This is a genomic window from Comamonas sp. Tr-654 (assembly GCF_011752915.1).
Lineage (GTDB): Bacteria > Pseudomonadota > Gammaproteobacteria > Burkholderiales > Burkholderiaceae_C > Comamonas.
Genome location: NZ_VWWQ01000007.1, coordinates 172,111 through 228,080, shown reverse-complemented (window position 1 = coordinate 228,080; position 55,970 = coordinate 172,111). Strand labels below are relative to the sequence as shown.

At 61.1% G+C, this 55,970-nt stretch carries 55 protein-coding genes and 1 riboswitch (2 of these 56 only partly in view); of the genes, 39 read left to right on the top strand and 16 right to left on the bottom strand.

Annotated features, from left to right (window positions below; translation table 11 throughout):
• The 4 genes from infB to typA form a co-directional block, all read left to right on the top strand.
• Positions 1-78: the end of a translation initiation factor IF-2 gene (infB, locus tag F3J24_RS20905; protein ID WP_167010311.1), read on the top strand. It extends 2,757 nt beyond the left edge of the window; 78 of the gene's 2,835 nt are visible here — the last part of the coding sequence; the start codon falls outside the window, past its left edge; it ends in the stop codon at positions 76-78.
• Between the two features lie 95 nt (positions 79-173).
• The gene (rbfA, locus tag F3J24_RS20900; RefSeq protein ID WP_003056352.1) at positions 174-551 is read left to right on the top strand and encodes a 30S ribosome-binding factor RbfA; all 378 of its coding nucleotides are present in this window, start codon (positions 174-176) and stop codon (positions 549-551) included.
• Positions 552-555: 4 nt separating this feature from the next.
• Complete coding sequence (gene truB / locus F3J24_RS20895) at positions 556-1,548, top strand: tRNA pseudouridine(55) synthase TruB (RefSeq protein ID WP_167010309.1); 993 nt, start codon at positions 556-558, stop codon at positions 1,546-1,548.
• Positions 1,545-3,371 (top strand): translational GTPase TypA, encoded by a 1,827-nt coding sequence (gene typA / locus F3J24_RS20890; RefSeq protein WP_003056350.1) that lies wholly within the window; start codon positions 1,545-1,547, stop codon positions 3,369-3,371. Before truB ends, typA begins: the two co-directional genes overlap by 4 nt.
• 118 nt (positions 3,372-3,489) lie before the next feature.
• Here typA and F3J24_RS20885 read toward each other — a convergent pair whose 3' ends face one another.
• Positions 3,490-4,395, bottom strand: a complete 906-nt coding sequence (locus tag F3J24_RS20885) for a LysR family transcriptional regulator (RefSeq protein WP_167010307.1) — start codon at positions 4,393-4,395, stop codon at positions 3,490-3,492.
• A gap of 155 nt (positions 4,396-4,550) precedes the next feature.
• On the opposite strand from F3J24_RS20885, the gene F3J24_RS20880 reads away from it, so the two are divergent.
• On the top strand, positions 4,551-6,533 hold the full coding sequence (locus F3J24_RS20880) for an alkyl/aryl-sulfatase (protein ID WP_167010305.1): 1,983 nt from the start codon (positions 4,551-4,553) through the stop codon (positions 6,531-6,533).
• A gap of 81 nt (positions 6,534-6,614) precedes the next feature.
• On the opposite strand, the gene F3J24_RS20875 is transcribed toward F3J24_RS20880, so the two are convergent.
• The gene (locus F3J24_RS20875; protein ID WP_167010302.1) at positions 6,615-6,920 is read right to left on the bottom strand and encodes a c-type cytochrome; all 306 of its coding nucleotides are present in this window, start codon (positions 6,918-6,920) and stop codon (positions 6,615-6,617) included.
• A 112-nt stretch (positions 6,921-7,032) separates the two neighbouring features.
• Between F3J24_RS20875 and F3J24_RS20870 the strand changes: the two genes are divergently transcribed.
• From F3J24_RS20870 to F3J24_RS20840, 7 genes are all read left to right on the top strand, one after another.
• A complete protein-coding gene (locus F3J24_RS20870; RefSeq protein ID WP_167010300.1) occupies positions 7,033-7,272 on the top strand; it encodes a TIGR04438 family Trp-rich protein in 240 nt (79 codons plus the stop codon).
• Positions 7,273-7,412: 140 nt separating this feature from the next.
• Complete coding sequence (gene ilvD / locus F3J24_RS20865) at positions 7,413-9,272, top strand: dihydroxy-acid dehydratase (RefSeq protein WP_167010298.1); 1,860 nt, start codon at positions 7,413-7,415, stop codon at positions 9,270-9,272.
• A 116-nt stretch (positions 9,273-9,388) separates the two neighbouring features.
• On the top strand, positions 9,389-10,396 hold the full coding sequence (locus tag F3J24_RS20860; protein WP_167010296.1) for a tripartite tricarboxylate transporter substrate binding protein: 1,008 nt from the start codon (positions 9,389-9,391) through the stop codon (positions 10,394-10,396).
• Positions 10,397-10,540: 144 nt separating this feature from the next.
• Positions 10,541-11,383, top strand: a complete 843-nt coding sequence (gene lgt / locus F3J24_RS20855) for a prolipoprotein diacylglyceryl transferase (protein WP_167010294.1) — start codon at positions 10,541-10,543, stop codon at positions 11,381-11,383.
• A gap of 155 nt (positions 11,384-11,538) precedes the next feature.
• Positions 11,539-12,954, top strand: coding sequence for a malonyl-CoA decarboxylase (locus F3J24_RS20850; protein WP_167010292.1), 1,416 nt, complete (start codon positions 11,539-11,541; stop codon positions 12,952-12,954).
• A gap of 112 nt (positions 12,955-13,066) precedes the next feature.
• Entirely contained in the window at positions 13,067-14,083 is a 1,017-nt protein-coding gene (locus F3J24_RS20845; RefSeq protein ID WP_167010290.1) for a tripartite tricarboxylate transporter substrate binding protein, read from the top strand.
• Between the two features lie 146 nt (positions 14,084-14,229).
• Entirely contained in the window at positions 14,230-15,783 is a 1,554-nt protein-coding gene (locus F3J24_RS20840) for a malonyl-CoA synthase (protein WP_167010288.1), read from the top strand.
• Between the two features lie 302 nt (positions 15,784-16,085).
• On the opposite strand, the gene F3J24_RS20835 is transcribed toward F3J24_RS20840, so the two are convergent.
• Positions 16,086-16,529, bottom strand: coding sequence for a universal stress protein (locus tag F3J24_RS20835; protein ID WP_167010286.1), 444 nt, complete (start codon positions 16,527-16,529; stop codon positions 16,086-16,088).
• A 189-nt stretch (positions 16,530-16,718) separates the two neighbouring features.
• Between F3J24_RS20835 and F3J24_RS20830 the strand changes: the two genes are divergently transcribed.
• The 9 genes from F3J24_RS20830 (at position 16,719) to F3J24_RS20790 (ending at position 25,081) form a co-directional block, all read left to right on the top strand.
• Complete coding sequence (locus F3J24_RS20830; RefSeq protein WP_167010494.1) at positions 16,719-19,100, top strand: cation-translocating P-type ATPase; 2,382 nt, start codon at positions 16,719-16,721, stop codon at positions 19,098-19,100.
• Positions 19,100-19,237, top strand: a complete 138-nt coding sequence (ccoS, locus tag F3J24_RS20825; RefSeq protein WP_003056328.1) for a cbb3-type cytochrome oxidase assembly protein CcoS — start codon at positions 19,100-19,102, stop codon at positions 19,235-19,237. Before F3J24_RS20830 ends, ccoS begins: the two co-directional genes overlap by 1 nt.
• Before the next feature lie 63 nt (positions 19,238-19,300).
• Positions 19,301-20,737, top strand: coding sequence for a cytochrome-c oxidase, cbb3-type subunit I (gene ccoN, locus F3J24_RS20820; RefSeq protein WP_167010284.1), 1,437 nt, complete (start codon positions 19,301-19,303; stop codon positions 20,735-20,737).
• Between the two features lie 19 nt (positions 20,738-20,756).
• Positions 20,757-21,389: a cytochrome-c oxidase, cbb3-type subunit II gene (gene ccoO, locus F3J24_RS20815; protein ID WP_167010282.1), complete on the top strand. Its 633-nt coding sequence runs from the start codon at positions 20,757-20,759 to the stop codon at positions 21,387-21,389.
• Positions 21,390-21,407: 18 nt separating this feature from the next.
• The gene (locus tag F3J24_RS20810; protein ID WP_043004505.1) at positions 21,408-21,545 is read left to right on the top strand and encodes a CcoQ/FixQ family Cbb3-type cytochrome c oxidase assembly chaperone; all 138 of its coding nucleotides are present in this window, start codon (positions 21,408-21,410) and stop codon (positions 21,543-21,545) included.
• Positions 21,546-21,572: 27 nt separating this feature from the next.
• Complete coding sequence (ccoP, locus tag F3J24_RS20805) at positions 21,573-22,484, top strand: cytochrome-c oxidase, cbb3-type subunit III (protein WP_167010280.1); 912 nt, start codon at positions 21,573-21,575, stop codon at positions 22,482-22,484.
• Positions 22,485-22,566: 82 nt separating this feature from the next.
• Positions 22,567-24,009, top strand: a complete 1,443-nt coding sequence (gene ccoG / locus F3J24_RS20800) for a cytochrome c oxidase accessory protein CcoG (RefSeq protein WP_167010278.1) — start codon at positions 22,567-22,569, stop codon at positions 24,007-24,009.
• Positions 24,010-24,092: 83 nt separating this feature from the next.
• Positions 24,093-24,398 carry a FixH family protein gene (locus F3J24_RS20795; RefSeq protein ID WP_003056312.1) on the top strand — a complete coding sequence of 102 codons (306 nt, stop codon included), beginning with the start codon at positions 24,093-24,095 and terminating at the stop codon, positions 24,396-24,398.
• Between the two features lie 419 nt (positions 24,399-24,817).
• The gene (locus F3J24_RS20790) at positions 24,818-25,081 is read left to right on the top strand and encodes a hypothetical protein (protein WP_167010275.1); all 264 of its coding nucleotides are present in this window, start codon (positions 24,818-24,820) and stop codon (positions 25,079-25,081) included.
• Positions 25,082-25,247: 166 nt separating this feature from the next.
• On the opposite strand, the gene fnr is transcribed toward F3J24_RS20790, so the two are convergent.
• Positions 25,248-25,970 (bottom strand): fumarate/nitrate reduction transcriptional regulator Fnr, encoded by a 723-nt coding sequence (gene fnr / locus F3J24_RS20785; protein WP_029158640.1) that lies wholly within the window; start codon positions 25,968-25,970, stop codon positions 25,248-25,250.
• Between the two features lie 269 nt (positions 25,971-26,239).
• On the opposite strand from fnr, the gene hemN reads away from it, so the two are divergent.
• The 5 genes from hemN (at position 26,240) to F3J24_RS20760 (ending at position 33,625) form a co-directional block, all read left to right on the top strand.
• Complete coding sequence (gene hemN / locus F3J24_RS20780) at positions 26,240-27,622, top strand: oxygen-independent coproporphyrinogen III oxidase (RefSeq protein WP_167010273.1); 1,383 nt, start codon at positions 26,240-26,242, stop codon at positions 27,620-27,622.
• Between the two features lie 3 nt (positions 27,623-27,625).
• Positions 27,626-28,339, top strand: coding sequence for a sulfite exporter TauE/SafE family protein (locus tag F3J24_RS20775; RefSeq protein ID WP_167010271.1), 714 nt, complete (start codon positions 27,626-27,628; stop codon positions 28,337-28,339).
• A gap of 110 nt (positions 28,340-28,449) precedes the next feature.
• Positions 28,450-29,694 carry an HD-GYP domain-containing protein gene (locus F3J24_RS20770; RefSeq protein ID WP_370527753.1) on the top strand — a complete coding sequence of 415 codons (1,245 nt, stop codon included), beginning with the start codon at positions 28,450-28,452 and terminating at the stop codon, positions 29,692-29,694.
• Positions 29,695-29,696: 2 nt separating this feature from the next.
• Positions 29,697-32,180 carry a bifunctional diguanylate cyclase/phosphodiesterase gene (locus F3J24_RS20765; protein WP_205244882.1) on the top strand — a complete coding sequence of 828 codons (2,484 nt, stop codon included), beginning with the start codon at positions 29,697-29,699 and terminating at the stop codon, positions 32,178-32,180.
• 182 nt (positions 32,181-32,362) lie between these two features.
• Positions 32,363-33,625, top strand: coding sequence for a helix-turn-helix transcriptional regulator (locus F3J24_RS20760; RefSeq protein WP_167010265.1), 1,263 nt, complete (start codon positions 32,363-32,365; stop codon positions 33,623-33,625).
• 76 nt (positions 33,626-33,701) lie between these two features.
• Here the strand turns inward: F3J24_RS20760 and F3J24_RS20755 are convergent, their stop codons facing one another.
• Positions 33,702-34,904 (bottom strand): GGDEF domain-containing protein, encoded by a 1,203-nt coding sequence (locus tag F3J24_RS20755; protein ID WP_167010263.1) that lies wholly within the window; start codon positions 34,902-34,904, stop codon positions 33,702-33,704.
• 293 nt (positions 34,905-35,197) lie between these two features.
• Between F3J24_RS20755 and F3J24_RS20750 the strand changes: the two genes are divergently transcribed.
• Positions 35,198-36,061 carry a DMT family transporter gene (locus tag F3J24_RS20750; RefSeq protein ID WP_167010261.1) on the top strand — a complete coding sequence of 288 codons (864 nt, stop codon included), beginning with the start codon at positions 35,198-35,200 and terminating at the stop codon, positions 36,059-36,061.
• 132 nt (positions 36,062-36,193) lie between these two features.
• On the opposite strand, the gene F3J24_RS20745 is transcribed toward F3J24_RS20750, so the two are convergent.
• Entirely contained in the window at positions 36,194-36,343 is a 150-nt protein-coding gene (locus F3J24_RS20745) for a hypothetical protein (protein ID WP_003056286.1), read from the bottom strand.
• Positions 36,344-36,747: 404 nt separating this feature from the next.
• Here F3J24_RS20745 and F3J24_RS20740 point away from each other — a divergent pair, with 404 nt between their 5' ends.
• Positions 36,748-36,963, top strand: a complete 216-nt coding sequence (locus tag F3J24_RS20740; protein WP_167010259.1) for a hypothetical protein — start codon at positions 36,748-36,750, stop codon at positions 36,961-36,963.
• 125 nt (positions 36,964-37,088) lie between these two features.
• Here the strand turns inward: F3J24_RS20740 and F3J24_RS20735 are convergent, their stop codons facing one another.
• A complete protein-coding gene (locus F3J24_RS20735; protein WP_167010257.1) occupies positions 37,089-37,979 on the bottom strand; it encodes a LysR family transcriptional regulator in 891 nt (296 codons plus the stop codon).
• A gap of 121 nt (positions 37,980-38,100) precedes the next feature.
• Here F3J24_RS20735 and F3J24_RS20730 point away from each other — a divergent pair, with 121 nt between their 5' ends.
• The 3 genes from F3J24_RS20730 (at position 38,101) to F3J24_RS20720 (ending at position 40,756) form a co-directional block, all read left to right on the top strand.
• Positions 38,101-39,066, top strand: a complete 966-nt coding sequence (locus F3J24_RS20730) for a tripartite tricarboxylate transporter substrate binding protein (RefSeq protein ID WP_167010256.1) — start codon at positions 38,101-38,103, stop codon at positions 39,064-39,066.
• A gap of 74 nt (positions 39,067-39,140) precedes the next feature.
• The gene (locus F3J24_RS20725; protein WP_167010254.1) at positions 39,141-39,839 is read left to right on the top strand and encodes an RraA family protein; all 699 of its coding nucleotides are present in this window, start codon (positions 39,141-39,143) and stop codon (positions 39,837-39,839) included.
• Positions 39,836-40,756, top strand: coding sequence for an NAD(P)-dependent oxidoreductase (locus tag F3J24_RS20720; protein ID WP_167010252.1), 921 nt, complete (start codon positions 39,836-39,838; stop codon positions 40,754-40,756). The genes F3J24_RS20725 and F3J24_RS20720 overlap by 4 nt, the downstream gene beginning before the upstream one ends.
• 244 nt (positions 40,757-41,000) lie before the next feature.
• Here F3J24_RS20720 and F3J24_RS20715 read toward each other — a convergent pair whose 3' ends face one another.
• From F3J24_RS20715 to F3J24_RS20705, 3 genes are read right to left on the bottom strand one after another with little or no spacing between them, the layout of a single operon-like run.
• Positions 41,001-41,417, bottom strand: a complete 417-nt coding sequence (locus F3J24_RS20715) for a PaaI family thioesterase (RefSeq protein ID WP_167010250.1) — start codon at positions 41,415-41,417, stop codon at positions 41,001-41,003.
• A gap of 46 nt (positions 41,418-41,463) precedes the next feature.
• Positions 41,464-42,597 (bottom strand): thiolase family protein, encoded by a 1,134-nt coding sequence (locus tag F3J24_RS20710; RefSeq protein WP_167010248.1) that lies wholly within the window; start codon positions 42,595-42,597, stop codon positions 41,464-41,466.
• A 21-nt stretch (positions 42,598-42,618) separates the two neighbouring features.
• Positions 42,619-43,419, bottom strand: coding sequence for an SDR family oxidoreductase (locus tag F3J24_RS20705; RefSeq protein ID WP_167010247.1), 801 nt, complete (start codon positions 43,417-43,419; stop codon positions 42,619-42,621).
• 113 nt (positions 43,420-43,532) lie between these two features.
• Between F3J24_RS20705 and F3J24_RS20700 the strand changes: the two genes are divergently transcribed.
• Positions 43,533-44,477, top strand: a complete 945-nt coding sequence (locus F3J24_RS20700) for a GlxA family transcriptional regulator (RefSeq protein ID WP_167010246.1) — start codon at positions 43,533-43,535, stop codon at positions 44,475-44,477.
• Between the two features lie 287 nt (positions 44,478-44,764).
• Here F3J24_RS20700 and F3J24_RS20695 read toward each other — a convergent pair whose 3' ends face one another.
• Together F3J24_RS20695 and F3J24_RS20690 are read right to left on the bottom strand one after the other, a co-directional pair.
• On the bottom strand, positions 44,765-45,454 hold the full coding sequence (locus tag F3J24_RS20695; protein WP_240154412.1) for an alpha/beta fold hydrolase: 690 nt from the start codon (positions 45,452-45,454) through the stop codon (positions 44,765-44,767).
• Positions 45,455-45,543: 89 nt separating this feature from the next.
• Positions 45,544-46,500, bottom strand: a complete 957-nt coding sequence (locus tag F3J24_RS20690) for an AEC family transporter (RefSeq protein WP_167010245.1) — start codon at positions 46,498-46,500, stop codon at positions 45,544-45,546.
• A gap of 326 nt (positions 46,501-46,826) precedes the next feature.
• Here F3J24_RS20690 and F3J24_RS20685 point away from each other — a divergent pair, with 326 nt between their 5' ends.
• Entirely contained in the window at positions 46,827-47,126 is a 300-nt protein-coding gene (locus F3J24_RS20685; protein ID WP_167009985.1) for a hypothetical protein, read from the top strand.
• A 98-nt stretch (positions 47,127-47,224) separates the two neighbouring features.
• Positions 47,225-47,371 carry a hypothetical protein gene (locus F3J24_RS20680; protein ID WP_167010243.1) on the top strand — a complete coding sequence of 49 codons (147 nt, stop codon included), beginning with the start codon at positions 47,225-47,227 and terminating at the stop codon, positions 47,369-47,371.
• Between the two features lie 151 nt (positions 47,372-47,522).
• On the opposite strand, the gene F3J24_RS20675 is transcribed toward F3J24_RS20680, so the two are convergent.
• The 4 genes from F3J24_RS20675 to F3J24_RS20660 form a co-directional block, all read right to left on the bottom strand.
• A complete protein-coding gene (locus F3J24_RS20675; RefSeq protein ID WP_167010241.1) occupies positions 47,523-48,107 on the bottom strand; it encodes an NAD(P)H-dependent oxidoreductase in 585 nt (194 codons plus the stop codon).
• A 60-nt stretch (positions 48,108-48,167) separates the two neighbouring features.
• A complete protein-coding gene (locus tag F3J24_RS20670) occupies positions 48,168-48,560 on the bottom strand; it encodes a MerR family transcriptional regulator (protein WP_167010239.1) in 393 nt (130 codons plus the stop codon).
• Between the two features lie 590 nt (positions 48,561-49,150).
• On the bottom strand, positions 49,151-49,531 hold the full coding sequence (locus tag F3J24_RS20665; protein ID WP_043004125.1) for a cell division protein ZapA: 381 nt from the start codon (positions 49,529-49,531) through the stop codon (positions 49,151-49,153).
• Positions 49,532-49,570: 39 nt separating this feature from the next.
• Entirely contained in the window at positions 49,571-49,780 is a 210-nt protein-coding gene (locus F3J24_RS20660; protein WP_003063053.1) for a hypothetical protein, read from the bottom strand.
• Positions 49,781-50,020: 240 nt separating this feature from the next.
• Positions 50,021-50,262, top strand: a riboswitch (cobalamin riboswitch).
• A 67-nt stretch (positions 50,263-50,329) separates the two neighbouring features.
• Between F3J24_RS20660 and F3J24_RS20655 the strand changes: the two genes are divergently transcribed.
• The 5 genes in view from F3J24_RS20655 to F3J24_RS20635 are tightly spaced (at most 47 nt apart) and all read left to right on the top strand, a layout consistent with a single transcriptional unit that may run on beyond the window.
• On the top strand, positions 50,330-52,240 hold the full coding sequence (locus tag F3J24_RS20655) for a TonB-dependent receptor domain-containing protein (RefSeq protein WP_167010237.1): 1,911 nt from the start codon (positions 50,330-50,332) through the stop codon (positions 52,238-52,240).
• Positions 52,241-52,246: 6 nt separating this feature from the next.
• Positions 52,247-53,665 (top strand): cobyrinate a,c-diamide synthase, encoded by a 1,419-nt coding sequence (locus tag F3J24_RS20650; RefSeq protein WP_240154411.1) that lies wholly within the window; start codon positions 52,247-52,249, stop codon positions 53,663-53,665.
• Positions 53,666-53,712: 47 nt separating this feature from the next.
• The gene (locus F3J24_RS20645) at positions 53,713-54,294 is read left to right on the top strand and encodes a bifunctional adenosylcobinamide kinase/adenosylcobinamide-phosphate guanylyltransferase (protein WP_167010490.1); all 582 of its coding nucleotides are present in this window, start codon (positions 53,713-53,715) and stop codon (positions 54,292-54,294) included.
• Positions 54,291-55,202, top strand: a complete 912-nt coding sequence (locus F3J24_RS20640) for an ABC transporter substrate-binding protein (RefSeq protein ID WP_167010235.1) — start codon at positions 54,291-54,293, stop codon at positions 55,200-55,202. The genes F3J24_RS20645 and F3J24_RS20640 overlap by 4 nt, the downstream gene beginning before the upstream one ends.
• Positions 55,199-55,970, top strand: the 5' portion of a protein-coding gene (locus F3J24_RS20635) for an iron ABC transporter permease (protein ID WP_205244890.1). Its footprint extends 272 nt past the window's final position; the window shows 772 of its 1,044 coding nt (coding positions 1-772); it begins with the start codon at positions 55,199-55,201; its stop codon lies beyond the right edge, outside the window. The genes F3J24_RS20640 and F3J24_RS20635 overlap by 4 nt, the downstream gene beginning before the upstream one ends.

Here is a 55,970-nt window from a genome sequence, read left to right as displayed (position 1 = left end):
CTGCGCAACTACAACGACATCAAGGAAGGCGACGTGCTGGAAGTCTTCGAGATCAAGGAAATCGCTCGTACGCTGTAAAAGCAATAGCTGCTAGCGTCTGTTGCACAAGGGTTTGAGGTCGAAATCAACTTGAACTCCTTGTGCAGCAAGCGCAAATAGCTCCTTTTTTATTCATGGCAACCAAACGCAAATCTGCTGCTCCCAACCGCAGCTTCAAAGTTTCCGACCAGATCCAGCGTGATCTGTCGGAGCTGATCGCCCGCGAGTTGAAGGACCCGCGCGTCGGCATGGTCACGCTGCAAGGCGTGGAGGTGACTCCTGACTATGCCCACGCCAAGGTGTTCTTCAGCGTGCTTGTCGGCGATCCCGAAGTGACGCTGGCTGCACTCAATCAGGCCGCAGGCTTTCTGCGCAACGGCCTGTTCAAGCGTCTGCACATTCATACTGTGCCCACGCTGCATTTCGTCTACGACCGCACTACAGAGCGCGCTGCCGACATGAACGCCTTGATCGCCAAGGCTGTGGCGTCGCGCGGACCCGAACAGGAATAAGCACATGAACGCCCCTCGCACCCGGGTGCAGCGGCGCCCTGTGCATGGGGTGTTGCTGCTTGATAAACCGCTGGGCTGGTCCAGCAACGACATCTTGCAGAAGGTCAAGTGGCTGCTGCGCGCCGAAAAGGCCGGGCATACAGGCACGCTTGATCCGCTGGCCAGTGGCGTGTTGCCGCTGTGTTTCGGCGCTGCCACCAAATTCAGTCAGCTTCAGCTCGAAGCCGAGAAAACCTACGAGGCCATTGCCCGCCTGGGCCAGACCACGACCACGGCCGATGCCGAGGGCGATGTGGTGCTGGAGCGTGCCGTCGATCTGGCCGCCATCACGCCCGAGCGCCTGGCGCAGGTGCAGGCGCAGTTCACGGGCGACATCAAGCAGGTGCCGCCCATGCACAGTGCGCTGAAAAAGGATGGCAAGGCGCTCTATGAATACGCCCGTGCGGGCGTGGAAGTGGAGCGCCCCGCACGCGATGTCACCATTCATGCCTTGGAGCTGACGCTGGTGCAGGACGATCAGGGGCATCCGGCCGTCAAGATGAGAGTGACCTGCAGCAAGGGCACTTACATCCGCACATTGGGCGAAGACGTGGGCGAGGCCCTGGGCTGCGGTGCCCATTTGCGTTTTCTGCGCCGTGTGGAAACCGGCGGTCTTGAAGTGTCGCGCTGCGTGACGCTGCAGGCGCTGGAAGCCATGAACGATGAACAGCGCATCGCGCAGGTCCTGCCTGTCGATACCCTGCTGCATCGTCATGCCGTCGTCACCTTGGGTGAACAGGATGCAGGACGCTTTCTATCAGGCTTGCGCCGTCGAGGGTCTTGGGCGGATGCCCCGGCCGTGGCGGTGTATGGTGAGCGCCCGCATGCCCTTTTAGGGGTAGGCCGTGTGGCGAGCGGGGAGTTGATCCCCGAGCGCTTGCTCAGTCCGCTAGAAATTCAACAAATTTTGGAAGGAACGCCGCGTCCACAAGCAAGCGGCATTTTGGAAACATTATGAGCAAACAAATCCGCAACATTGCGATCATCGCGCACGTTGACCACGGTAAGACCACCATGGTGGACCAGCTGCTGCGCCAGTCCGGCACTTTTGCCGAGCACGAAAAAGTCGTCGACACCGTGATGGACAACCATGCCATCGAACGTGAGCGCGGCATCACCATTCTGGCCAAGAACTGTGCCGTGTCCTGGAAGGACACCCACATCAACATTCTCGACACGCCCGGTCACGCGGACTTCGGCGGTGAAGTGGAACGTGCCCTGTCCATGGTTGACGGCGTGGTGCTGCTGATCGATGCGCAGGAAGGCCCCATGCCCCAGACGCGCTTCGTGACCAAGAAGGCTCTGGCCCTGGGTCTGCGCCCCATCGTGGTGGTGAACAAGGTGGACAAGCCCGGTGCCAACCCCGACAAGGTGATCAACGCCGCTTTCGATCTGTTCGACAAGCTGGGCGCCACCGACGAGCAGCTGGACTTCCCCGTGGTCTACGCCTCCGGCATCAACGGCTGGTCGTCCAAGGAAGAGGGCGAGCCCGGCGCCAAGTGGGGTGAGGACATGTCCGCCCTGTTCGACACCATCCTCGACCATGTGCCTTCCGTGCAAGGCGATGCCAGCGCTCCCCTGCAGCTGCAGGTCTCCGCTCTGGACTACTCCACCTTCGTGGGTCGTATCGGCGTGGGCCGCATCACCCAGGGCACGCTCAAGCCCGGTCAGCAAGTGGCTGTGATGGCCGGTCCTGACGGCAAGACCTACAGCGGCAAGATCAACCAGGTGCATACCTTCCAGGGTATCGATCGCGTGCAGGCCACCGAAGCCGGTCCTTCCGAGATCGTGCTGATCAGCGGTATCGAAAACATCGGTATCGGCGAAACCGTCACCGACCCGGTCAATCCCCAGCCTCTGCCCATGCTGAAGATTGACGAGCCCACCCTGACCATGAACTTCTGCGTGAACACCTCGCCCCTGGCAGGTCGTGAAGGCAAGTTCGTGACCAGCCGCCAGATCTGGGACCGTCTGCAAAAGGAACTGCGCTCCAACGTGGCTCTGCGCGTCAAGGAAACCGACGAAGACGGTATCTTTGAAGTCTCCGGCCGTGGTGAACTGCACCTGACCATCTTGCTGGAAGAAATGCGTCGCGAAGGCTACGAGCTGGCAGTGTCCAAGCCCCGCGTCGTGATGCAGATGATCGACGGCGAAAAGCACGAGCCCATCGAGCTGGTGACTGCCGACATCGAAGAAGGCCACCAGGGCGGCGTGATGCAGGCACTGGGCGAGCGCAAGGGCGAGCTGGTGAACATGGAACCCGATGGCCGCGGTCGCGTCCGTCTGGAATACCGTATCCCTGCCCGCGGCCTGATCGGTTTCACCAACGAATTCCTGAACCTGACACGTGGTTCCGGCCTGATCGCCAACATCTTCGACAGCTACGAACCCCATAAGGGCGACATCGGCGGCCGCAAGAACGGCGTGCTGATCTCCATGGACGACGGTGAAATCTTCACCTACGCCCTGGGCAAGCTGGACGACCGTGGCCGCATGTTCGTGAAGGCTGGCGATCCCGTGTACGAAGGCATGATCATCGGCATCCACAGCCGCGACAACGACCTGGTGGTGAACGCCACGCGTACCAAGCAGCTGACCAACTTCCGCGTCAGCGGTAAGGAAGACGCGATCAAGATCACGCCTCCCATCGACCTGTCGCTGGAATACGGTGTGGAATTCATCGAAGACGACGAGCTGCTGGAAATCACCCCCACCAGCCTGCGCGTGCGCAAGCGTCACCTGAAGGAGCACGACCGCAAGCGTGCTTCGCGTGATGCGTAATTCACAAGCCCAGGCTGTGAATCCAGAAAAAGGCCCTTCGGGGCCTTTTTTTATTGTCCCCAGGCCGTCTCAAGGCAAGAGGCGGCAACAGGCAGTGGGCTAGCGTGGGGCGTCCTTTTCATGCCTGTGCAGCCAGCTCGCAAACCTGCTGCACCAGCCACTGCGCCATGGGTGAAAGGCTGCGCCCGCGCTGCCAGACCACGCCATAGCTCGAAGTCATGGCCGGCACCTGTGGCACCCTCACGGCCTGTAGCTGTCCGCCTTGCAGCCAAGGACGCACCGCAGGTTCGATCGCGGCCAGCACGGTATCGGTTTGCAGCGTCAGCTGGATCAGGCTGTTGACGTCGTCGCACTCCACCGAGAGCAGATGCTTGTTCTGGTCCAGCTGCAACTGGGCGCACAAGGCATCGCGCACGGGCTGGGGCAGACGCACGGCAGCTAGGCCATGGGCATGCAAATGGGCCAGCGTGAAATCGGTTTGCGCGGACTGCAGCAGCGGATGGCCGCTGCGCACATACAGGCCGCCGGGCTGGGGGGGCAGGGCGCGTACCGTGCAGTCGCTGCCAGCGGGCAGCTCACGGGTTTCGGCCACGAAGAATTCGATCTCATCGTCCTTGAGGCGCTGCAGCAATTGTTGCCAGTTTCCCATGATGGCGCGCACATGTACTCCAGCAAAGGCTTTGCGGGCCTGTTGCAGCAGTGGCGGCAGCAGGAACTGAGCCGGAAACGGGCCAAAGCCGCAGGCCGTGTCCCCCATCTGCCGATCTCGATAGAGCTGCACATCGCGTTGCAGATTGCGGCTTTGGCGCACGAGCTCACGGGCGCGCTCCAGTACAAACTGGCCAGCTGCTGTGGGACGAACCTCTCCCGCACCGCGCTCGAAGAGCTTCATCGCAAATTCTTCCTCTGCCGCCTGCACGCTGCGCGTCAGTGCGGGCTGGCTCAGATGCAGCTGTTCGGCTGCGCGAGCGTAATTAGCCTTGTCGGCCAGCATGACCAGATGCTGCAGTCGGCGTATGTCCATGGCGATGAGTCCAATGCATTGAAATTTCTCAGACTATGCATTGGACGCAATGCATGGCGCTGCCCAGAATGCGACAGCAGCCTTGGCGGAGCCGAAGCCTATTTGGGCTCTGACGCATATCCATCAAGTGCTGACCGCTATAAAAAAGGAGATATATGGAATTTCGGCTCATCCCCAAAGCCGCTGTTGCCGCATTGCTTGCCGCTGGCGTGCTGGCTGGCTGCGCAGCACCTTCTGCCGTTCCGCAAAACGCAGCTTCGCTGAAGGCAGGCGAGGTCAGCAGTGCCACGCGCGAGGCGCTGGTCACTTTTGCTCAAAGCCTGCCGCCTGACGATGCTCAGGATCACGAAGATGCGCAGCGAGGCCTGATTGCCAGACCCACGGGCCAGGTCCGGGACGCCGATGGTCGCGTGCTCAAGGACTTTGCCTCCTTTGATTTTGTGCAGGGCACTGCGCCCGACAGTGTCAACCCCAGCCTCTGGCACCATGCCCGGCTCAATGCCCAGGCGGGGCTGTTCAAGGTCAGCGACGGTATCTATCAGCTGCGCGGCTTTGACATGGGCAACATCACCCTGGTCGAGGGAAAGACCGGCTGGATTGTGGTGGACGCGCTGACCAGCCGCGAGATTGCCGCAGCCGCCATGGCATTTGCGCGCCAGCACTTGGGCGATAAGCCCGTGACGGCGCTGATCTTCACACACAGCCATGCAGATCATTTTGGCGGTGCATTGGGAGTTATCACCGCCGCGGAAGTGGCGCGGCGCAAAGTGCCCGTGGTGGCGCCTGCGGGCTTCATGAATGAGGCCACCAGCGAGAACTTGCTCGTGGGCACAGCCATGGCGCGGCGCGCCGTCTACCAGTTCGGCACGCGGCTGCCGCTGTCGCCCACGGGCAATGTGGACACGGGCCTGGGCAAGAGCCTGGTCAGCGGCCATACGGGCATTCTGCCCCCCACGGTCAGCGTTGACAGGGCCGACCAGGAGATGATGCTGGACGGCGTGCGCTTCGTGTTTCACAACATGCCCGGGGCCGAAGCCCCTGCCGAGCTGACTTTCAGCATCCCGGAGCGCAAGGCCTTTGGAGGGGCCGAGATTCTGGCGCAGACCATGCACAATCTGCTGCCCATACGCGGTGCCAAGGTGCGCGATGCCATGCAGTGGTCTGCCTATCTGCAAAAGGTGCTGGAGCAGGCTGGCGATGCGGAGGTGCTGTTCAACCAGCACAACTGGCCGGTCTGGGGCAAGGCGCATATTGCCAGCTTCATCAGCCGCCAGCGCGATCTCTACCAGTTCATGCATGACCAGACCGTGCGCCTTATCAACCAGGGGCTGCAACCTGCCGAGATTGCAGAACAGATCAAGCTGCCGCCGTCGCTGGCGGCTTTCTGGGGCGGACGTGGCTACTACGGCGATCTGCGTCATAACGTCAAAGCCATCTACCAGTTCTACCTCGGCAATTACGATGGCAACCCAGCCAACCTGGATCCGCTGCCGCCCAAGCTCAAGGCGCAGAAATATGTGGCGGCGCTGGGTGGCACAGCCAAGGTGCTGGAGCAAGGCAGTGCAGCGGCCGAGCAGGGCGACTATCGCTGGGCTGTGGAGCTGCTGCAGCAACTGGTGTTTGCCGAGCCGGACAACGCGGTGGCGAAAGAACTGCTGGCCCGCTGCCATGAGCAGCTAGGCTATCGCGCCGAGTCTGCCACCTGGCGTAACAGCTATCTGACGGCGGCGCTGGAGTTGCGCCAGGGTGTGGCGCCCATGGCCAAGGATGTATCGGCCATGGCCGAGATGACGGCGCAGATTCCGACCGAGCGTTTTCTTGAAGTGCTGGCCACACGGCTGGACGCAGCCAAGGCTGCGGACAGGCGCTTTGTCATGAATCTGGCGCTGGATGATGTGGACGAGCGCTATGTGATCTGGCTTGAAAACGCGGTGCTGCATTTCCGCAAGGCGCCAGCCCAGGATGGCGCGGATGTGTCGCTGAACCTCACCCGACCCGCATTCCTGAAGCTTTTGTCCGGAGCTGCCAAGGAAGGGCAAGCGCCAGCCATGAAAATCGAGGGTGACCGTGCAGCTCTGGGGGCATTCCTGAAGCTGTTTGATGCCAACCGGCCCGATTTCCCCATCGTCACCCGGTAGGGCGGACGCCTGAAAACAAAAAACCGCATGACTGGCATGCGGTTTTTTTGTTGGCAGCTTGCACTGCGTGGCAGTGGCAGATTACTTCTGCGTCAGAATCCAGGCCACCAGCTTCTTGGCGTCGGCTTCATTCACCTGGGGGTTGGCGGGCATGGGCACGGGGCCCCAGACGCCGGAGCCGCCCTTGATGACCTTGGCAGCCAGCTTGTCGGTGGCATCCTTCTGGCCGGCATACTTGGCGGCCACTTCCTTGAAGGCGGGACCGACCAGCTTCTTGTCCACGGCGTGGCAGGCCATGCAGTTCTTGGACTGCGCCAGAGCCTGGTCGGCCATTGCAGGAGCCACAACCGCGGCAGAAAGAGCGAAAGCGATCAGAAATTGCTTCATCATGAGTTCCAGGAGGCAGGGTTAAAGTTGATCTTTTGGCCCATTGTAGTGCTTGCTTTGTGTACGCTTTAGTGCCCGCTATGTTGGGGAAAATGAACAAAAGTGAGGGAATATGTATCTGCTAGGACTCGCCATTGTGTTGTCGCTGCTCAAGCTCGCGGAGATCGGACCCGTGGGTGCCTGGAGCTGGTGGCCGATTCTGGCCGTGTATGGCGCGGCCGTTGCATGGTGGGCCTGGGCCGACGCGTCGGGCTACACCAAGCGTAAGGCCATGGAGAAGATGGACCAGCGCAAGAAGGAGCGCATCGAACGCCAGAAACAGGCCATGGCACCCGGTCAGCGACGTCGCTGAGCAGCGAACAAGGCATCGCGATTGACGATGCTCCACCGAGGTTTTGCCTGACAGCGCGCCATGGGCTAGGCATCGCTGAGCGGCGGCGCTGGGCCATAATCCGGAGAATACTTTCCCGATAACGTCCTATAGCGAACCCCATGCCCGCATACCGTTCCAAAACCTCCACCGGCGGCCGCAACATGGCTGGTGCGCGCGCCCTGTGGCGTGCCACCGGCATGAAAGATGGCGATTTCGACAAACCCATCATTGCGATTGCCAACTCCTTCACCCAGTTCGTGCCCGGCCATGTGCACCTGAAGGATCTGGGACAACTGGTCGCGCGCGAGATCGAAAAGGCCGGCGGCGTGGCCAAGGAGTTCAACACCATCGCCGTGGACGATGGCATCGCCATGGGTCATGACGGCATGCTGTATTCGCTGCCCAGCCGTGACCTGATTGCAGACTCGGTCGAGTACATGGTCAACGCTCACTGCGCCGACGCGCTGGTGTGCATCTCCAACTGCGACAAGATCACCCCCGGCATGCTGATGGCCGCGATGCGCCTGAACATTCCCGTGATCTTTGTTTCCGGCGGCCCCATGGAAGCCGGCAAGACCAAGCTGGCCAACCCCGAAACCAAGACCATCGAGTTCAAGAAGCTGGACCTGGTGGACGCCATGGTGATCGCGGCCGACCAGCGCTATTCCGACGCGGAAGTGGCCCAGGTGGAGCGCTCCGCCTGTCCGACCTGCGGTTCCTGCTCGGGCATGTTCACTGCCAATTCGATGAACTGCCTGACCGAGGCCCTGGGCCTGTCCCTGCCGGGCAACGGCACCGTGGTGGCCACGCATGCCGACCGTGAAGAGCTGTTCCTGCGCGCCGGCCGCCGCATTGTCGAGCTGGCCCGCGACTACTACGAAAACGACAACGAGAGCGTGCTGCCGCGCTCCGTGGGCTTCAAAGCGTTCGAGAACTGCATCACGCTGGACATCGCCATGGGCGGCTCCACCAATACCATCCTGCACCTGCTGGCCATCGCCCAGGAAGCGGGCATCGATTTCACCATGGCCGACATCGACCGCCTCTCGCGCGTCGTGCCCCAGCTGTGCAAGGTGGCGCCCAACACGCCCAAGTACCACATCGAAGACGTGCACCGCGCCGGCGGCATCATGGCCATCCTGGGCGAGCTGGACCGCGCCGGCAAGCTGCACACCGATGTGCCCACGGTGCATGCCAAGACCATGAAGGATGCGCTGGACCAGTGGGACATCCTGCGCACGCAGGACGAGGCCGTGCGCCACTTCTACATGGCCGGTCCGGCCGGCATTCCCACGCAGGTGGCGTTCAGCCAGAACACCCGCTGGCCCAGCCTGGATCTGGATCGCGCCGAAGGCTGCATCCGCAGCTACGAGCACGCTTTCAGCAAGGAAGGCGGCCTGGCCGTGCTGCGCGGCAATATCGCGCTGGACGGCTGCGTGGTGAAGTCCGCAGGCGTGGACGAGTCGATTCTGGTGTTCGAAGGTCCGGCCCATGTGGTCGAGTCGCAGGACGAGGCCGTGGCCAACATCCTGGCCGACAAGGTCAAGGCCGGCGATGTGGTCATCGTGCGCTACGAAGGCCCCAAGGGCGGCCCCGGCATGCAGGAAATGCTCTACCCCACCAGCTACATCAAGTCCAAGGGTCTGGGCAAGGCCTGTGCGCTGCTGACGGACGGCCGCTTCTCGGGCGGTACCTCCGGCCTGTCCATCGGTCACTGCTCGCCTGAGGCGGCAGCCGGCGGCGCGATTGGCCTGGTTCAGAATGGTGACATCATCCGCATCGACATTCCCAACCGCAGCATCAACATGCTGGTCAGCGACGAAGAGCTGGCGCGCCGCCGTGAAGCACAGAACGCCAAGGGCTGGAAGCCTGCCCAGGCCCGTCCTCGCAAGGTCTCGGCAGCCCTCAAGGCCTATGCCAAGCTGGTGACCAGTGCCGACACCGGCGCCGTGCGCGATCTGTCGCTGCTCGACGACTAAGTTACGTTTGTTTCGTCATTTCGTCAGCGCGGGCTTTGCCTGCTGACCGACAATCCCACAGCCGCCCGACGCAAGTCGCGCGGCTGTTTTTATTGTCTTGCCAGAAAGTGATCTTCATGTCTTTCGCTGTTCGCCCCTCCTTCTTGTTGAAGACAGCAGGGCTGCTGGCCTTGCTGGGGGCATTGACGGCGCAGGCGGCAGAAGGGCGTTATCCGCAGCGTCCCGTGCGTCTGGTGGTTCCTTTCACGCCTGGAGGCTCCACCGATATCGTGGCGCGCCTGGTTGCCGATGCCATGCACACGACTCTGGGTCAGCCCGTGGTGGTCGACAACCGCTCCGGCGCCAGCGGCTTCATCGGTGCCGAGGCCGTGGCCAATGCCGCACCTGACGGCTACACGATAGGCCTGGGCACCATCAGTACGCTGGTGGTCAATCCCATCATGCTGCCCCAGTCGGCACGCATAGATCCTGCCAAGGCCCTGGTGCCGGTGGTCGCACTGGCGTCCATTCCGTCGGTGTTCTCCGTGCATCCGAATATGGGCGTGCAGAACTATGCCCAGTTCCTCACTCTTGCGCGCAGCAAGCCGGGCCAGTTCAATATCGGCTCGGCTGGAATCGGCTCCATCGGGCACCTGATTGCCGAGCGCCTCAATGCCGATCTCAAGCTCAAGCTGCACCACATTCCCTACAAAGGGCAGGGGCCGGTGATCAGCGGCGCACTGTCGGGCGAGACACAGGTGCTCAGCGATCAGTATCCCTCGTCGGCTCCGCATGTGACTGCGGGCCGCCTGGTTCCGTTCGCCGTGGCCGCACAGGAGCGCCTGCCGGCGCTGCCGCAAGTGCCCACGTTCAAGGAACTGGGTCATTCCGCGCTCAACGATCTGGCCATTACCTGGTTCGGCATCGTTTCTCCGGCCGGCACGCCGCAGGCCGTGGTGAGCCGGCTCAACAGCGCTGCCAATGCGGCCCTGCAGGAGCCGGCCGTGCAGGAGCGTCTACAGGCCATGGGCGTGCATGTCTTGGGCGGCACCGCGCAGCGCCTGGGCTCCATGATGGAGGAGACGGCCAAGGCCGTGCGCCAGACCGTGCGCGAGCAAGGCCTGGCGGCAGATAGGCCGCATTGAGGTTGGGAAGAGTGCTGCCTATGTCGGATGCCGCCGTCATCCAGGCCGGGTTGGGCGTCTCTGAGGCCTCTGAATCGGCGAATAAGGCCTGGCAGCGTTTTCGGGGCATGCAGTTTTGCAGAAACGTCATCGGCCTGCGGCACAATGCCTGACATGCTGATGTATCCGCACATTGATCCTGTAGCCGTGCAGATTGGCCCTTTGGCCGTGCACTGGTATGGCATAACCTATCTGGTGGCCTTCGGTCTGTTCCTGTTCCTGGGCACGCGCCGACTGCACCACCCTCCATTCAAATACATGACAGGCGAGCGAGCTTGGGCGCGCAAGGATGTGGAGGACATTCTCTTTCTCGGCGTGCTGGGCGTGGTCGTGGGCGGGCGAATCGGCTACTGCCTGTTCTACAAGCCCGGCTACTACCTCTCGCATCCGCTGGAGATTCTTGCCGTCTGGCAGGGCGGCATGAGCTTTCACGGCGGTCTGCTGGGCGTCATCGGCTCCATGATCTGGTTTGCGCGCTCGCGCAAGCGCAACTGGCTGGAAGTCGCGGATTTCGTGGCGCCCTGCGTTCCCACGGGGCTGGCGGCGGGCCGTATCGGCAACTTCATCAACGGCGAGCTCTGGGGACGTTTTGCCAGTGCCGAGCTGCCCTGGGCCATGGTGTTCCCGCAAAGCGGCTCCATGCTGCCGCGTCACCCCTCGCAGATCTATCAATTTCTGATGGAAGGGCTGCTGCTGTTCATCATTCTGTGGCTGTATGCGCGCAAGGAGCGCAAGCCCGGCCAGGTCGCAGCGGTCTTTCTGATCGGCTATGGCGCTTTCCGTTTCATTGCCGAGTACTTCCGTGAGCCCGATGACTTCCTGGGCATTCTGTCGCTGGGCATGAGCATGGGCCAGTGGCTGTGCCTGCCCATGATCGTCGCTGGTGTGCTGATGTGGGTGTGGTGCGGCAAGCGCCAGGCCTACGTGGTTCAGCGGACGGCGACCTGATTGTCAAACCCTTGAAAACGCAGACTTCGGTCTGCGTTTTTTATGCGGCGCCAGCTGCGACAGGAAAACTGCACATAATGGCTCAAAGCGTTACTGCAATTGCGGTATCTGCTTCTTCAATGAGAGCATGATGGTGCAGGAACAAGGAGATGCTTATGGGTTGGGCAGCCGAGTGGATTGAGCAAACCAAGCTGTGGGTGCGTGGCGCCGAGGGCGAGAAGGGCGACGGCCTGCATCGCCCGCTGGCGCAACGCCTGGAGGCCACCTTGCGCCGCGGGCAGGAGGCGCTGTCGCCGCGCGAGCTGCGCCGCTTGCTGCAGGACATGCAGCAGGTGGCCGATACCGCGCTCAGCGACGTGGAGGGCGGCCGTCACGCTCAGGTGTTGATGGACTGGTATGGCAAGGCCGAGGCGCCTGTGCGCAAGGACTTCTGGCTGCTGACGATCGAAAAGTTCGGCCCCGATGCCAAGGCCCTGCAGGCTGCGCGCGAGCGCTATGACAAGGCGGGCAGCGATGTGGAGCGCGGCGAGGCTGAGATGAGCCTGCGCCGTGCCCTGGTTTCATCGCGCACGCGGCTGCTGCAGCGTTTTGCCCAGCCCAAGGGAGGCATGGGCTTTCTGGTCGACATGCGCGCCGAGCTGCTGGCCTTGCCCAAGGCGGAACAGCACTATGTGGCGCTGGATGCCGAGCTGGAGCATCTGTTCTCCAGCTGGTTTGATGTGGCCTTGCTGGAGCTCAAAAGCCTGAACTGGGATTCGCCGGCATCGCTGCTGGAGAAGCTGATCCAGTACGAGGCCGTGCACGATATCCGCAGCTGGGCCGATCTGAAGAATCGCCTTGACAGCGACCGTCGCTGCTATGGATTCTTCCACCCGCGCATGCCCAATGTGCCGCTGATCTTTGTGGAGGTGGCACTGCTGGACAAGATGGCGGGCAGCATGGCTCCGCTGCTGGACGAGGCCGCAGCGGCAGCCGATCTGGCCAAGGCCAATACCGCCATCTTCTACTCCATCAGCAACACCCAGACCGGACTCAAGGGCGTGAGCTTCGGTGACTCGCTGATCAAGCATGTGGTGGAGACGCTCACGCAGGAGTTTCCCAAGCTCAAGCAGTTCGCCACGCTGTCGCCGATTCCGGGACTGCGCAGCTGGCTGAGCAAGAACGGCGATGCGGCGCTGGCGGAGCTGGACGACAAACAGAAGGCAGCCCTGGAAAAAGTCGCCGGAGGAGTGAGCGCCGCGCAATTGCTGGCTGCGCTGGACGATCCCGGTTCGCTGCCAGAGAAATCGGTGGTGCGCCAGGCCGCCATGTTTTGCGCTGCGCGCTATCTGGGTCGGGAAACTGCCAAGGGCCGTCCGCTGGATGCCGTGGCACGCTTTCACCTTGGCAACGGTGCGCGCGTGGAGCGCCTGAACTGGGCGGCAGACCTGTCGTCCAAGGGACTCAAGCAATCCATGGGACTGATGGTCAACTATCTGTATGACCTCAAGCGCCTGGACAAGCACCGCAGCCTGTTGGCGCAGAGCAAGATTCCCGTTTCCTCGGAGATCGAATCGCTGTGCAAGGGGTGAGTGCATCGCGACCCGCGCTGCGCACAGCCTGAGCCGGCTTTTGCTGCTGCGTCTCCCAACCACAAGTCCGGCTGCCGAAGAGCTGCTGACCGGACGAGCAGAGGAGACATACATGCGGGATTCTTGGGCAAAGAGCGTGGGTTTGCAGCGGCGCACGCTGCTTCGGTCGACAGGGGCGCTGCTGGCTGCCGGAGCATCGGGCTGGACGGCAATGGCCGGGGCCTCGGAATGGCCGACCAGGCCGGTCACACTGATCGTGCCTTTTCCTGCCGGCGGCGGTACCGACACTTTTGCCAGACCGTTTTCTGCACAGTTCGCCAAGACCTCGGGCAAGACCCTGGTGATAGACAACCGCGGCGGCGCGGGCGGCACGCTGGGCGCCAGTATTGCGGCCAAGTCCGCCGCCGACGGCTACAACTTCTTCATGGGCGGCACCCATCATGTGATTGCGCCCTCGGTCTATCCCAAGCTTGATTACGATCTGGAGCGCGACTTCATCCCGCTGGCGCTGCTGGCCAGCGTGCCGCAGGTCGTGGTGGTCAATCCCAAGAAGGTGACTCATGCCACCTTGCAGGCACTGGTGCAGGACTTGCGCTCCAACCCCGGCAAGTACAACTATGCCTCGGCAGGGCCGGGGTCCTCGCACCATCTGGCGGGCGAGCTATTCAAGCTGCAGACCAAGACCCAGATCACCCATATTCCCTACAAGGGCGCGGGACCGGCGCTGCAGGACCTGATCGCCGGCAATGTGGACATGCTGTTCGACGGCCTGGGCTCGTCGGCCCAGCACATCAAGGGCGGTCGTATCAAGGCGCTGATGGTGGCCGGCACAAAGCGCAACCTTGCCTTTCCCGATGTGCCCTGCGCGGCCGAGTGCGGCCTGCCGGACTTCACCGTCACCACCTGGTATGGGTTGTGGGCGCCCAAGGGAACGCCAGCCGCCGTGCAGCAGCAGATGCTGGACGAGGTGCGCAAGATAGGTGCCGCCGAGGACATCAAGGCAGCCTGGGCCAAGAATGGCGCCGACTACGGGCAGCTGAGCCAGCCGCAGTTTGCCGCCATGGTGCAAAGCGAGATCCAGCGCTGGGCGCATGTGGTCAAGGCGGCCAATGTGAAGATCGATTCCTGATCCCGCCGCCAAGCGGGACGGCCTTTGCCGGGCGCCCGTTTTGACGGGCGCGATTTTTCAGTGCCTGCTCCTGCCGGGCGGGCCGGGGCCGGGCCTATGATGGCCTCGGACCTTTTGCATTCACCGACAGCATCACGATCACCGACATGTCTCAAGCCAATCTTTTCAGCGCGCTGCGCGCTGCGTTTCCTGCGGATCTGACGAAAAATGCCGTGGAGGCCATCGAGCCCGATGGCTCCAGCCTCTACTACACCTGGGCCGATCTGGAGCATGGCAGTGCACGCATGGCCAATCTGCTGGCCTCGCTGGACCTGCCCGAGGGCAGCCGCATTGCGGTGCAGGTGGAAAAGTCGGTCGAAGCCATGATGCTCTACCTGGCCACGCTGCGCAGCGGCCATGTGTTCCTGCCGCTGAACACGGCCTACCAGAGCGCCGAGATGGAGTACTTCATCACGAATGCCGAGCCGGCCGTGGTGGTCTGCGCACCCGGCTGTTTCGGCTGGGTGTCCAAGATTGCGTTCAACCACGGTGTGGGCCATGTCTACACCCTGGGCACCGACCGCACGGGCAGCCTGCTGGAGCGCGCGGCCCACCATAGCGACGAGCACCAGGTCGTGCCGCGCCGCACCGACGATCTGGCGGCGATTCTCTACACCAGTGGCACCACGGGGCGCAGCAAGGGTGCCATGCTCAGCCACGGCAATCTGCTGAGCAATGCGGCCATGCTCAAGGTCTACTGGGGCTGGCAGGAAGGCGATGTGCTGATTCATGCGCTGCCCATCTTCCATGTGCACGGCCTGTTTGTGGCCATTCACGGGGCCCTGCTCAACGGCAGTCCCATGATCTGGTTTTCCCGCTTCGAGCCCGAGGCCGTCATGGCGCGCTTCAAGGATGCGACCGTCTTCATGGGCGTGCCGACCCTGTATGTGCGCATGCTGGCCGACGCCCGGCTGGACCGCGACATGGCCGCGCACATGCGTCTCTTCATCTCGGGTTCGGCCCCCATGCTGATCGAGACCTTCCGCGCCTGGAAGACACGTACTGGCCACACCATCCTGGAGCGTTACGGCATGAGCGAGACCATCATGCTGACCTCCAACCCCTATCAGGCCGATGCGCGCTACGGCAACGAGGCCGAGCGCCGCGGCGCAACCGTGGGTTTCCCGCTGCCGGGCGTGGGCGTGCGCATTCATGGCGACGACGGCAAGGCCCTGCCCGCAGGCGAGATCGGCAACATCGAAGTTCAGGGCCCCAATGTCTTCACGGGCTACTGGCGCATGCCGGAGAAGACCGCCGAGGAGTTCACGGCCGATGGCTGGTTCAAGACCGGCGATGTGGGCATGCAGGATGCGCGCGGCTATTTCAGCATCGTCGGGCGCAGCAAAGACTTGATCATCTCGGGCGGCTACAACGTCTATCCGGCCGAGGTGGAGGGCTTCATCAACGATCTGGCCGGCGTGGACGAAAGCGCCCTGGTGGGCGTGCCGCACCCGGATTTTGGTGAGGTGGGCGTGGCCGTCATCGTGCCGCGCAAGGGCGCGCAGCTGGATGGGCAGCAGATTCTGGAGTCGCTCAAGGCCAGGCTGGCCAATTTCAAGGTGCCCAAGCGCTGCTATGTGGTGGACAGCCTGCCGCGCAACACCATGGGCAAGGTCCAGAAGAAGCTGCTGCGCGACCAGTATCAGCAAGAGTTCTCCTGAACCCGGCCGCAGCCCGGCGGTTCCAGCCGGGCGCCAGGCGTTGGTTTTTGGCCGCACTATTGGCCACATTTCAGGCGCTTGTCTTTTGACTTGACTCCTGAAAAGTGAGCTGTTTGCGCACATTGGCAAGCAATTTCAGCATTGAATCAGCCTAAAAATAAAGCAGCTTGTGCGCAAGCTGCTTTTAATTTGGGAGTGAAAAAAGGCCGCCTTAGGGCGGCCTGTCTCACTGCTTGTCAGAGGTACCGGGCAAGGCGCCATCCTCTCAAGCTGAAGCCGCGAGGCGGCTCAGGTGAAGTCCATCAGCGCAGCACCAGCACGGGCACGGGCGAGTGCGTCAGCACATGCTGGGTTTCACTGCCCAGCAGCAGACGCTGCAGTCCCTTGCGGCCATGCGAAGCCATGACGATCAGGTCGCAGTCGTGCTTCTTGGCCACTTCCACAATGGATTCGGCCACCAGATCGGAGTGGGCGATTTCGGTGGTGACATTGACCTTGCGCTCGTGGCCGAAGGCTTTGACGCCGTTCAGCAGGGTCTGGGCCTGGCTGGTCCATTGCTCTTCGATGCGCTTGGCTTCCTTGATGTCCAGCAAATCGCTGCCTTCCAGATAGCTGCGCGGATAGTGCGACACAACCTTGAGTGCAATCACGCTGGCGCCGCACAAAGCGGCCAGATCCAGGCCTGCATGCACAGCCTTGTCCGAGAGTTCAGTGCCATCAGTAGCAATCAAAATGCGGTTGTACATAGCTTTCTCCTTCAGGTTGTATGCGTTGTGGATACAAGCATATGTCGATTGGGCAGTTAACAGTTGATTAATGTCAAGGTGGGTATCATCTTGCGTAGTTACGCTTGAAACATGTCCCAACACACTACTGTCCAGCCCTCCGCGGCAGAGCGTGCTGTTGCTGACACCGGTTTCCTGAACTCGTCCCAGATGCACAGCCATCTGCTGGACGATCCGCAAGAATGGAGCTCGTTTGGCCGTCCCGCAGGCCAGAGCTCCAAGGCTCCAATCTCCGAAAACGCGACCGAATCCCCGGTGTGGGATTCCTTTGTGGTTTTGGAGGGCATGCACTGTGCTGCATGTGCGCTGACCATCGAGGAGGCGCTGCGAGCCGTCCCGGGAGTGCAGGCCGCCGAAGTCAGTGCCGCAACGCGTCGAGCCCGCGTCGAATGGCGTCCTGCCCAGGTGCTTCCATCGCAATGGATGGACGCCATCTCGCGTGCCGGCTATCGGGCCTTGCCCGCGCGCGATGCGTTTGCGCGCGAGCTGCGCCAGGCAGAGACGCGCCGTGCCCTGTGGCGCTGGCTGGTGGCCGGCCTGTGCATGATGCAGGTGATGATGTATGCATGGCCTGCCTACACGGCGCGTCCCGGCGATCTGTCACTGGAGATGGAGACCTTGCTGCGCTGGGCCTCCTGGGTGATTTCTCTGCCCGTGGTGCTGTTTTGCTGCGGTCCCTTCTTCAAGAGTGCGCTCAAGGACATCAGCCAGCGCCGCGTGAGCATGGATCTGCCCGTGGCCATAGGCATGCTGATTACCTTTGTCATCAGCACGCTGGGCACTTTTGATCCCTCCGGCCCTTTTGGTCAGGAAGTCTTCTTCGACTCGCTGACCATGTTTGTCTTTTTCCTGCTCACGGGGCGCTGGCTGGAGTTGCGCCTGCGCGACCGCACGGCCGGTGCATTGGAAGCCGTGATGAACCGACTGCCGGATTCGGTGCTGCGCCTGCAGCCTGACTCGGGCGAGTTCGAGCGGGTGGCCACACGTCGACTGAGCGCGGGCGATGTGGTGCGTGTGCTCACGGGCGAGGCTTTCCCCGCAGACGGCCGGATTGTGCGTGGCACCACCCATGCCGATGAGGCGCTTCTGACCGGCGAGTCCACCCCTGTATTGCGTGCACAGGGCGATCCAGTCACCGCCGGCAGCTACAACCTGGACAGTGTTGTCGATGTGCGCGTGGATAGCGTGGGGGAGGGCACTCGCTTTGCGCAGATCGTGAATCTGATGGAAAGCGCTTCGCTGCAAAAGCCCACCCTGGCCCAGCTGGCCGACAGGGTGGCTCGTCCTTTCCTCGTCGTGGTGCTGCTGGCGGCGCTGGCTGCGGCCATCTGGTGGTGGCCTGTCGACCCGGGCAAGGCCATGATGGTGGCCGTGGCCGTGCTCATCGTCACCTGCCCCTGCGCGCTTTCACTGGCCACGCCAGTGGCCATGCTGACGGCGGCTGGCACCCTGGCGCGCAGCGGCGTGCTGGTGCGCAATCTGCAGGGGCTGGAGGCGCTGGCCGCCGTGGATACGCTGGTCTTCGACAAGACCGGAACGCTGACGCGCGATGGTCTGGTGCTGCGTGCGCTGACACCCGCTGAAGGTCAAAACACTGATGACCTGCTGGCGCTGACCGCCTTGCTGGCGCGTCAGTCCATGCATCCCGCTTCCAGGGCCCTGGCGCAGGCGGCCGAGATGGCCGAACTGCCTGCCAGCGCATGGCTGCTGGACTCCGTCCAGGAAGTTGCCGGCAGCGGCCTCGATGTCTGGGTGCAGGCGCGCAGCAATCCCGCCTTGCGCCGCCATCTTCGTCTGGGCTCGGCCGCGCATTGTGGCGTGCCCGAGCTGGCACCGCATGAGCCGGGTCAGAGCGTGATGCTGGCCGAGGAGTCGCAAGCTGGCTGGCAGCCCATGGCGCAGTTCCATCTGAGCGAAGACGTGCGTCCCGAAGCGGCCCAGGTCATTGCCGATCTCAGGCGCCATGGCGTCAGCGTGCAGCTGCTCTCGGGAGACCGCTCGGCAGCGGTGCAGACGGTGGCTGCCAGGCTGGGTATCGAGACTGCGCAGGGCGATTGCCAACCGCAGGACAAGCTGGCCGCCCTGCAGGCCGCACAGGCGGCGGGGCACAAGGTCGCCATGGTTGGCGACGGCCTGAATGACGGCCCAGTTTTAGCCGGAGCGCATGTCTCTTTTGCGTTTGGCAATGCAGTGCCGCTGGCACAATCGCGAGCAGACTTCGTGGTACTGGGAGACAGCCTGGAGTTAGTGCTGCAAAACCTGTTGCTGGCCCGACGGACCTTGTCCGTGGTGCGCCAGAACCTTGGCTGGGCAGCAGCCTATAACGCGATCTCTATTCCTCTGGCCCTGATGGGCTGGATGCCTGCCTGGCTGGCAGGGCTCGGCATGGCGCTGAGCTCCTTGCTGGTCGTCGCCAACGCAGCCCGTCTTGCACGAGCGTTGCCGCTGCAGGTCGCTGATAGCAACGCGTCCGCCCCCGCGCATCTTGCGCCGCGGGGCACCGTCATGCCACTGATTCAAGGAGGCCGTTGATGGACATTCTGTATGTGTTGATTCCGCTGTCGGTAGTTCTGGTCATGGCCATTGTGGCCGCCCTGTGGTGGGCCGTTTACCGGGGCCAGTTCGAGAGCGTTGAACAGGAAGGCGAGCGCATTCTTCGCGACGATTGATGTGGCTCAACGAGCCCAATGAGAAACCAGTGAACACTTTGCAAGAAATCTAAGAGGTGCCCGATGGAAGCAACAAATAACAATGCTGTCTATTACGACGACACCGTCGTAAGACAGTTCTCTATCATGGCCGTGGTATGGGGGGTGGTAGGTATGGCAGTGGGCGTGTTTATCGCGTCCCAGCTGGCCTGGCCGGAACTCAACTTCGGCATTCCCTGGCTGAGCTACGGACGCCTGCGTCCGCTGCATACCAATGCCGTGATCTTTGCCTTTGGTGGCTCGGCCTTGTTCGCCACCAGCTACTACGTGGTGCAACGCACCTGCCAGACCAAACTGTTCATGCCCAAGCTGGCCAGCCTGACCTTCTGGGCCTGGCAACTGGTCATCGTGGCAGCAGCCATCAGCCTGCCCCTGGGATACACCCAGGGCAAGGAATACGCCGAACTGGAATGGCCCATCGACCTGTTGATCACCGTGACCTGGGTGTCCTATGCCATCGTGTTCTTCGGCACCATCGGAATCCGCAAGGTTAAGCACATCTATGTGGCCAACTGGTTCTTCGGTGCCTTTATCCTGGCCGTGGCCTTGCTGCACGTGGTCAACAACGTCTCCATTCCTGCAGGCTGGATGAAGAGCTACTCGGCCTATGCCGGCGTGCAAGACGCCATGGTCCAGTGGTGGTATGGCCATAACGCCGTGGGCTTCTTTCTGACCGCAGGCTTCCTGGGCATGATGTATTACTTCATCCCCAAGCAGGCCGGTCGCCCCGTGTATTCGTACCGCCTGTCGATCGTGCACTTCTGGGCACTGATCTTCACCTATATGTGGGCCGGTCCTCACCACCTGCACTACACAGCGCTGCCCGACTGGGCCCAGTCGCTGGGCATGGTGTTCTCGCTGATCCTGCTGGCTCCCAGCTGGGGCGGCATGATCAACGGCATCATGACGCTGTCGGGTGCCTGGCACAAGCTGCGTGACGACCCCATCCTGCGCTTCCTGATCGTGTCCCTGTCGTTCTACGGCATGTCCACCTTCGAAGGCCCGATGATGGCCATCAAGACCGTCAACGCACTGAGCCACTACACCGACTGGACCGTAGGCCACGTGCACTCCGGCGCTCTGGGCTGGGTGGGTCTGATCACCATGGGTTCTCTGTACTACCTGATTCCCCGTCTCTTCGGCCGCGAAAAAATGCACTCCGTGCCCGCGATCGAGCTGCACTTCTGGATGTCGACCATCGGCATCGTGCTGTACATCGCCGCGATGTGGATTGCCGGTGTGATGCAGGGCCTGATGTGGCGCGCCATCAACCCCGACGGCACGCTGACCTACACCTTCGTCGAAAGCGTGAAGGCGACCTATCCCTTCTACGTGATTCGCGTGACCGGCGGTCTGCTGTATCTGGGCGGCATGCTGGTGATGGCATGGAATACCTGGAAGACCGCAATGGCCGGCCGTTCCGTCAAGGTGGCAGTGCCTGCCGTGGTGGCTCACGCCTGAGCATTGAGGAGCAAAAGCAATGTCTGATCAAAATAACGCAGTTCCCAAGAGCTCTTTGCACGAGAAGATCGAGACCAGCAACTTTCTGCTGATCGCGCTGACGCTGTTCGTGCTGACCATCGGTGGCCTGGTCGAAATCGTGCCGCTGTTCTTCCAGAAGTCCACGACCGAAGCCGTGGCGGGCCTCAAGCCCTACACGCCGCTGCAACTGATGGGCCGTGACGTCTATCTGCGTGAAGGTTGCTACAACTGCCACTCGCAGATGATCCGCCCCTTCCGCGCCGAGACCATGCGCTACGGCCACTACTCGGTGGCTGGCGAGTTCGTCTACGACCACCCCTTCCAGTGGGGCTCCAAGCGCACCGGCCCCGATCTGCATCGTGTGGGCGGCAAGTACAGCGACGAATGGCATCGCATTCACCTGAACAACCCGCGTGACGTGGTGCCCGAGTCCAACATGCCTGCCTATCCCTGGCTGGAAGCTACCAAGGTGGATGACTCTGCCGTGGCAACGCGCATGAGCGCCTTGCGCAAGGTGGGGGTGCCTTATACCGATGCTGAGATCGCTGGGGCTCAGGCTGAAGTCAAGGACAAGACCGAGATGGAGGCCGTGATCTCCTATCTGCAGGTCCTGGGTCGCGCCGTCAAGTAACAGAGGAGGGACTGGAAAATGGATATCACCACCATGCGTGTTCTGGCCACACTGGCATCGCTGGCGTGCTTCGTGGGTATCTGGTGGTGGGCGTTTGCCCGCCGCAACCAGGCCCGTTTCGACGAGGCAGCTCAGCTTCCCTTCCTGGAAGACTGAGTCTGATCACTACAACGAGAACATCCCATGAGCGACTTCTTTAACAACTTCTGGTCCGTGTATATCGCGGCCGTTTCGCTGATCGGCATCCTCGGCTGCTTCTTGCTGCTGGTGCTGGTGGCGCGCCGCAAGGTCGTTCCTTCTGCGGACAACACCACCGGTCACGTCTGGGACGAAGACCTGCGCGAACTCAACAACCCCATGCCCAAGTGGTGGATGGGTCTGTTCGTGATCACCGTGGTCTTCAGCCTGGCCTATCTGGTGGCCTACCCAGGTCTGGGTTCCTTCAAGGGAGAGCTGGACTGGACCCAGTATGGTGCTTACGACAAGGAGATGGAAAAGGCCCGTGTCGACCTGGAGCCCATGTACGCCAAGTTTGTCAGCATGCCCACCGAAGAAATGGCCAAGGATCCCCAGGCCATGGCCATCGGCGAGCGTCTGTTCATGAACAACTGCGCGCAATGCCACGGCTCCGATGCACGCGGCAGCAAGAGCTTTCCCAATCTGAGCGACGGCGACTGGCTGCATGGCGGCACGCCCGACAAGATCAAGGAAACCATCACCAACGGCCGCATCGGCGTGATGCCTCCCATGGCAGCAGCCGTGGGCTCGGCGGAAGATGTGCGCAATGTGGCTCACTATGTGCTGAGCCTGTCTGGCAGCCCCCACGATGCCGTCAAGGCTTCGCAGGGCAAGTCCAAGTTCGTGGCCTGCGCGGCTTGCCACGGCATGGATGGCAAGGGCAACCAGGCGCTTGGCGCACCTAACCTGACCGATGACATCTGGCTGCATGGCTGGGGCGAGTCCGTCATTGTCGACATGGTCAACCATGGCAAGATGAACGAGATGCCTGCCCAGAAGGACAAGCTGACCGAGGCACAGATCGCGGTGCTGGCCTCCTATGTCTGGGGGCTGTCCAACGTAAGCGCCCAGAAGTAAGACGGGTGATGAAGGCGGTGCCAAGGCACCGCCTTTTTCTCGTTTGAGTTTTCAGTAATTACAAAAATATTAAGGAACTGCGATGCCCTGCGATCCGGAGAAACCTCGCAAAGTCATTCCGATCACGGCTGAGCCTGTGGACGGCGGCCAGGAATATATGCCCATGTTCGCCTCCGAACAGAAGGTGTACTCGCGCGCCATCAGCGGCGTCTTCTCGCGCTGGCGCTGGATCATGGTGTTCCTGACCCAGATCGTCTTCTACGGTCTGCCGTGGCTGCAGTGGGGCGAGCGCCAGATGGTGCTGTTCGATCTCGGGGCGCGGCGCTTCTATCTGTTCGGGCTGGTGCTCTACCCGCAGGACTTCATCTACCTGACGGGGCTGCTCATCATCAGCGCGCTGGGGCTGTTTCTGTTTACCGCAGTGGCCGGGCGTCTGTGGTGCGGCTTTTCCTGTCCGCAGACAGTCTATACCGAGATCTTCATGTGGATCGAGAGCAAGGTCGAGGGAGACCGCAGCGCCCGCATGCGCATCGACAAGCATGGCTGGACCTTCGAGAAAATCTGGAAGAAATCGCTTAAACAGTTCCTCTGGATTGTTCTGTCCCTGTGGACCGGATTCACCTTTGTCGGCTACTTCGTGCCCATCCGTGAACTGGGTGTGGAGTTGATGGCCTTCCAGGGCAGCTGGCAGATTTTCTGGGTGCTGTTCTACGGCTTTGCCACATATGGCAATGCTGGCTATATGCGCGAGCAGGTCTGCAAGTACATGTGCCCCTATGCACGTTTCCAGAGCGCCATGTTCGACAAGGACACCATGATCGTCAGCTACGACGTGCAGCGCGGTGAAGCACGCGGCCCGCGCAGAAAAGACGTGGACTACAAGGCGCAGGGTCTGGGTGACTGCATAGACTGCAAGCTTTGCGTTCAGGTCTGCCCCGTAGGCATCGACATCCGCAAGGGGTTGCAGTACGAGTGCATTGGCTGCGGTCTGTGCATCGATGCCTGCAACTCCGTGATGGACAAGATGGAGTACCCGCGCGGCCTGATACGCCTGACCACGCAGAACGCCGTGGCCAAGCTCTGGAAACAGGCGCAGGTGATCCGGCGCATCTTCCGCCCGCGCGTGCTGATCTACTCGACCGTGCTGCTGGCGCTGAGCGCAGCCATGATCGCCAGCCTGGTTCTGCGCGAGCCACTCAAGGTCGACGTGATTCGCGACCGCGCCGCGCTGTCGCGCATCGTGGCTGGCGGCAAGCTCGAAAACGTCTATCGCCTGCAGATCATGAATGCGACCGAGTCCGAGCAGCGCTATCGCATCAGCGCCACGGGGCTGGATCAGCTGGAGGTCGTATCCGAGCAGGAAGTCTCGGTAGGTCCGGCCGAGACACGCGGCATTGCGGTGCGCCTGCAGATTCCCTACGGCTCAGCCGTTTCCGGCTCGCACCCTGTGCATTTCAATGTGGATGCGCTGACGGCTGGAGCCGGACGTATCTCCGAAAAATCCGTGTTCCTGGTGCCACGCTAGGGCATCGCGAATCAGCAACAATTGATGCCGCTCGATTGCAGGTTTGCAATGGGGCGGCCAGATTTCTGAAAAGAGGTTTCACCATGTCGGCAGCACAAGCCAAGGCCCCGCAAAAGGCCAAGATCATCCACCCCGAGGACGGCAAGCCCTGGTGGAAGTTTGCCCATGTCTGGCTCGTCATCGCCGGTCCCGCTGTGGTGGTGGTCGCGGGCATCGTGACCGCCTATATCGCCATGAGCAAGCCGGATCCTGTGATCGACCCCGACTACTACCGTCACGGCATTGAAATCAACCAGCGCCTCACCGAGAGCGAAAAAAGCCTGGCGCCGGCAGTGACGGGGCGCAACCATGCCGCGACGCCGGCCAAGGACCATCCGCTGGATCGCTGACCGCGATTTCAACGCATTCCCGAGGCCGCTTTCGCGGCCTTTTTTACGCCCCTGGTTGCAGACTTTTCTGGAGCCTGGCCGGTCGCGGCGGCACTCGGTGTCTTGGTCGATTGCAGAGTAGGGCGCTCGCTTGCCGTACAGCCGGCGCCGCATGAGCGCATGTTCTGGCCTTCGCTGCAGCGTTCAAGGACCGGTAAAAGCTGGGGCCGGGTGGTATTCAATAACAGGAGCGCATAGCGCTTAATCAAAGGCTATTTCAGATAGATATAGACCTTAAATCGATGCACATAAAGCGCTGGAAGCTCTTTAAGTAAGAGCGGTCCAGGGTTTCCTATCTGAGTGCATGCCCTTGGTATGACGAGGAAAGTCATGGCAATTGTGCAAAATGGGTTCAAACCCACAGGCCAAGGAGAATCGCGATGGATGCTCGACGCTGGATGTGGATTGTCTGGCCGGCTTTTCTGGCGGCGGCAATCATGGAAATGGTGGTATTTGCCTTTGTGGACCCGCTGGACATGCACTGGCTGGGTTCGCCTCTGGAATGGTCGCGCAATGGCATTTACACCCTGGCCTTTTTTGCCTTCTGGGCGGTCACCGTGTTCAGCGGACTGATGACCGCCATGCTGGGCCGTTCGGCCAGCGATCTGAATCAGGGCATAGTCTCGGAGCCCCTGGTCGAGTAAAGCGCTGCGCACAGGACCGCAGTTTCGAGGCCGGTGGCGGCTTCGGATGGCGGGGCTGGGCGCTCGCTGTGCCGGCGGCCTCGGTAGCGGAAACTCCTGGCAGGCATTCGCCGTCATAAAAAAAGCCCGCTGTCTGCGGGCTTTGTCTTGAAGGCTGCTGTCGAACTCAGTCCTGGCATTGCTGGCTGTTGACGATGCGCCTGAGCGCCTCGGTATCCAGAATGCGTAGATGGCGCTGTCGGACTTCGATGATGCCTTCCTCGGCGAACTTGGAGAAGGTGCGGCTCACGGTCTCCAGCTTGAGGCCCAGATAGCTGCCGATTTCTTCACGCGTCATGCGCAGCACCAGCTCCGACTTCGAAAAGCCGCGTGCAGACAGACGCTGCACCAGGTTCAGCACAAAGGCTGCGAGACGTTCTTCGGCGCGCATGCTGCCCAGCAGCAGCATTACGCCATGCTCACGCACGATTTCGCGGCTCATGACCTTGTGCACATGATTTTGCAGTGCTGTGACTTCGCGCGAGAGCTGCTCGAGCTTGTCGAAAGGCATGATGCAGACTTCGGCATCTTCCAGCGCCACGGCATCGCAGGTGTGATGGTCGTTGACGATTCCGTCCAGACCGATGATCTCGCCGGCCATCTGAAAGCCAGTGACCTGGTCGCGACCGTCTTCGGTGGCCACGCTGGTCTTGAAGAAGCCGGTGCGAATGGCGTACAGCGAGGTGAACTCCTCGCCGTTGCGAAACAGCAGCCCGCCCCGTTTGACCTTGCGGCGTGTGGCCACAATTTCGTCAATGCGCTCCATTTGTTCATCGTCCAGGCCCATGGGCATGCACAGTTCACGCAGATTGCAGTTGGAGCAGGATGCTTTGATGGTCTGAAGATTCATGGGCTTTTCAGCAACGGCACAGACAGACTTGGAATGGAGAGTCGCGCCGGTCATTGACCTCGTAGTTAGTGATGAGTTGGATCAAATTGTCGCAGTACTTGCCTTACGCTCTCTTGATATTCATCAAGGACAGTTGGATTGCCTTGGGGCACATTGTTTGTATTCATTCAAAAACATGTGCTTCTGCCCATTATGGGCATGATTTCCAGGATCTGGTTTTCTTTGAAATCTGCTCAATGTGGAGTGTGGGCGCACCCTAACTTTCAGTTATGACCGCAGTCACGCCCGAGTTGCTGAGCCGCTTTGATATTCCCGGCCCGCGCTACACATCATTTCCAACAGCCGACCGTTTTGTTGAGGCTTTTGGTGCAGACGACTATATCCTGGCATTGAAACAGCGCAAGACGCATTCGGGCTCACGTGCCTTGCCCTTGTCCGTTTATGTGCATGTGCCGTTTTGTGAGTCGCTTTGCTATTACTGCGCCTGCAACAAGATAGTGACCAAGCATCATGAGAAGGCTGCCGAGTATCTGGATTATCTGGGCCGTGAACTGGCCATGCATACCGAGCATTGTGGCAAAGGCCAGCTGGTAAGCCAGCTGCATCTTGGAGGCGGCACGCCGACCTTCTTCAGCGATGCCGAACTGCAGCAGCTGATGGTCCTGATGCGTGAGCATTTCAAGCTCGATCCGGCTGGCGAATATTCCATCGAAGTCGATCCGCGTACCGTGAGCAACGAGAGGCTGAAGACACTCAAGGACATGGGCTTCAATCGCCTGAGCTTTGGCGTGCAGGATTTTGACCCCGCAGTGCAGAAAGCGGTGCACCGGGAGCAGCCCGCCGAGCAAGTCTTTGAACTGGTGGCCGAGGCCCGCCGGCTGGGCTTTGTCTCCATCAATGTGGACCTGATCTACGGTCTGCCCAAGCAGACATCCGAGTCTTTTGCGCGAACGCTGGCCCAGGTCAATGAGCTGCGTCCCGACCGCATTGCACTGTATGCCTATGCGCATCTGCCCGAGCGCTTCAAGCCGCAAAGGCGTATTGCATCGGCTGACTTGCCCATGGGACAGGAGAAGCTGAACATGCTCTCCGGCGCAATCGATGCCTTCATGAATGGCGGCTATGTCTATGTGGGCATGGATCACTTTGCGTTGCCCGACGACTCTCTGGCCATCGCCAAGCGTCAGGGGCGCCTGCATCGCAACTTCCAGGGCTACAGCACCCAGCCCGATTGCGACCTGATTGCGCTGGGCGTATCGGCCATCGGCAAGGTGGGCGCCACCTACAGCCAGAACGTCAAGACCCTGGAAGAGTATTACGACGCCATTGATGGCGGCATGCTGCCCGTGCAGCGCGGATTGGCGCTCTCGCGTGACGATCTGGTGCGCAGGGCCATCATCATGGCCATCATGTGTCAGGGCTCCGTCCTGTACGAGCCGATGGAGCAGGCCTGGCTGATCAATTTCCGCGAGTACTTTGCTCGGGAGTTGGCAGCACTTGCGGAAATGCAGCGCAATGGCCTGGTTCAGCTATCCGACGAGGGCTTCAAGGTCACGGGCCTGGGCTGGTTTTTTGTGCGCGGAGTAGCCATGCTGTTTGATCGATATTTGCAGGCCGACCGAAACCGCGCGCGCTTTTCACGCATCATCTAGCGCATGTTGTTTTCGCTGGTCTGGACTGCTTTGATCATGGGGCTCGTGGGTGGGCCCCATTGTCTTGTGATGTGCGCTGCACCTTGCAGCGTCGTGACGGGTGCAAGGCCTGCCAGCGACGGCCAGGTCATCGCCTTGCACGGCCTGCAAAAACGCCAATGGCTGCGTACCAGTCTGTTTCATCTGGGACGCATTGCTGGTTATGCCCTGCTGGGCGGAGTGGCGGCCGTGGCCATGGAGAGTCTGGCCTGGCTGACCAGCCAGACAACGGCCTTGCAGAAGCTCTGGACGCTGATGCATGTCGCGGTTATGGCCTGGGGTCTGGCCATGCTGGTGCAGGCGCGACAACCGGTCTGGCTGGAGCAGGCTGGGCGCTCTGTCTGGACCAGGGTCCAGCCCTGGGTCGTCGCCCCGGGAGGGAGTCTGGCCGCAGGCTTTGCCTGGGCCCTGATGCCTTGCGGTTTGCTGTATTCGGCAGTGCTGGTGGCCGCGCTGAGTGGCGGAGTCTGGCAAGGTGCTCTGTCAATGGCAGCCTTTGCCGTTGGCGGCGCCGTGTGGTTGCTGGCGGGCCCCTGGTTGTGGCAGCTGGGGCAGTCGCATCTCAATGCTTTGCGGGCGCGCTGGGGCACCAGAATTGCGGGTTTGATGCTGATTGGTGTTGCGAGTTGGGCTTTGTGGATGGATCTGGTCTACAAACCCGGCCTTTGGTGCCGATAAGTCACACAGGAGGGGAATGTTGGTGCAGTTTGCATCCCAACAGACCCTAGTCATGGTTGAGCAGTCATGGAACTGCGGAATAATGTCTCATCTTGTGTGTAGCGCTCAAAGTGAATCGTTTCGTTGCTATTGATATCGGACAATTGCGAATTGGCATGTATGTCCATCTGGAGACTGGCTGGTTGCGCCACCCGTTTCCCGTCAGCAGCTTCAAGATTGTCAATGACGAGCAGTTGCAGACGCTCAGGACCCTGAAGCTCAAGGCCGTACAGGTTGATCTCTCCAGAAGCGATCTGGTGGAGGCTGTCACGCCTTCCGTCGCGCCACCTCGGCCTGCTGCGAGCCATCCAGACAGCGATGCGCATGCCTGGCGCGACAGCATTCTGGGTGTGCAGTCCCGGTTTCTGGGTGCGGTTTCCGTATTTGACGATGTTCAGGCCCTGCTGCCTGCCAACCCCGAGCGCGCACGCGCCACGACCGATAGGCTGGTTGCACAGCAAGTCATCAAACTGGCTCAGGCTCGTGATCTGAGCTTGCATCTGCTCGCGGATACGGGCGGTGCCACATTCGGTGTTCATGGAGTGAACGTTTCCGTGCTGAGCCTGTTGCTGGGCAAGACGCTGGGCTTGCGCAACGATGTGCTGCAGGATCTGGGCACTGCCGCGTTGCTGCATGACATCGGCAAGCAGGGGCTGGAGATTTCCGCGTCGGCCAATGCACTGAATCAAGGCACGGATCGCATGCCGCTGCGAGAGACCACCTATGCGCGGCATGTCGGAGAGTCGGTGGCGTTGGCTCTGTCCATGGGCTATCCTCCTTCGGTCACGACAGCCATCGCCCAGCACCATGAGTGGGCTGATGGATCGGGCTTTCCGCTTGGCCTGTTGGCGACCGATATGGATATCGCTGGACAGATACTGGCGCTGGCCAACAATTTCGAGCGTTTGTGCAATCTGCCACTGCAAGGCAACGAAATGACGCCCCATGAAGCCATGGCCGTACTGTATGGGCAGTATCGCCAGCGTTATGCACCTGAGGTGCTCAAGGCATTCGTGCAGACTCTGGGTGTCTATCCGCCGGGGTCCTTGGTGGAGCTCAGCGACGGGCGCATGGGCGTGGTGGTGTCTGTCAATACCAGCCAGTCTCTCAAGCCGCAGGTGCTGACCTATGACACGCAGACGGCGCAGAAGCTGCGGTTCGTCGATTTGCTTGAATATGTGGGTTTGGGGATTCGTCGCGGTTTGACGCGTAATCAGCTATCGCGCAACGCGCTGGAAGCTTTGCAGCCACAACGGCGTCTTTGCTATTTTTTTGACAGTTCTGCAGCACCTGCTGTCGAGAAAGATCTCGCGTGACCATGCCGCAGAGTTTTCTGATCGACCCGCTGCTCGCTGCCATGCTCGATGGCTTGCAGGAGGCCGTCTGGCTGCTTGATTCTCAGAGCCTGCGCGTGCTTCATGCCAATGCGGCCAGCACTCATCTCACAGGTTACACCCCTGAGCAGGCACGGGAGCAGTATGTCGATGTGCTGTGCGCCTCCCTGGTGCAGAAGGCGTTCTGGCAGGATGCTTCTAATTGGGTGGGCGGCGCGAAATTTCTCACGGAGATCTGCAGGGCGGATGGATCGTTGACGGCCGTGGAGATGGGGGTTGGCTCCATCGCCCAGAATCCGCGCTGGTTGTTGCTCACCATGCTCGACCGCAGCGAGCAGTTGCGGCATGAAAGCGAGCTGGACATGCTGCTTGCGGAGTTACGGGCGACGCTGGAGTCCACCGCAGACGGCATGCTGGTCTGCGATCTGCGCGGCGGCATTCGCGCCTTCAACCATCGTTTCGCAGAGCTGTGGCAACTGCCCGAATCCCTGCTCGTGCAACGTGACGACGAGGCCATCTTCGCCCATCTCGAAGCGCAGACCATCAGCAGCGAGAGCCAGTTCACGCTGTTGCAGGAGGCGCAGGATCTGTCGGCACCCGAGACCTCAGAGGTGCTGCAACTGCTAAGCGGCCGGGTGCTGGAGCGTCGTTCCGTGCCTCAGCTCAGTCGCGGTGTGGCGATAGGGCGGATCTATTCCTACCGGGATATCACGGCGGAATCCAGTTCAGCAACCGAGCTGCGTCTCGCGGCGCGCGTGTTCGAGTCCAGCCTGGACGGCATCTTCATAGCCGATGCCGCGGGCGTTATTGTGCAGATCAATCCGGCGGGCGTGCAGCTGTTGCATGGAAGGTCGGTGCTGGGTCTTGCCGCCTGGGCGCTGTTCGAGTCCGAAGGCGGCCCTGTTTCCGATCTGCTGGAGCTGGCATCCGCGCGCTGGGATGCGGGCAGTTTCTGGGAGGGCAATCTTTGGCTCAAGCAGAGCGACGGTCAGCGTTGCGCGGTCTGGCTGTCCTGGGTGGCATTGCGTGACGGCTATGGTCGTCTGGTGCAGAGCATTGGCTTCATGCGCGACATGACCATGCAGCGCAGTGCACAAAAACAGATCGAGCAGCTTGCCTATAGCGATGCCCTCACCGGACTGCCCAACCGCCTGAGCTTGAGCCGTCACGTGCAGGCCGCCATCACTGCTGCGCGCTTTACGCAGCAGCCTTTCAGCATTCTGTTTCTGGATCTGGACCGTTTCAAGATCATCAACGACTCTCTTGGTCATGACTTTGGCGATCGGGTGCTCAAGCTGGTTGCTCAGCGGCTGGGCGGATTGCTTCGTCCTGCCGACGTGCTGTGTCGCCAGGGAGGGGACGAGTTCGTGCTCTATCTGCACGACTGTACCGGAGAGGGCGCCTCGGCCGTGGCAGCCCGCATTCTCGAAGAGATGCGTCAGCCCTTCATGCTCGACGGCCTGGGTTTTTCCGTGCAATGCAGCATTGGCGCGGCGCAGTTCCCTGCAGATGGGTTGACGCTGGACGAGCTGATTCGTCAGGCCGATATCGCCATGTATCGCGTCAAGGAGCGCGGACGCGGCAATTTCAGCTTCTACCAGCCGCAGATGAGTGCAGGCCTGCTCTCGCGCATGAAGCTGGAGCACGCCATGCGGCAGGCTCTGGACAAGGGGCATATGGCCGTGCATTTCCAGCCCCAGGTTCATATCCGTTCGGGTCGCATTGTGGCGGCAGAGGCTTTGCTGCGCTGGACGGATCCTGAGCTGGGCGTGATCTCTCCGGCGGCCTTCATTCCGCTGGCCGAAGAGTCCGGTTATGTGGTTGCGCTGGATGCCTGGGTGCTGGAGCAGTCGGTCCAGGAGGCCGCGCGCTGGCTGGCCATGGGCAAGCCCATCAAGGTGTCGGTCAATGTCTCGGCACTGGAGTTCAGGCAGCCGGACTTTGTGGATCGCCTCAAGCGCGTGCTGGAAGCCAGCGGCTTGCCGGCCCAGTGGCTGGAGCTCGAATTGACTGAGAGCATCCTGCTGCAGGAAGCGCAGGAAATGGCCTTGCGTGTGCACCAGATTGCAGAGCTGGGCGTGGGCCTAGTGATTGATGACTTCGGCACCGGCTATTCGAGCCTGGCCTATTTGAAAAAACTGCCGATCTCCAAGATCAAGATCGACCAGAGCTTTGTGCGCGGCCTGCCTCACGACGCGGGAGACAAGGCCATCGTGGGCGCCATCATCAGCATGGGGCAGGCCCTGGGCGTGGAACTGGTGGCCGAGGGTGTGGAAACTCAAGAGCAGTGCCAGGCCATAGAGCAACTGCAGGGTGACTACTTCCAGGGCTATCTGTGCTCGCCGGCCTTGCCCGCCGAGCAGTTCAGAAAGCGCCTGGAGCAAGGCGCATCCGAGCAGGCATCCTGCACGCAGCCATATTCGCCGGACGAAGATGGCAGCGGTATTCATATTGCAGGTCTGCAATAGACGCAGGGCATGCGTTTGCGCCAGGTTGTCCATCGTCTGATTTGACGATGCGCAGTCTGTGCAGGCTCGGCAAGATCAGGACATTTCTTGGGCCGACTGCTGGGCACCTACAACAATGAACAATGCGTGCAGAGTTGAGTAACTGTGCAGTGCTGATGGGCCGGACTTTTTTGAGATAGCCAATGCCCAAAAGCGAATACGCAAGTTTTGACTTCTATAACTACCGCTCGGCCGCTCTTGAGGCCGTCAATGGCTTTTCTGTAGACTTGTCGGCAACGAGGCCCGCTGAGTCCGGTGCAACTGGATCGCTGGATGAAACTTCGCTCATCAGCACCGACGCCATGAGTCAGCTGATTGCAGCGCTGTACGAGTCCGCCATGGCTCCGCAGCACTGGAAGGTTTTTCTGGAGCTACTGCGTTCCTGTGCCAATGGCAACTATGCCTCGCTCGTGGTGCGTGACCCCCATGGTGAGAATGTGGGCTGGGTAATTTCGGCAACCGGAGGCCGCTCCGAGGTCATTCCCTACGACCCCTATGCGCAGTGGAGTCCGTTTCTCGGCATTGCCAAGGACCAGGTACTTACCTTGCGGGATGTGATGACGGAGTCCGAATGGCATTCCTGCCGCTACTACACCGACTGGTGCAAGGGGGTGGACATTGAGCACATTCTGGCCGTGGACGTCATGACCGATAACGGCTGCTCCTATGGCTGGCGTATCACGCGCCCTGCGAGCGCCGGTGCATTCGAATCACGGCAGCTGGACCTGGTGCGAATGCTGGTGCCTCACCTCAAGCGGGTGCTGAACATGCAGCTGAATCTGCACCGCGACCGGCAGGTCATATCGCTATATGGGCGTGCCACTGCGCAGCTGATGATGGGGGTGGTCATTCTCGATCAGGCCGGAAAAATGATAGAGGCCAACCCAGCGGCGACAACCATTCTGAATCTGGGCGATGGCATACGGGTCAACAACGGAGCGCTCGAAGCCGTCTATGCGAATGACAATCGCAAGCTGCAGCGTCTGATCCGCGATGCCTTGCTTTCGCCCAGGCTGGAGCGGGCTTCGATGACGGAGGGTATGTCCATCACCCGCCAGTCCGGTCAGCTGAACTGGGGTGTGGTGGTACAGAGCATCTCTGCCGATGAATGGACTGAAGGCAAGCAGCGTCCCAGCGTGGCGGTCTTTCTGCGCGATACGACGGGCAAGGCAGAGCCGCCCGTCAAGCTCACGCAGCAGCTCTTTCATCTGACTCCTGCCGAAACCGCAGTGGCCACGCATTTGAGCAATGGCATGTCTTTGGAAGAGGCGGCGCAGGCTCTGGGCATCAAACCCAATACCGCGCGCGCCCATCTGCGTTCCATTTTTTCCAAGACCGGGGTTCGCCGTCAGACAGAGTTGGTGCGACTATTTCTCAATAGCGTGGCCTGGCTCGGCAATCAATGATTCCGGCCCGGACCCGCAAGCCTATCGACGAAGCCGCTTCTTGGCGGATGTCCAGAGGAATATGAATCCGGAAGTCCTAAGCTGCAGGTCTGTTTCGCTGCTGAAGGGTTTCATCGGAACTATCCGGGTAAATAACTCCCGATACATGAACTCGATCGCGCCCCGCATTTTTGGCTTGATAGAGCAGCTGATCAGCTTCCTTCAGAGCTTGCTCAAGCTGGAATGACTTGGTGATCGAAGAGATGCCAAAGCTCATGCTCAGTTTTGGGCCTGATGGAAGAACCGGATTCTTGGACCCGAGGTCACGTTGGATGCGCTGGGCAATCAGCTCTGCGTCGGATGGTGTTATGTCGGTCAAGAGCATCACAAACTCTTCGCCGCCGAATCGGGCTACCAGATCCTGCTCACGCACATTGTTTTGCAAGGTCGCGGAGACAAGCTGCAGCACTTTGTCACCACGTTCGTGACCCCAGGCATCGTTGATGCGTTTGAAGTGGTCTATATCGCAGGCCAGCACGGCCATGGGGTAGAGCCTCGGATCATCCAGTCGCTTCTGGGCATGCTCCTGAAAAGAGCGCCGATTCAGTATCTGGGTCAAGGCATCAAAGTCACGTTCCTTGCGCAGCTTGTCTACGGTTTCCTTCACTGCAATCGCGGTCATCACCACGGTGAAAAGCAGCGAGAAGTTGAGAATGCTCACCAGCGTCAGAATCCAATAGGGCGATCTGGGCAGGGAGCGCAGATCCGAGTATCCGAGCAGCCAGATCAGGGCGGGCCGAGTGAAGGTGTAGGCAGTGAAGATGATGCTCAGCCAGAGCAGTGATCGATCGAGCCAGTCAAACGAGTTCTTCCTCGAGCACACCTGCAGTATGGGCAGCAGCAGAACAAGACCGGAGCCTATGCTGAAAGAGCTCACCCGGGCCCATACGTTGGGTTCGACCCGGCTGAACTGATACAACGCAGCCAAGGTCGCGATGGCTATCAGCGATACCGCATATGGCTGGGTCGATACACGCCACCTCTCTGACCAACTTTTGGCAAGACACCAGGCACTCAGCAGGTAGAAGCTGCCGATGTGCAAGGCGTAGTGATTGAGTTCATCCAGGGGCAGCAGGCTTTGCACACCGAGAGGCAGGGCGGTGAGCGAATAGGCGCAAGCTTGCCAGAGCAGAAAGCGCTGAGATCTTTGAGCGAGCCAGGCGATGATCAATATGGCTGCGAGAGCCAGTATTGCCAGTGATGGCGTCAGAATCAGGAGGAAGTCGTTGTTCGCGAACATCTGACCAGAGCCTTCTCGACCAAAGATCGAAACGCAGCAGCATTGCCTGCTCTCCAAATACAAAGCGACAGGCGACAGTCGCCATTAATACAGCTTGATATGTGACTTCACAAGCTATCGCAATGCCTATTGCCGATCCGTGCCATCTGGACCCTGGGTACAGATGGCTGTCAATGTGGCCGCAGAGGGGAACGAGCTTCGGGTTCAGAAGGGCCTCTGTACAAAAAAGCACGCTTGGCCATGGGCGGTCGGAGTGGGAAAATACTGTGATAAGTCTCTTTGTCGGGTTCGAGATGCCCTTGTTTCGTACCGCTGCGTTGACCTGTTTGGCGATGGCTGCCTTTGCGGCCAATTCACTTTTGTGTCGGCTGGCGCTGCAATCCCACTCTATTGATGCGGCAAGCTTTACGGCGGTGCGTCTGGCTTCAGGCGCAGCAATATTGGCGTTGGTGGTGGGCTTGAGGCGAGCCTCCTGCGTTGGCGTAGGCAACTGGTGGTCGGCCGGGTTTTTGTTCGCTTATGCCGCAGCTTTCTCATTCGCCTATGGGAGTCTTTCGGCTGCGGCTGGCGCTCTGCTACTGTTTGGGGCGGTACAGGCAACGATGGTGGGTGTCGGCCTTTACCGCGGCGAGAAACTTGCACCACGGCAGTGGGGCGGTCTGATGCTGGCCTTTGGCGGCTTAGTGGTGCTGCTGCGCCCCGGACTATCGGCACCGCCGCTGGGCGCGGCTCTGCTCATGATTTTCGCTGGAGTTTCCTGGGGTCTGTACTCCTTGCGTGGCAAGGGGGCTACTGACCCGATTGGTGTGACGGCAGGCAATTTTCTTCGGACCGTACCGTTTGTCTTGCTGCTGCCTCTGTTGATGCAGGACCAAGCCTCATTGAGCTCTGCGGGACTGGCATATGCGTTGTGCTCCGGGATGCTGACCTCGGGGCTGGGATACGTCGCGTGGTATGCCGCACTGCCTCATCTGAAGGCGGGAGCTGCGGCATCCGTACAGCTCAGTGTTCCGTTGTTGGCAGCCGTCAGTGCTGTTTCCTTGCTCGGAGAGCCTTGGACCATGCGGTTGACACTGGCCGGTGCCGCCATTCTGGGCGGAATTGCATTGGTGATGGTTTCTTCCCCGATCGGTGGAGCTGTTCCAGCAGCGAAGTAGCTGCTTATTTTTGCAGGCCGATGTGGCGCCAGACCGACCTCCGGTCGGCTCCTGCAGATGCTCTTGGAGATGGAAGCTCCAGAAACAAAAAAGCCACCGGTCAGGTGGCCTGTGCTTGTTGAGGGGGACTGCTTAGAAGGCGTCGACGCTGTATTCACCTTCGGGTGGGTTCTGGGACAGCATGCTCAGAACTTCTTCCGGGGAACGCGGATCAGGCATCGGCGTCATGATCTCTTGATTCGTCGCTTTGAGTTCTGGATAGGCGGCGTACAGGTAGGTCATGGCTACTCCTTGAAGAGGTGGATAGAAGCTATTTACTTCTTTTTAACGCCCGATGATGTCAGTTGGTTGACAGAAATGTAAGCGTGGAACGGTGCTTGCATACATGCGCGGGAACTGCATGGCTCTTTCGTCCATCCATCTGTCATATCTTCTGATGCTCAGACATGTGCTCTGCAGTCTCCTTGCTTGGAAAGATGGCTTCTTTGCAGGGTTGAGAGACCTGGGCAGCTCCCGGTAGATGGTGAGCGCCCATGTCTCATGGCTTCAGGGCTTCAAAAAGCAAAGCGCTCGATTCGCGGGCTGGTGTACGCATTAGGTAGGCAAAGCGGCCGTTCAACAAGAATTTACAAACGGCATGTGCAGCAGGAATAGCCTGAAAGACTCCAATTTTTCAAGGAGTTGCTATGAAAGCGCTTTTTTTGGTGGTGGCGGTCGCCAGCATGCTGGCAGCTTGCTCCATGATGCCGGGGCGCGATGCAGGCTCCAACGCCCAGCAGGCCATGGGAAGCGGTGATATGCGTTACGAATGGGGACGTGGGGCATATCAGGGGCCGGGAACCACGGCGCTATGGTCCGGCGGGGATGACACTTCCGGAGGCCTTGGCTGGCGCCGCGATTAGAGGCAAGGTCACAGCTGCCGCAGCCATGGGGGCGCCGCCATCACATGCTTGGAACTTGAGACCATTTCTTCAGACACGGCATGTCCAGACCGCCAATGCCGAATGCCTGGGTGAGTTGACCAGTCCTAATCGCTGACTGCAGCGCTGGACAGCAGATCGATCAACAGTCTCGCTGCGGGGGCGATATAGCTTTGCTCGCGGTATGTGACAACAAGTCGCCGGGTCATCGTGGTTTCCTTGATGGGCACTTCGCGCAGCCGGGATGCTGCAGGCGAACTCTCCAGGTGATGGCGCGAGATGAAGCTGAGCAGCTTGGTCTCGGCGATCAGTGTGGGCAGCATCAAAAGCATGGTGCTTTCCACCTGCACTTGAGGGCGAGGCAGGCGTTTGCGGTCAAACGCGTGATCAAGCCAGTCTCTGGTAGGAGCTCCAGGAGGTTGCAGCACCCAGCGGTATGCCGTCAGATCGCGCAAGGTTGCTTGCATGCCGTGTATTTCATGCTCCGCACTGGCAGCCACGACGATGGTGTCCGAGGTCAGCACCTGTGAAATGTAGCCAGGCTCATCCGGGCCTTCAGTGCCCACCAGCAAGTCAATCATCCCTGCCTGCAGTTGCGGGCGCAGCGTATCAACCAGGCCCACCACGGTTCGCAAGGTGACTTCCGGAGCCTGGGCCATGAGTTGGCGTGCAGCTTTCGGCAACAGAAATTGCGCTGCGGTAGGCACGATGCCCACGCGAATATGGCCGCGCAGGCCGAGTGCCATGTCTGCGATTTCCCGCTTGGCATCCTCGGCGTCAAAGCGCAGGCGCTGCGCCCATTTGAGCAAAACCTGGCCGGCGGCCGTCAAACGGATGCCGCGACCTGATTTTTCGAACAAGGGGGCGCCGCACTCCGCTTCCAGCCTGCGGATACAGCTCGTCAAAGCCGGCTGGGTGCGGTGCAGGCGTTCTGTGGCCTGCCCGATATGTTCGAGCTCTGCAATGGTTTCGAAGTAGCGAAGATCACGCAGGTCCATAGCAAAAGCAAGATTGATGTATTTGAAAAAATTATCGATTGGACTGTATCTTTTGCCGCGTCAATACTCAAGCACATCACAAAAAAGCCGGCGCTGTGGCCGGCAATCCATTGGAGACAACATGTTGCTGAACCGCCGTACTTTGGTCGCTTTCTTTGCTCTCGCTGCTGCAACCTCGTACGCACAAACTTATCCCAATCGTCCCATCCGAGTCGTCGTTCCCTTCCCCGCAGGAGGAGGGACGGACATCATTGCTCGCGAGGTCACGCAAAAAGTGACCAGCGCCACGGGCTGGGTCTTTGTGGTGGAGAACAAGCCCGGTGCCGCTGGCAACATGGGCGTGGACATGGTTGTCAAAGCGCCTGCTGATGGCTACACCCTGGTGCTGGGACAGTCCAGCAACCTGGCAATCAGTCCCGCCTTGTACGCCAAGATGCCTTATGACGCGGTCAAGGACCTCGCACCCGTCGTGCAGGTTGCGAATGCGCCCTTTGTGCTGGTCACGGGCACCAGTGCACCGTACAAGACACTCGCCGATGTGGTGAAAGCGGCCAAGGCCAAACCCAGGCATCTCAATTTTGCCTCTCCCGGCAATGGCACGGTGGCGCATCTCACCGGTGAGCTGCTGCAGTCGGCCGCTGGTATCAAGATGCAGCACGTGCCCTACAAAGGCGCGGCTCAGGCATTGACCGATGTAGTCAGCGGAAATGTGGATCTGTACCTGGGGTCCGTACCGACGTTGATTGGTCAGATCCGGCAAGGCAAGATGCGTTCTCTGGCCGTGACGTCTGCGAAGCGGGTGGATGACCTGCCCGAAGTGCCAAGCATCAACGAATCTGGCTACAAAGGCTTTGATGCCGTGACATGGTTTGGATTGCTTGCGCCTGCCGGCACTTCCAAGGATGTGATCGCCAAGCTCAACAGCGAATTCAACAAGGCCTTGAGTCAGTCGGACCTGCGCAAAAAGCTCAGCGATCAAGGCGCCATCCCTGTCGGGGGCAGCCCCGAGCAGTTTTCCTCTCTGATCAAAGAAGACATCGTGCGCTGGGGCCAGGTGGTCAAGCAGTCCGGCGCGCGCATCGACTGACCGACCGATTCGGTTTCCTCTTTCCTTCTCACCCCTCAATCGGCCGGAATGCACCGGCCCCCCTGGAGATTCTTATGAGTCAAGCCGCTGCATTGCCTGATGTGGTTCGCAATATAGAGCGTGTGGATGCACAAGTGGTTGCGCAGGCAGCCCAATTTCCTTCGTCAATCCTGGCCGATGTGGCCGGCCGCCGTGGCGGGCTGCATGGTCGGATTGCGCCGTTAGCTCCCGGCATGCGCTTTGCAGGGCCGGCCATCACCGTCGAGGTGCGCCCAGGCGACAACCTGATGATTCATGCTGCCATGGCAGTGGCGCAGCCCGGGGATGTCATTGTGGTGGATGGCAAGGGCGACCTCTCCAGCGCACTAATGGGAGAGATCATGTCGCAGCAATGCATGGCTCTGGGCATTGCCGCCGTGGTGATTGACGGCGCAGTACGTGACAGCGAGGCCATCCGCGAACTGGGCTTTCCCATGTACGCTGCCGGCCTGAACCCGAATGGGCCGACCAAGTTTGTACCAGGTCGTCTGAATCATCCCATCTGCATTGGCGGCGTGACGGTGTGCCCGGGTGACCTGGTGGTGGGTGATGCCGATGGTGTGACTGTCATTGAGCGCACCAAGGCGGCGGCGATGCTGCCGCTGGCCGTCAACAAGGTGGCAGCGGAAACCAAGCGCATTGCCGACATTCGCAACCGCAAAGCACTGGCACCGGCATGGCTGGATGCTTCGCTGCGCTCTGCTGGCGTGATCCGGGAAGGAGAAACACTGTGACTAAGCGGCCGGTCTTTTTGGTGACGGGCGCAGACCTTGCGCCTCAGGCCCTGGCGTTGCTGGCCGACTTCGACATGGTGTATGCGGGAAGGACGCCCACCGAAGACGATGTGGTGCGCCTGTGCAAACAGCATGACCCGGTGGGAATCATCGTGCGCTACAGCAAGGTGGGAGCACAGGCCATGGATGCGGCACCCAGCCTGAGGGTGATTTCCAAGCATGGCAGTGGGACGGACACCATAGACAAACAGGCTGCCGCCCAGCGCGGCATTCAGGTCGTCGCTGCAGTGGGTGCCAATGCAGCGGCCGTGGCGGAGCAGGCGCTGGCGCTGATGCTGGCCTGCGCCAAGTCGGTGATTCAGCTTGATCAACGCATGCGCGCAGGTCATTGGGACAAGGCCACACACAAGAATGTGGAGCTTGAAGGGCGTACTGTCGGCGTCGTGGGCTTGGGGGCCATCGGGCTGCGCTTTGCCAAAGTGGCAAATGCCATGGGCATGCGGGTGCTGGGCTTCGATCCTTATGCCCAGAACCTGCCGACCTTTGTGCAGCGGGCAGACTGGAGCAACATTCTGAGTGAATCGGATGTCATTTCTCTGCATTGCCCATTGACGAATGAGAATGCCCATCTGCTCAATGCCAGCAGCCTGGCTGCGTGCAAATCGGGTGTTCTCATTGTGAACACAGCCAGGGGGGGCTTGATTGATGAGCAGGCCTTGCTGGAAGCAGTGAGGAACGGTCGGGTAGGGGCTGCAGGCCTGGACAGCTTCGCGATAGAACCCATGGCGCATCCGCACCTGTTTTGCGAAGAGCCGCGTATCGTGCTGAGTCCCCATATTGGCGGAATCACGGCCGATGCCTATATCAAGATGGGCGTTGCAGCTGCACACAATGCGCTGCAAATCTTGAGAGCCTAGGTCAAGCAGTCAGCTTGCTTTGGCCCTGATCGAAGGACAGTCTGGTCTCTGGCAATTGGGTCACGGAAGAGGAGAGCACGCTGTGAACTGCCGCCACAGCGCTTCCCGATGCGAGAGCAGAATCAGACTGCCCGGAAGTCCACCAGATCTCAGGGCCGGCCTTGGGGTTCAAGGCATGGAGCTCGTGGCGCAGGAGGGGCATGCGTGGCTAGACCCTGCTGTGCCAGACACTGCAACGGGCTCTCTACCAAAGAACGATCTGCGAGCAGCGGAACAGCGACAGCTTGCGCCCCTTGTCATCGAACACGGTAGCCGACCACACCTGTGTTGTCCGTCCCAGATGCTCTGCCACGGCCTCCACCTGCAAGACGCCTTGTTTTGCGGTACCGAGGAAGTTGGATTTCAACTCCAGTGTGGTGAATCCTTTGGCGCCCTCGGGCAGATGCGCCAAGGTCGCATAGCCGGCGCAGGTGTCGGCCAGCATTACCTGTGTGGCAGCATGCAGGAATCCGTTGGGGGCCATCATCCATGGCGCAATGGTCAGCTCCATGGTCATGCGGCCTTCGTCAATGGTCAGCGGGCGTGCGCCAAAGGTATCGGGCAGCGTTCCCCGCTGGCGTTCAAACAGACTGTTCAGGGTTTCGGTGGTGCGGAGCATCATGGCTTCCTTGAGTGGAGTTGGATTTCTGGTCTCGGCTGATCTGACTTCACGGTCTCTCCAGCACCGTGGCAATACCTTGTCCGCCGCCTATGCATTGGGTAGCCAGGGCATACCGCCCATGGTGCCGCGCAAGCAGGGCCGCTGCCTTGCCTGTGATGCGGGCACCCGTCGCACCGAGCGGATGGCCGATGGCCAGCCCACCGCCATCCATATTCACGACGGACATGTCCAGGCCAAGGTCTCGGATGCAGGCCAGCGCCTGCGATGAAAAGGCTTCGTTGATCTCGATCACGTCCAGATCGGCCACCGTGAGGCCTGCACGGGCCAGCGCCTTGCGCGTGGCCGGGATCGGCCCTATGCCCATGATCGCCGGATCCACCCCTATGGTCGCGAAGCTGCGGATGCGTGCCAGTGCCTGAAGACCATGGCGCTGTGCAAAATCATCGCTGGTGACCAGCACGGCAGCAGCGCCATCGGTCAACGGCGACGAGGCGCCCGCAGTGACCATGCCATCAGGTCGGAAGGCTGGCTTGAGCGTTTGCAGGGCTTCCAGCGTGGTGGCCGGGCGTATGCAGCCATCGCTGTCCACCAGCTCTCCGCCTGGCAAGGGGATGGGGATGATTTCGTCGGCCAGTCGTCCCTCATCGCGGGCCGCTGCGGCCTTCAGATGGGATTGCAGTGCCAGTAGCTCCTGGTCGGCTCGGCTCACGTTCCAGCGCTGGGCCACGTTCTCCGCTGTTTCGCCCATGGATATATAGGCGTTGCTGCTTGCCTGCAACTCGGGGTTGGGCGAGAAGTTGAAGCCGCCCTGCGGCACCATCGTCATCGACTCCACGCCCACGCAGACAAAGGCATCGCCCATGCCGGCCTCTATCTGCGCTGCAGCGATGTGCACCGCCTGCATTGACGATCCACAAAAGCGATTCACAGTCATGCCGCCCACAGTCTCGGGCAGGCCGGCCAGCAGGCCGACTATGCGTGCCAGATTGTTGCCCTGGGCAGCCTCCGGGTAGGCGCAGCCCAGAATCACATCCTCCAATAGACCGGGATCCAGGTCGATGCGCTGCAGCAGGCCCTGAACCACCTGGGCTGCCAGCGTGTCGGGCCGCACGTCGGCTAGGCGGCCCTTGCGGGCGAAGTGGAACGGTGAGCGCGCATATGCGGCGATAACGGCTTTCATGGCAGGGGCTCCTTGTACTAATCAGTGCGCAACGGCATAGCGCTGGGCAACGGTATTGCTGGACAGCTGGCCTGTCATGGCGCGGCGCGCAGCTTCATAGGCATCCCATTTCTCGCCGGCATGCAGTGAGGGGATAGTGACTTTCTCGCCACGTGCAAAGCCCAGCAGAGCTGCATCGACCAGGTCTTCAGCGCTCATCACGATGCGCGCATCGAGGTTCTCCACCGGCAGACCCCCAGCAGCCCAGAAGTCCGTTGCCGTGGCTCCGGGCAGCACGGCCTGTACCTGAACCCCTTTGTCGGCCAGCTCGTGCTGAAGCGACTGACTGAAAGCCAGCACGAAAGCCTTGCTGGCGCCGTAAACGCCGTTCAGGGTCTCGGGAGAGATAGCGACGATGGACGCTATGTTGATGATCGCCCCGTGGCCGCGAGTCACGAAGCCAGGAGCTGCTGCATAGGCCAGCCGCATAGGTGCCGTGACGTTCAGATCAATCATGCGGCTCATCTGTTCAACGTCGCTGTGCAGTAATGGCGTATGTGTGCCCATGCCGGCGTTGTTGACCAGCAGGGTGATGCTGGCGTCCGTGCGCAGCTGTTGTTCCACGCGCGCCAGCTCGGTTCGGTCATTCAGGTCCGTAGGCATGACTGCTACCGAGCGGCCGGTGCGCGTGCTGATGCTGCTAGCCAGGGCATTCAGTCGTTCGCGGTTGCGGGCGACCAGGATCAGGTCAAAGCCGCGTTGCGCGAGCCTTTCTGCATATAGCGCACCGATGCCGGACGATGCCCCGGTGACGAGTGCGGTACCCAGATGGGTTTGTGCCATGTTGAAGCTCCTCAAGGTTGATGGCTGTTGTCCATGGCTTGAATGGTGCGATATGCGGTGATTGTCGTAAATGACGTATATAGTTATGAAAAAGGACATGGAAGGAACTCCTGATGCATCGCATTGCCTACCTGCTGCCCGAGGGCTTTCAAGTCATGGCACTGGCCACCCAGGCCGTGTTCGAACTTGCCAACCTGATGCTGGAGCAGCCCTTCTATGCTGTGGAGACCTATGCGATGGGCGGTGTGGCTCATGCTTCGACAGGGCTTGTGTTACAGGCAAAGCCACTTTCGGCACACTGCAGGGCGGATACTTGGCTGGTTGCAGGCAAGCTCGCACAGCAGGACGTCGCCGCGGATCCCGAGCTGATCCGGTTGTTGAGCAAGGTGACGGCATCCGCGCGGCGTGTGGCGGGCCTGTGCACGGGGGCCTTCCTGCTGGCCGAAGCCGGTCTGCTCGACGGGCGCCGCGCCACCACGCACTGGTATTGGGCCGAGGTCTTGCAGCAGCGCTGCTCACGGGCCCAGATTGAAGCCGATCGCATCTACATCGCCGACGGACCGATCTGGACCTCTGCAGGCATGACGGCAGAGATTGACCTGGCGTTGGCGTTGGTGGAGCAAGATCTGGGTGCCAAGGTCGCACGATCGGTGGCGCACCGCCTGGTCATGCACCAGCGCCGCTCGGGCGGGCAGTCGCAGCACTCGGAGATGCTCAGGCTGACACCCAGGTCAGACCGTATACAGCAGGCGTTGGAGCATGCCCGGCGCAATCTTTCTCAGTCACTGAGCGTGGAGGCGCTCGCGGAGGCCGCCAATTTGAGTCCGCGCCAGTTCAGCCGGGTGTTCACAGCCGAGACCGGTCAATCCCCCGCCAAGGCGGTTGAGGGCCTGAGGCTCGAGGCCGCAAGGCTGATGCTCGAAGGCAGCCGACACCCGCTGGAGGTGGTTGCGCAGGAGACGGGCTTTCGTGACCGCCGCCATATGCGAGAGGCTTTTCTGCGTGGCTTCGGCATGCCGCCGCAGGCCATACGGCGTGGGGCTCGGGCGCAGCCGTAAGACGTCTGCACACCTGGAGCGAAACGACTTGGCCAGCGTGGCAGGTGTTCCGCCTAGGCCTGCGGCCGCCACCTCGCTGACTGCCGACGTGCCCGTGGCAAACAGGTCTGCGGCTGTCTTTGGCGGCAAGGCGTATGGGCGGAGTCGACAACGATTGCCAGTCAAAGCTCTTGCGCCGAGCGTTCGGAGTCCTGCTGCCAAGGAGGTCGCAATCTGCAACTGCCGAAAATGGCGCCCGCTGCCCTTGTCGTTTTACGGGCCGGCCTGATTTCAAGGTGGACAGCCCGCTATGCGTGATTCTGCTGAAGAAAATTCGCCAGCATGCTTTGGGTTTCCGCGGGTGCCTCCATGGGCAGCATATGGCCGGCATTGATGGTCTTCAGCATCGACCCGCGGATGCCCTGGTGCAACTCCATGGACTCATCCAGGCTGCGCAAGCGGTCCTGCTCACCCGCAAGGATCAGGGTAGGACACTGGATCTCGCTCAGCCTGTCCGTGTCGCCTTCGCGGCGCAACAGCGCCTGGCGGCGAAAAGTGTCTCCGCCCAGGCGCACGCTCATTGCATGGATGCGGTCCACCAGTTGTTCATCCTGCTCCCGCTGTGGCGCCAATGATTGACGAATGGATCTCCGGTTCACGCCGGCAAAGGTCTTGGGAGCAGCCATGGCTGCATCGACCTTGCGCCGCGCTTGCAGCTCCGTGTCCCCGCGCGACGAGGTGGCGATAAGCACGAGTTGCCTGACCCGGTCCGGGGCAAGCCTTGTGATTTCACGTGCCACATAGCCTCCCATTGAGAAGCCGATCACGTCAAATGGACCGGCGGGGATCATGTCTATGGTGTGCTGTGCCATCTCCTCAATCGAGCCAGCGGAAGCGAGATCCGCATGGACGAGGGGGGCACGTGTTTGCAGAAATGGCCCGATGTCAGACCATAAGTCTTGATCGAGCATGAATCCTGGGATGAGGACGGTGGTCAATGAAGTTCCTTGATGATGTCAGGCATGGTCTGGCTCTTGGTGTCGTGCGATGCCTGTAGTGTCTGCGCGGCCGGGCCTGAGCACCATGCTCAGGTCCCATGCAAGACATGCAGCAGCATCAGCAGCAGCGGCATGGTCACCAGGGCCAGCAAGGTGGAAAGCGCGATGCCGGCGACCACTTCGTCCTGGGCGACCCGGTAGCGCTGAGTGAAGAGCAAGGCATTGGCGCCTACAGGCAAGGCTGAACAGATCAGCATCACACCCATGGCAGGACCGCGCAGCTGCAGCAGCCAGGCGCAGGCGAGAAACACCAGAGGATGCACCAGCGATTTGACCAGCGTGATACGCATTGCGGGGCGCCAGTGGGCACCGATCTTGGTGAAGGCCAGGGTGATGCCGACGAGCAGCAGCGCCATGGGACCCATGGCAGAGCCCAGCATCTTGAGCGAGGTATCGAGCACCTCAGGTAGGGGCCAGCCTGTCAGAGACCACAGCAGACCCGCCAGAATCGGCAGCGGCACAGGGTGGATGATGCTGTTGCGCACCGCCTGCCAGACCGTGCTCCCCAGGGATCGCCTGCCGTGGATGTCGTCCGTATGTTGCTCGCGAGAGGAGGCCAGCTCGAACACCATGGTCGCGGCCGTCAGCAGTACCAGAGCGTGCACCGAGATCAGGGTGAACAATGTCACCAGTCCCTGCTCGCCAAATGCCAGGCCCACGAGTGGCACGCCGATCATGGCCGCATTGCTGAACATGCTGGCTAAACCACGCGCCGCAGCCAATGTGTTGAAGCCATAGACCAACATTGTTGCCACGAACACGATAATGGCCGAAAGAAAGTACACGCCGATCGGTCGATAGTCCAGCTCGCCGACATGTACCTGCGCCATGGTGCGAAACAGCAGTGCTGGCAGCAGCAGCAGAAACACCAGATTGGACATATCCTTGACTGCTGTCTGTCGCACCAGTCCTGCACGTGCCACGCCAAACCCCGTACCGATCAATGCAATCACCGGTAGCAGTGCCGCTATCGCGGAACCATTCATTCAACTCTCCAACTAAACTGAGCCGCTGTCTGCGCGTACTCTCAGTGTGAGCACGTGCATTCCTCGGGCGCAGAGCTTAACTCTTCTTCTCACTGGTTCAGGGATCCTGCTTGCTTTGTTTGCCAAGCCCTGCTGCTCAGGCCATGTCAATCGGCGTCAAGCTTGGTACGGATGGACATCCACGAACGTGTTGTTGGTCGGGGTCGGAAGGCTTCTGGGTTTCGATGTTACGACTCGTTGAACCCATGTTCGAGTGGGCCCCCTGAACCCCAAGAATCACGCTCTACCTTCAGTAACAAAACCCTCGAGACTTGGCTTCGCAAGCCATGGTCATCGTCGAAAATAGACAGGGCTGGGCCGATCCTGGTATTTGGGCGCTGATGACGGTTGGAATGCCAGGTCGGCATGGCCGTCATCACGCAATCATTGAGAGAGAAGCACGGACACAAGCCATGCTGCGCAGCAAATTGGGAACACTGTTATTGGCCAGTGCCGCACTATCGTGCGCGGCTGGATTTGCTTTGGATGCGCGGGGCAGTATTGCTTACCTCGAACTTTGGCTGGCTTTGGCAGTCTTGTTGCTCCTCGGCGGCGCGGTTCTCATCGTCCTGGGGCAAAACGACTAGCCGGGGGCAACTTATTGTCCGTGCCAGCCATGTCCGTCGCATGACGCACACCCGGATATCGGTTATGGTGAGCAGCGTAAAACTCCAAGGAAGCTCCGATGCCCAAACCAAACTATCCCTTCGAAAAACGGCAACGCGAGTTGGAGAAGAAGAAAAAAAAGGAGGAGAAGGCTCAGCGCAAGGCGGCAGCCTCCGAATCCACTCCACCCAATGTGGAGCCCGAGGTGTTGCAGGACAACAAGTAAGTCAGAGATGGGTTCTACGCCGTCGTGATTGAGGACGCACCGCTGCATCCGTCCGATAGCTTTCAATACTCATATGCCTTGCACACGACGAGCTTTATGCAAGGAGTAAACCTGCCGGCAGCCTCTCATGTGCAATGCATGGGAAACAACCTCAGGCGCCTGCACGAGCACCCAGCCTGCATGCGCGCCTGATCCAGCCTGCTCGTACGGCATCGCTGGAGTTGACCACTGGGCCAAAGCTGTGCACGCGCACAGGTCTGATCCCGCTGAACTCCAGGATGGCCTGCTTCATTTGCCGGTGACCGGGTTGGCGCTGTACCCATCTGTAATACCACGGTGGGGAGTCCATGGTCACAAGGAGTTCGGCGGTGCGGCCTGTCAGCAGGCGATCCCACAACACGGAATTGGCTCGGTACTTGAAGGCGAACCCTGGAAGGAAGATGCGATCCAGAAAGCCCTTAAGCAGCGCCGGCAGTCCACCCCACCAGATGGGATAGACCCACACCAGATGCTGAGCCCAGGCAATGTCGACCTGTGCATCCCGCAGATCGGGTTCGAGCGGCTGAACATGCGCGTATCCATGACGCAGGACGGGATCGAAATACATTTCCCCAAGAGACAGCAGGCGTACTTCGGCTCCCGACTGGCGCGCGGCGTCGGCATAGGTGTGAGCCAGGTGTGAACATAGGCTTTGGGAAGAGGGCTGGCCGAGGATGATGAGGATGCGGCGTGACATGGCGATAGAGGCTCGCGGAGTTTGCAGGCCGCCAGCATCACCTTGCCCCGTGGGACAAAGTCAAGTGCCGGATCGGATGCGGAGCTTGTCTGGCACGGTGCACCCGCTCAAGTCCTCGCAGCTGGCCAATTCCACGCTCAGCGCCGCAAGAGCGGTGTCGGCAGCCTGCAGACGTACCAGCTCCTCGGCAATGGCTCGTCGCCGGGACTGGATCAGTGCCAGGACGGCTGCAGCGCCCGCGGCGGTGTCGATGGCGCGTAGTGGCTGAAGCGCAGCCAGGCGAAATCCCAGTGCCAACGCCTGGCGAATCCATTGCACGCGTTGCACATCCTCAGGGCCATAGCTGCGGTAGCTGCCCCTGCGTGTCACCGTGCCGAGCAAACCGTGGGCCTCGTAGAGTCGGAGAGCCTTGGGTGTGCAGCCTGTGAGTGCCGCGAGCTCACCGATGCGCATAACTGACTTCCGGGTACTTCCAGGAATGGCGGGTGCCTGCGCAAACGGCTGAGAGCTGAGGTGGCTTGCGTGTCTGAAGTCGCTTGGGCATGTTGCGGGTGCAGGTGCGTCGAGCCGGGCTTTGTCGGGGCATCGATTTCAGGGAGTGGCACCTGGAGCCTGGTGCAGTCAGCGCAAACCAAGGTCTGCTGCCGGAATGGCATCAGGCTATAGGGCAAGAAAAAGGCCCGCAATGCGGGCCAATCATCAATCCAGATTGCAAGTTGTTGATGCCTGACGTGACTATGTCTGATTTTCTAGGCCACGTTCATGGCTGTAGGCCAACTACATCAACAGCTTGTCGGTAAAGGTGTCTGCAAATGCCACCGGCTCGTCATCCTGAACCGGGGGTTCAGGTGGGCAAGAGCAACCTATCGTTGGGTTCATCTGACGCGAGACGATCACGCTCAATAGGTGATTTATCAAGCCCATGCTCGTTGAGCATTGGTTCAAGGAAATATAAAAACCGGCAGATTTGCAGACGGTTTTATTCTAGCGGGTATTGGCAGCCGTGGGCAGCTCATGACTGCTTTGTCGCCGAGGTTAACTGATCAAAGCAGCCTGGCGTCAGCATCCAGAGCCTGATCGAGCCTAAGCACCAGTTGCTCTGCCAGCTCCTGCTGACGCTGCAATTCGGCCTGGGCGGCGGCACTGACTTCGGAGGCCGCGCTTTGCTCCTGAGCGAGTGCCTGCATTTCAGCCTGGGCGTTGGCCATGTGGGCTTGCTGCGCATCGCGGTCGAGCACATCGAAAGCCATGTTGAGGGCTGCCAGCACTGCCACCCGCTCGCGTGAGCGAACCTTGCCGCTGTCGCGGATGCGGGTCATCGCCTCGTCCACGCGGCGAACGGCTTCCTGCACACGTTCTTCTTGACCATCGGGGCAGGTCAGCACGTAGCTTTGCTGCATGATTTGCACATCGATCTGCTTCATGGGCGTCAGTGGCGGGTCTGGTGATGGGGGTGACGGCTGTCACTCTCCCTGGTTGGCGGGCAGGCGTTCGATCAATGCATCGACGCGCGCACGTGCTGCCTGCAGGCGCAGACGCAGCAAATCGCGCTCTTGCGTCAGAGCGATGACCTGATCGGTGAGCAGGGTGTTGGTGCGCTGCAGTTCCTCGTGGCGCACCAGCAGACGCTCTACGCGCTCGGCAATGAGATCAAGAGAGGGCTGGGTGGTCATAGACTCTGCCATTGTAGGTCTTGCAGTCCGTGGGTGAGTATAAATGTGCAGGCAAATTCGCAGTTTGCGCCAGAGCACGGCCTGCTTGACTGTCGTAGTCGGGAAACTGCAATAGTTCTCTCAAAATCGTAGCGTGCTGCGCAAGTTCTGTGTGCCTCAAACGCAGGTTTAAGGTAAAAAATCGTCACCTGAACCGCGCAAGGCTACTTCGAATGAAGGATTTGCGCCGCGTAGCGCTCATTACAATGGGCGCCTGTTGGTGCTCGAGGCTGCTTTTCTGTGGTCTCAGTTCAACGGGAAGCAGGGAGGGGCTGGCCAGATGCACTGGCTCTCCGAACCTGCGCTGCCCCCGCAACGGTCGGCGAATGGAATGCTGCGGCATTCCGCCTTTTTCCCCATGGCCACTGGCGCTGCGCGCTGGGAAGGCCGGCAAGAGGATGATTCGCCTAGCCCGGATACCGGCCAACATGGGTTGCCTGCATTGTGTGCAGGTATGTTTGCTCAATGTCGGCGGGTAGGCTGGCATGGGCGTATTCAAGTGTGCTTTCCATGAGTCCGCAATCTTCGTCCCTGCGCCTGGCGCGGGTGGCTTCGCGCGCACGCGCCTCTTTTGTTCTTCGTCCCACCTTCCTGGCATCTGCGTTGGCCATGGCGTTTGCCGCACAGGCTCAGTCAGCTGCGCAGGCCGATGCGGTGCAGATGAAAGAAACCGTGGTCACCGCCAATCGCATCGAGCAGCCTTTGTCGGATCTGGTGGCCGATATGTCGGTGGTGGGCCGTGAAACGATTGAAACTGCGGGGGCCGTGGGTGTGGCCGATGTGCTCTCGCGTCTGCCGGGTGTGCAGATGGTGCGCAACGGCGGCGCCGGCTCGACCACCAGCGTTTATCTGCGCGGTGCCGACACGCGTTTCACTGCTGTCTATATCGATGGCGTGCGCGTGGACTCGCAGTCCACGGGCGGTGCCTCCTGGCAGGATATTCCGCTGGAAGCGATCGACCGTATTGAAGTGTTGCGAGGCCCGGCGGCGGCTGTTTATGGCTCGGACGCCATCGGCGGCGTGGTGCAGATCTTCACCAAAAAGGGCGAGGGCAAAGCCAAGCCCTATGTGGGCCTGGGCTGGGGCAGTCGTGGCACGGTGAAGGCTCAGGCCGGCGTCAGCGGCGGTGCCAGCGGCTGGGACTACAGCCTGGGTGTTTCACATGCCAGCAGCAACGGCTTCAATGCCAAGACCTCTGCAGGCTTCAATCCCGATGCCGATGGCTATCGCAGCAACGCCTTCAACGGCCGTGTCGGCTACCAGATCAACAGCAATCAACGTGTTGAGGCCACGGCTCTGACCAGCTACATGAATGCGGGTTATGACGCCACCGTCTCCAAGACCAGCCCCATGGCCGACGACCGCAGCATCTACAAGATGAATGCGGTAGGCCTGAACTGGCTGGCCAAGTGGAGCGACGTCTACAGCACGCGCCTTCAGTACACGCAGTCACGCGATTTCTACCAGACCAAGCCCAGTGTCTATGAAACCGACACACGTTTGCACAGCTATCTGTTCCAGAACGAGTGGCGGCTGGGAGCGCAGACCGTGACGGCCGCGCTGGAACGCCGTGAAGACAAGCTGGTCAACAACGGCCTGGATATTGGCAGCCGCAATCGCTCCCAGAACGCACTGGCGCTGGGTTATGGCCTGCATGCGGGCAAGCACACGCTGCAGCTCAACGCCCGCCATGACCGCGACAGCGAGTTCGGCGGCCACACCACGGGCAGTGCTGCGTATGGCTATGAGTTCATGCCCAACTGGCGCGCAACCGCATCGGCCGGCACTGCCTTTCGCGCACCTACGCTCTATCAGCGCTTCAGCCAATATGGCGATGCCAGCCTGTCGCCCGAAAAAGGCCGCAATGTGGAGCTGGGCCTGAAATGGGGCAAGGGCAGCGACAGCTTCTCGGCCACGCTTTATCGCAACAATGTCTCCAATCTCATCAACTATGTGGGTGGGACAGGCTCCTGTGCGGGCAATACCGGCCAATACGGCGGCTGCTATGCCAACGTGGCCAAGGCCCATTACGAAGGCATCACCCTGGCCGCCACCACCCGCTTGGGCATGGTGAACCTGCAAGGTTCGGTGGACTTCCAGGATCCGCGCGATACCGATAAGGATCTGCAACTGGCGCGCCGCTCCAAGCGCTACGCCAATCTGTCTGCCGACACCACGCTGGCCGGCTGGAGGCTGGGCGCCGAAATGCAGGCTGCCGGAAAGCGCTTTGACGATGCTGCCAACAAGACCGTGCTGGGCGGCTACACGCTCTGGAATCTGAGTGCACAAAAGCAGCTGACACCTGAATGGAGCCTGGTGGCGCGCATCAACAATCTGGCTGACAGGCGCTATGAGCTGGCCCGAACCTATGCCACCGAAGGCCGCAGCGGCTATATCGGGGTGAAGTGGGAAGCCAGGTAAGCGGCCATGACAGTCACCGCAATGCATGAAACAGGTTCGGGCGTGCGCTGCCCCGCACTGCTGATCAGTGCTCCGGCCTCCGGCCAGGGCAAGACCACCGTCACGGCAGCCCTGGCTCGCCTGCATGCGCGCCAGGGACGCAAGGTGCGCGTGTTCAAGTGCGGGCCGGATTTTCTGGACCCTTACTGGCACGAACTGGCCAGTGGTTCGCCTGTGCATTCGGTGGATTTGTGGATGACGGGCGAGGCGGATGTGCGCCAGCGCCTGCATGAGGCGGCCCAGGAGGCCGATCTGATTCTTGTCGAAGGCGTGATGGGTCTTTTCGACGGCAACTTCAGCGCGGGCGATCTGGCGCAGCTGCTGGGTCTGCCCGTGTTGGCCGTGGTCGATGCCTCGGCCATGGCGGGCACTTTCGGGGCGCTGGCCTACGGCTTGCAGCATTACCAGGCTGGCCTGCGCTGGGCCGGCATGCTGGCCAACCGGGTGGCCACGGCGCATCATGCGGATCTGCTCAGGCAAGGCCTGCGCGACCAGTCTATGTGGCTCGGGGCCATGCCCGGGGTGCAACTGGGCGATGCGGCAGTCAAGGCAAGGTTTGCGGCGCTGCTGCCCGAGCGCCATCTGGGCCTGATCGCCGCCCACGAGCTTGGTGATGCCTTGCAGCGTCTGGATGCTGCAGCCGATGCCCTGGCCCAGACGCCGCTGGGGCAGAGGGCCTGGGTTTCGGATGACGGCCAGCCCAGCTGGCAGGATTGGTGCGTGGACTTTGCCGCGCCCGACACCGACGCGGCTCAGCCCTGCCTGGAGCCCTGGCTGAGCGGCCGTCGCGTTGCCATTGCGCGCGATGCGGCGTTTTCCTTCATTTACCCCGCCAATCTGGACTGCCTGCGTGCCATGGGGGCAGAGCTATGCTTTTTCTCGCCGCTGGCTGGCGATGCGCTGCCGCCCTGCGATGCGATCTGGCTGCCCGGCGGTTATCCGGAGCTGCATGCCCGGGCCCTGCATGAGAACCGGCAGTTGCGCGACGGTATTGCCCAGCATATGGCGCAGGGCAAGCCGGTCTGGGCCGAGTGCGGCGGCATGCTGGCTCTGTGCGATGGTGTGACCGCCCTGGACGGCAGCACCCAGTCCATGTGGGGGCTGCTGCCCGGTCAGGTCGTCATGCAGAGTCGTCTCGGCGGTCTGGGCATGCAGCAACTGGCCCTCGATGCAGGCCTGTTGCGCGGCCATACCTTTCACTACACAAGACTGGAGACAGCCATGCCGGTGCTCACGCGCAGCAGTCGCCCCGGCGCGGCCGTGCAGGCCGACCGTGGTGAGGCGCTGTATCAGCATGGCAGTGTGCAGGCCAGTTACTTTCACGCCTGGTTTCCGTCCTGCCCGTCGGCTGTGGCGGCGCTTTTTGGCGCAACAATCGAAGGCTGAGCCTTTAGTCCATCACCATGAGCCCTGCAAGCACAGTCTCCTTCGTCATGCCGCGTACCCAGCTCATACTGGGCGGGCAGAAAAGCGGTAAATCCCGTCGCGCAGAGCTGCTGGCGCGCCAGTGGCTGCAGGCGGATGCCGGACATCAGGCTGTGCTGGTGGCTACCGGCCAGGCCTGGGATGCGGAAATGAGCGAGCGCATTGCGCGCCACCAGCGTGACCGCGCGGAGCGCGTGCCCGGCATGCTGACCATAGAGGAGCCGCGCGAGCTCGCCCAGGTGCTGGCCCGTCACAGCAGCCCGCAGCGCCTGCTGGTGATTGATTGCCTGACCTTGTGGTTGACGAACTGGCTGATGCCGGTGCAGTCTGAGGACTTAGAGGAACATCAGCCTCAATCCGATGACTGGCAAGCGCAGCTAGCTCTCTTTTTGAAAGCGCTGGATGAAGCCGCCGGCCCCGTCATTCTGGTGGGTAACGAAATTGGCTTGGGCGTGATTCCCATGGGCCGCGAAGTGCGCGCCTTTGTCGATGCGCTGGGCTTGCTCAATCAGCAGGCGGCTGCGCATTGCGAAAGCGTCACGCTGATGTGTGCTGGCTTGCCGCTGGCGCTGAAAGGGCCGCAGGCATGAAAGCGATCACCCAACGCCTGATGGCCTGTGTTGCGGCAGGCCTGCTGCTTGTATGTGTCCTGCCTGCGGTGGCGCAACCCGTGCAGATTTCCGATGCGCGCGGCGTCCAGGTGCAGCTGGCCAAGCCGCCGCAGCGCATCGTCAGCCTGCTGCCGTCGCTGACCGAGAGCTTGTGCGCGCTGGGCGGCTGCGAGCGTCTGGTGGGGGTGGACCGCTATTCCAACTGGCCGGCCCATGTGAAGACCTTGCCCGTGGTGGGCGGCGGGCTGGATCCGAATATCGAGAGCATTGTGGCTCTCAAGCCCGATCTGGTGCTGGTCTCCATGGCTTCACGCGCCGTGGCGCGCATGGAGGCGCTGGGCCTCAAAGTGGTGGCGCTGGAGCCGCGCACCCACGAGGAAGCGCGCACCGTGATGCAGAAGCTGGGCCAGCTGCTGGCCTTGCCGCCAGCCCAGGGCGCAGACCGCGTCTGGGCCGGAATCGAAGCCGACCTGAACAAGGCCGCGGCCAGCGTGCCCGATGCCATGCGCGGTCAGCGTGTGTACTTTGAAGCCAGCCGTGGCCCCTATGCCGCCGGTGAAAAGTCCTTTATCGGGCAGACATTGGCGCGGCTGCAGCTGCGTAATGTGATCGACGCCCGGCAAGGACCGTTTCCGCGCCTGAACCCCGAATATGTGGTCAAGCTGGACCCGGACATTCTGATGGCCGGCGAGCGGTCCTGGAAAACCGGTGTGCCCGAATACCCGGGCTGGGCCCAGATGCGGGCGGTGAAGCAGGGCGCGATCTGCGCCTTCACGCCCGAGCAGTCTGACATTCTGGTGCGCCCCGGTCCACGCATGGCAGAGGGGGCGCAAATCATCGTCCAGTGTCTGCAACGTCTGGCGGCGAGGCAGGGCAAGAGCCCATGAAGGCCTGCATCTCCAGTCATCACCGCAGGGGGCAGCGCGGGCTTGCCGCTGTCTGGCTGCTGCTGTGGCTGGCGCTGGCTGCGGCTTTGCTGGCGCTGTTGGGCGCGGGTATTGGCAGCACCGGGTTCGAGAGCGTGCTGCATGCCCGGCATGATCCGCTGGCCTGGCAGATCGTGATGGACATTCGCCTGCCGCGTACTGCGGCGGCCTTGCTGGCCGGAGGGCTGCTGGGGTTGGCTGGAGCCGTGGCGCAGGGCGTGTTTCGCAACCCGCTGGCCGATCCTTACTTGCTGGGCAGTGCCTCGGGGGCATCGCTGGGGGTGGCGCTGGCCATGGCTGCCCTGGGTGTCTCGCCCTTCGCTCTGGCCGGCCTGGCCCGCTGGGGCGTGACGGGGGCGGCTTTTGCCGGTGCCGTGCTTGCCGTGGTGCTGACCCTGGTGCTGGCCAAGGGCGTGCAGAACACCATGCGTCTGCTGCTGGCCGGTGTGGTGGTGGGCGTGGTGCTGGGCGCCGCCGCATCGCTGGTGCTGTTGATGAACCCCGACATCATGCAGGCCATGCAGTCCTTCATGCTGGGCAGCACGGCCTTTGCGGGCTGGAATGCCTGTGGTCTCATGCTTTGGGTGCTGCTGCCCGCGCTGCTGCTGGCCTGCTGCCTGAGCCGCGTGCTCGACGGGCTGGCACTCGGTGAGGCCACGGCCCATAGCCTGGGTCTGCCGCTGGCGCCGCTGCGACTGCTGCTGATTGTGCTGCTGGCGCTGGCCACGG

Coding starts and splice junctions, on each gene's coding strand:
- F3J24_RS20745 (WP_003056286.1), bottom strand. CDS start 36,343: ATGACCTACCTGTACGCCGCCTATCCAGAACTCAAAGCGACGAATCAA.
- ccoO (WP_167010282.1), top strand. CDS start 20,757: ATGTCTGATCAAAATAACGCAGTTCCCAAGAGCTCTTTGCACGAGAAG.
- F3J24_RS20835 (WP_167010286.1), bottom strand. CDS start 16,529: ATGTACAACCGCATTTTGATTGCTACTGATGGCACTGAACTCTCGGAC.
- F3J24_RS20850 (WP_167010292.1), top strand. CDS start 11,539: ATGGGTTGGGCAGCCGAGTGGATTGAGCAAACCAAGCTGTGGGTGCGT.
- F3J24_RS20730 (WP_167010256.1), top strand. CDS start 38,101: ATGTTGCTGAACCGCCGTACTTTGGTCGCTTTCTTTGCTCTCGCTGCT.
- F3J24_RS20710 (WP_167010248.1), bottom strand. CDS start 42,597: ATGAAAGCCGTTATCGCCGCATATGCGCGCTCACCGTTCCACTTCGCC.
- hemN (WP_167010273.1), top strand. CDS start 26,240: ATGACCGCAGTCACGCCCGAGTTGCTGAGCCGCTTTGATATTCCCGGC.
- ccoN (WP_167010284.1), top strand. CDS start 19,301: ATGGAAGCAACAAATAACAATGCTGTCTATTACGACGACACCGTCGTA.
- F3J24_RS20690 (WP_167010245.1), bottom strand. CDS start 46,500: ATGAATGGTTCCGCGATAGCGGCACTGCTACCGGTGATTGCATTGATC.
- F3J24_RS20705 (WP_167010247.1), bottom strand. CDS start 43,419: ATGGCACAAACCCATCTGGGTACCGCACTCGTCACCGGGGCATCGTCC.
- F3J24_RS20650 (WP_240154411.1), top strand. CDS start 52,247: ATGACAGTCACCGCAATGCATGAAACAGGTTCGGGCGTGCGCTGCCCC.
- F3J24_RS20725 (WP_167010254.1), top strand. CDS start 39,141: ATGAGTCAAGCCGCTGCATTGCCTGATGTGGTTCGCAATATAGAGCGT.
- typA (WP_003056350.1), top strand. CDS start 1,545: ATGAGCAAACAAATCCGCAACATTGCGATCATCGCGCACGTTGACCAC.
- F3J24_RS20765 (WP_205244882.1), top strand. CDS start 29,697: ATGCCGCAGAGTTTTCTGATCGACCCGCTGCTCGCTGCCATGCTCGAT.
- truB (WP_167010309.1), top strand. CDS start 556: ATGAACGCCCCTCGCACCCGGGTGCAGCGGCGCCCTGTGCATGGGGTG.
- F3J24_RS20875 (WP_167010302.1), bottom strand. CDS start 6,920: ATGAAGCAATTTCTGATCGCTTTCGCTCTTTCTGCCGCGGTTGTGGCT.
- F3J24_RS20790 (WP_167010275.1), top strand. CDS start 24,818: ATGGATGCTCGACGCTGGATGTGGATTGTCTGGCCGGCTTTTCTGGCG.
- ccoS (WP_003056328.1), top strand. CDS start 19,100: ATGGACATTCTGTATGTGTTGATTCCGCTGTCGGTAGTTCTGGTCATG.
- lgt (WP_167010294.1), top strand. CDS start 10,541: ATGCCTGACATGCTGATGTATCCGCACATTGATCCTGTAGCCGTGCAG.
- F3J24_RS20665 (WP_043004125.1), bottom strand. CDS start 49,531: ATGAAGCAGATCGATGTGCAAATCATGCAGCAAAGCTACGTGCTGACC.
- F3J24_RS20795 (WP_003056312.1), top strand. CDS start 24,093: ATGTCGGCAGCACAAGCCAAGGCCCCGCAAAAGGCCAAGATCATCCAC.
- F3J24_RS20655 (WP_167010237.1), top strand. CDS start 50,330: ATGAGTCCGCAATCTTCGTCCCTGCGCCTGGCGCGGGTGGCTTCGCGC.
- F3J24_RS20860 (WP_167010296.1), top strand. CDS start 9,389: ATGTCTTTCGCTGTTCGCCCCTCCTTCTTGTTGAAGACAGCAGGGCTG.
- F3J24_RS20645 (WP_167010490.1), top strand. CDS start 53,713: ATGCCGCGTACCCAGCTCATACTGGGCGGGCAGAAAAGCGGTAAATCC.
- ccoG (WP_167010278.1), top strand. CDS start 22,567: ATGCCCTGCGATCCGGAGAAACCTCGCAAAGTCATTCCGATCACGGCT.
- F3J24_RS20675 (WP_167010241.1), bottom strand. CDS start 48,107: ATGTCACGCCGCATCCTCATCATCCTCGGCCAGCCCTCTTCCCAAAGC.
- F3J24_RS20840 (WP_167010288.1), top strand. CDS start 14,230: ATGTCTCAAGCCAATCTTTTCAGCGCGCTGCGCGCTGCGTTTCCTGCG.
- F3J24_RS20810 (WP_043004505.1), top strand. CDS start 21,408: ATGGATATCACCACCATGCGTGTTCTGGCCACACTGGCATCGCTGGCG.
- F3J24_RS20700 (WP_167010246.1), top strand. CDS start 43,533: ATGCATCGCATTGCCTACCTGCTGCCCGAGGGCTTTCAAGTCATGGCA.
- F3J24_RS20845 (WP_167010290.1), top strand. CDS start 13,067: ATGCGGGATTCTTGGGCAAAGAGCGTGGGTTTGCAGCGGCGCACGCTG.
- F3J24_RS20740 (WP_167010259.1), top strand. CDS start 36,748: ATGAAAGCGCTTTTTTTGGTGGTGGCGGTCGCCAGCATGCTGGCAGCT.
- F3J24_RS20715 (WP_167010250.1), bottom strand. CDS start 41,417: ATGATGCTCCGCACCACCGAAACCCTGAACAGTCTGTTTGAACGCCAG.
- F3J24_RS20880 (WP_167010305.1), top strand. CDS start 4,551: ATGGAATTTCGGCTCATCCCCAAAGCCGCTGTTGCCGCATTGCTTGCC.
- F3J24_RS20885 (WP_167010307.1), bottom strand. CDS start 4,395: ATGGACATACGCCGACTGCAGCATCTGGTCATGCTGGCCGACAAGGCT.
- F3J24_RS20680 (WP_167010243.1), top strand. CDS start 47,225: ATGCCCAAACCAAACTATCCCTTCGAAAAACGGCAACGCGAGTTGGAG.
- F3J24_RS20870 (WP_167010300.1), top strand. CDS start 7,033: ATGTATCTGCTAGGACTCGCCATTGTGTTGTCGCTGCTCAAGCTCGCG.
- ccoP (WP_167010280.1), top strand. CDS start 21,573: ATGAGCGACTTCTTTAACAACTTCTGGTCCGTGTATATCGCGGCCGTT.
- F3J24_RS20640 (WP_167010235.1), top strand. CDS start 54,291: ATGAAAGCGATCACCCAACGCCTGATGGCCTGTGTTGCGGCAGGCCTG.
- fnr (WP_029158640.1), bottom strand. CDS start 25,970: ATGAATCTTCAGACCATCAAAGCATCCTGCTCCAACTGCAATCTGCGT.
- F3J24_RS20750 (WP_167010261.1), top strand. CDS start 35,198: ATGCCCTTGTTTCGTACCGCTGCGTTGACCTGTTTGGCGATGGCTGCC.
- ilvD (WP_167010298.1), top strand. CDS start 7,413: ATGCCCGCATACCGTTCCAAAACCTCCACCGGCGGCCGCAACATGGCT.
- F3J24_RS20760 (WP_167010265.1), top strand. CDS start 32,363: ATGCCCAAAAGCGAATACGCAAGTTTTGACTTCTATAACTACCGCTCG.
- F3J24_RS20755 (WP_167010263.1), bottom strand. CDS start 34,904: ATGTTCGCGAACAACGACTTCCTCCTGATTCTGACGCCATCACTGGCA.
- F3J24_RS20670 (WP_167010239.1), bottom strand. CDS start 48,560: ATGCGCATCGGTGAGCTCGCGGCACTCACAGGCTGCACACCCAAGGCT.
- rbfA (WP_003056352.1), top strand. CDS start 174: ATGGCAACCAAACGCAAATCTGCTGCTCCCAACCGCAGCTTCAAAGTT.
- F3J24_RS20660 (WP_003063053.1), bottom strand. CDS start 49,780: ATGACCACCCAGCCCTCTCTTGATCTCATTGCCGAGCGCGTAGAGCGT.
- F3J24_RS20735 (WP_167010257.1), bottom strand. CDS start 37,979: ATGGACCTGCGTGATCTTCGCTACTTCGAAACCATTGCAGAGCTCGAA.
- F3J24_RS20830 (WP_167010494.1), top strand. CDS start 16,719: ATGCACAGCCATCTGCTGGACGATCCGCAAGAATGGAGCTCGTTTGGC.
- F3J24_RS20685 (WP_167009985.1), top strand. CDS start 46,827: ATGGTCATCGTCGAAAATAGACAGGGCTGGGCCGATCCTGGTATTTGG.
- F3J24_RS20775 (WP_167010271.1), top strand. CDS start 27,626: ATGTTGTTTTCGCTGGTCTGGACTGCTTTGATCATGGGGCTCGTGGGT.